42 protein-coding genes and 1 pseudogene (1 of these 43 running past the window's edge) are annotated in these 57671 nt (G+C 60.6%); 17 read left to right on the forward strand and 26 right to left on the reverse strand.

The features are described 5' to 3' along the window. The first annotated feature begins 15 nt into the window (after nt 1-15). The 6 genes from FNU76_RS00835 (at nt 16) to FNU76_RS00860 (ending at nt 9881) form a co-directional block, all read left to right on the forward strand. Nucleotides 16-2424 (forward strand): putative bifunctional diguanylate cyclase/phosphodiesterase, encoded by a 2409-nt coding sequence (locus FNU76_RS00835; protein ID WP_143855933.1) that lies wholly within the window; start codon nt 16-18, stop codon nt 2422-2424. Between the two features lie 56 nt (nt 2425-2480). Further along, complete coding sequence (gene mfd, locus FNU76_RS00840; protein ID WP_143855934.1) at nt 2481-5915, forward strand: transcription-repair coupling factor; 3435 nt, start codon at nt 2481-2483, stop codon at nt 5913-5915. A 172-nt stretch (nt 5916-6087) separates the two neighbouring features. Further along, nucleotides 6088-6540: a peroxiredoxin gene (locus FNU76_RS00845; RefSeq protein ID WP_143855935.1), complete on the forward strand. Its 453-nt coding sequence runs from the start codon at nt 6088-6090 to the stop codon at nt 6538-6540. 141 nt (nt 6541-6681) lie between these two features. After that, nucleotides 6682-8085 (forward strand): PhoH family protein, encoded by a 1404-nt coding sequence (locus FNU76_RS00850; protein ID WP_143855936.1) that lies wholly within the window; start codon nt 6682-6684, stop codon nt 8083-8085. Nucleotides 8086-8208: 123 nt separating this feature from the next. Further along, nucleotides 8209-8979, forward strand: a complete 771-nt coding sequence (locus tag FNU76_RS00855; protein WP_143855937.1) for a ParA family protein — start codon at nt 8209-8211, stop codon at nt 8977-8979. Beyond that, on the forward strand, nt 8976-9881 hold the full coding sequence (locus FNU76_RS00860; RefSeq protein ID WP_143855938.1) for a tetratricopeptide repeat protein: 906 nt from the start codon (nt 8976-8978) through the stop codon (nt 9879-9881). Before FNU76_RS00855 ends, FNU76_RS00860 begins: the two co-directional genes overlap by 4 nt. A 145-nt stretch (nt 9882-10026) precedes the next feature. Here FNU76_RS00860 and FNU76_RS00865 read toward each other — a convergent pair whose 3' ends face one another. The 22 genes and pseudogenes from FNU76_RS00865 to dnaB form a co-directional block, all read right to left on the reverse strand. Next, nucleotides 10027-11232 carry a S1C family serine protease gene (locus FNU76_RS00865; protein ID WP_179958293.1) on the reverse strand — a complete coding sequence of 402 codons (1206 nt, stop codon included), beginning with the start codon at nt 11230-11232 and terminating at the stop codon, nt 10027-10029. A 447-nt stretch (nt 11233-11679) separates the two neighbouring features. After that, nucleotides 11680-12102 carry a tetratricopeptide repeat protein gene (locus FNU76_RS25135; RefSeq protein WP_373279730.1) on the reverse strand — a complete coding sequence of 141 codons (423 nt, stop codon included), beginning with the start codon at nt 12100-12102 and terminating at the stop codon, nt 11680-11682. Next, nucleotides 12079-12741 (reverse strand): annotated as a pseudogene (locus FNU76_RS25140) (tetratricopeptide repeat protein); the annotation flags it as partial. The gene FNU76_RS25135 and the pseudogene FNU76_RS25140, both read right to left, overlap by 24 nt. 203 nt (nt 12742-12944) lie before the next feature. Further along, nucleotides 12945-13544 carry a DUF416 family protein gene (locus tag FNU76_RS00880; protein WP_179958294.1) on the reverse strand — a complete coding sequence of 200 codons (600 nt, stop codon included), beginning with the start codon at nt 13542-13544 and terminating at the stop codon, nt 12945-12947. 90 nt (nt 13545-13634) lie between these two features. Next, nucleotides 13635-14168, reverse strand: a complete 534-nt coding sequence (locus tag FNU76_RS00885; protein WP_143855942.1) for a P-loop NTPase family protein — start codon at nt 14166-14168, stop codon at nt 13635-13637. A 2-nt stretch (nt 14169-14170) separates the two neighbouring features. Further along, nucleotides 14171-14941 carry a hypothetical protein gene (locus FNU76_RS00890; protein ID WP_143855943.1) on the reverse strand — a complete coding sequence of 257 codons (771 nt, stop codon included), beginning with the start codon at nt 14939-14941 and terminating at the stop codon, nt 14171-14173. Then, nucleotides 14922-16589 (reverse strand): GspE/PulE family protein, encoded by a 1668-nt coding sequence (locus FNU76_RS00895; protein WP_143855944.1) that lies wholly within the window; start codon nt 16587-16589, stop codon nt 14922-14924. The genes FNU76_RS00890 and FNU76_RS00895 overlap by 20 nt, the downstream gene beginning before the upstream one ends. Continuing rightward, the gene (locus FNU76_RS00900) at nt 16579-17760 is read right to left on the reverse strand and encodes a type II secretion system F family protein (protein WP_143855945.1); all 1182 of its coding nucleotides are present in this window, start codon (nt 17758-17760) and stop codon (nt 16579-16581) included. The genes FNU76_RS00895 and FNU76_RS00900 overlap by 11 nt, the downstream gene beginning before the upstream one ends. A 224-nt stretch (nt 17761-17984) precedes the next feature. Next, nucleotides 17985-18542, reverse strand: a complete 558-nt coding sequence (locus FNU76_RS00905; RefSeq protein ID WP_143855946.1) for a hypothetical protein — start codon at nt 18540-18542, stop codon at nt 17985-17987. After that, nucleotides 18539-18940, reverse strand: a complete 402-nt coding sequence (locus tag FNU76_RS00910) for a hypothetical protein (protein ID WP_143855947.1) — start codon at nt 18938-18940, stop codon at nt 18539-18541. Before FNU76_RS00910 ends, FNU76_RS00905 begins: the two co-directional genes overlap by 4 nt. A 35-nt stretch (nt 18941-18975) precedes the next feature. Continuing rightward, a complete protein-coding gene (locus FNU76_RS00915; protein WP_143855948.1) occupies nt 18976-22890 on the reverse strand; it encodes an RHS repeat-associated core domain-containing protein in 3915 nt (1304 codons plus the stop codon). Between the two features lie 612 nt (nt 22891-23502). Continuing rightward, on the reverse strand, nt 23503-23934 hold the full coding sequence (gene gspG / locus FNU76_RS00920; protein ID WP_143855949.1) for a type II secretion system major pseudopilin GspG: 432 nt from the start codon (nt 23932-23934) through the stop codon (nt 23503-23505). Continuing rightward, nucleotides 23931-24425, reverse strand: coding sequence for a type II secretion system protein (locus FNU76_RS00925; protein WP_143855950.1), 495 nt, complete (start codon nt 24423-24425; stop codon nt 23931-23933). Before FNU76_RS00925 ends, gspG begins: the two co-directional genes overlap by 4 nt. Further along, on the reverse strand, nt 24425-24796 hold the full coding sequence (locus FNU76_RS00930) for a type II secretion system protein (RefSeq protein WP_143855951.1): 372 nt from the start codon (nt 24794-24796) through the stop codon (nt 24425-24427). Before FNU76_RS00930 ends, FNU76_RS00925 begins: the two co-directional genes overlap by 1 nt. A 2-nt stretch (nt 24797-24798) precedes the next feature. Further along, complete coding sequence (locus FNU76_RS00935; RefSeq protein WP_143855952.1) at nt 24799-25299, reverse strand: type II secretion system protein; 501 nt, start codon at nt 25297-25299, stop codon at nt 24799-24801. Between the two features lie 2 nt (nt 25300-25301). Then, the gene (locus FNU76_RS00940) at nt 25302-27677 is read right to left on the reverse strand and encodes a secretin GspD/PilQ domain-containing protein (protein ID WP_143855953.1); all 2376 of its coding nucleotides are present in this window, start codon (nt 27675-27677) and stop codon (nt 25302-25304) included. A gap of 6 nt (nt 27678-27683) precedes the next feature. After that, nucleotides 27684-28217 carry a hypothetical protein gene (locus FNU76_RS00945; RefSeq protein WP_143855954.1) on the reverse strand — a complete coding sequence of 178 codons (534 nt, stop codon included), beginning with the start codon at nt 28215-28217 and terminating at the stop codon, nt 27684-27686. Then, nucleotides 28210-28740, reverse strand: a complete 531-nt coding sequence (locus FNU76_RS00950; protein ID WP_143855955.1) for a GspMb/PilO family protein — start codon at nt 28738-28740, stop codon at nt 28210-28212. Before FNU76_RS00950 ends, FNU76_RS00945 begins: the two co-directional genes overlap by 8 nt. Nucleotides 28741-28942: 202 nt before the next feature. Next, nucleotides 28943-31636, reverse strand: coding sequence for a tetratricopeptide repeat protein (locus tag FNU76_RS00955; protein WP_179958295.1), 2694 nt, complete (start codon nt 31634-31636; stop codon nt 28943-28945). Nucleotides 31637-32197: 561 nt separating this feature from the next. Next, nucleotides 32198-32557: a hypothetical protein gene (locus tag FNU76_RS00960; RefSeq protein WP_143855957.1), complete on the reverse strand. Its 360-nt coding sequence runs from the start codon at nt 32555-32557 to the stop codon at nt 32198-32200. Further along, a complete protein-coding gene (locus tag FNU76_RS00965; RefSeq protein WP_143855958.1) occupies nt 32557-41157 on the reverse strand; it encodes an RHS repeat-associated core domain-containing protein in 8601 nt (2866 codons plus the stop codon). Before FNU76_RS00965 ends, FNU76_RS00960 begins: the two co-directional genes overlap by 1 nt. 328 nt (nt 41158-41485) lie before the next feature. Continuing rightward, on the reverse strand, nt 41486-42916 hold the full coding sequence (dnaB, locus tag FNU76_RS00970) for a replicative DNA helicase (RefSeq protein WP_143855959.1): 1431 nt from the start codon (nt 42914-42916) through the stop codon (nt 41486-41488). A 205-nt stretch (nt 42917-43121) separates the two neighbouring features. On the opposite strand from dnaB, the gene FNU76_RS00975 reads away from it, so the two are divergent. Then, nucleotides 43122-43550, forward strand: a complete 429-nt coding sequence (locus tag FNU76_RS00975; RefSeq protein ID WP_143855960.1) for a type II toxin-antitoxin system RatA family toxin — start codon at nt 43122-43124, stop codon at nt 43548-43550. Then, nucleotides 43547-43855: an RnfH family protein gene (locus FNU76_RS00980; RefSeq protein WP_143855961.1), complete on the forward strand. Its 309-nt coding sequence runs from the start codon at nt 43547-43549 to the stop codon at nt 43853-43855. The genes FNU76_RS00975 and FNU76_RS00980 overlap by 4 nt, the downstream gene beginning before the upstream one ends. A gap of 20 nt (nt 43856-43875) precedes the next feature. Here FNU76_RS00980 and FNU76_RS00985 read toward each other — a convergent pair whose 3' ends face one another. Together FNU76_RS00985 and FNU76_RS00990 are read right to left on the reverse strand one after the other, a co-directional pair. Continuing rightward, nucleotides 43876-44301: a DUF4124 domain-containing protein gene (locus tag FNU76_RS00985; RefSeq protein ID WP_143855962.1), complete on the reverse strand. Its 426-nt coding sequence runs from the start codon at nt 44299-44301 to the stop codon at nt 43876-43878. Beyond that, nucleotides 44298-45836 (reverse strand): DNA recombination protein RmuC, encoded by a 1539-nt coding sequence (locus FNU76_RS00990; RefSeq protein ID WP_143855963.1) that lies wholly within the window; start codon nt 45834-45836, stop codon nt 44298-44300. The genes FNU76_RS00985 and FNU76_RS00990 overlap by 4 nt, the downstream gene beginning before the upstream one ends. A gap of 299 nt (nt 45837-46135) precedes the next feature. On the opposite strand from FNU76_RS00990, the gene FNU76_RS00995 reads away from it, so the two are divergent. The 9 genes from FNU76_RS00995 (at nt 46136) to FNU76_RS01035 (ending at nt 56369) form a co-directional block, all read left to right on the forward strand. Beyond that, on the forward strand, nt 46136-46702 hold the full coding sequence (locus FNU76_RS00995; RefSeq protein WP_143855964.1) for an RBBP9/YdeN family alpha/beta hydrolase: 567 nt from the start codon (nt 46136-46138) through the stop codon (nt 46700-46702). A 65-nt stretch (nt 46703-46767) separates the two neighbouring features. Further along, complete coding sequence (flgA, locus tag FNU76_RS01000) at nt 46768-47487, forward strand: flagellar basal body P-ring formation chaperone FlgA (protein WP_143855965.1); 720 nt, start codon at nt 46768-46770, stop codon at nt 47485-47487. Nucleotides 47488-47814: 327 nt separating this feature from the next. After that, the gene (locus tag FNU76_RS01005; RefSeq protein ID WP_143855966.1) at nt 47815-48759 is read left to right on the forward strand and encodes a bifunctional riboflavin kinase/FAD synthetase; all 945 of its coding nucleotides are present in this window, start codon (nt 47815-47817) and stop codon (nt 48757-48759) included. 75 nt (nt 48760-48834) lie between these two features. Continuing rightward, a complete protein-coding gene (gene ileS / locus FNU76_RS01010) occupies nt 48835-51705 on the forward strand; it encodes an isoleucine--tRNA ligase (protein WP_143855967.1) in 2871 nt (956 codons plus the stop codon). Continuing rightward, nucleotides 51698-52189 carry a signal peptidase II gene (lspA, locus tag FNU76_RS01015; protein ID WP_223879176.1) on the forward strand — a complete coding sequence of 164 codons (492 nt, stop codon included), beginning with the start codon at nt 51698-51700 and terminating at the stop codon, nt 52187-52189. The genes ileS and lspA overlap by 8 nt, the downstream gene beginning before the upstream one ends. Nucleotides 52190-52206: 17 nt before the next feature. Continuing rightward, nucleotides 52207-53136, forward strand: a complete 930-nt coding sequence (gene ispH, locus FNU76_RS01020; protein ID WP_223879177.1) for a 4-hydroxy-3-methylbut-2-enyl diphosphate reductase — start codon at nt 52207-52209, stop codon at nt 53134-53136. 443 nt (nt 53137-53579) lie between these two features. Further along, nucleotides 53580-54647, forward strand: coding sequence for a porin (locus FNU76_RS01025; RefSeq protein WP_179958296.1), 1068 nt, complete (start codon nt 53580-53582; stop codon nt 54645-54647). Nucleotides 54648-54930: 283 nt separating this feature from the next. Further along, nucleotides 54931-55605 (forward strand): PEP-CTERM sorting domain-containing protein, encoded by a 675-nt coding sequence (locus tag FNU76_RS01030; protein WP_143855969.1) that lies wholly within the window; start codon nt 54931-54933, stop codon nt 55603-55605. Between the two features lie 95 nt (nt 55606-55700). Next, nucleotides 55701-56369: a PEP-CTERM sorting domain-containing protein gene (locus FNU76_RS01035; RefSeq protein WP_143855970.1), complete on the forward strand. Its 669-nt coding sequence runs from the start codon at nt 55701-55703 to the stop codon at nt 56367-56369. 111 nt (nt 56370-56480) lie between these two features. Here FNU76_RS01035 and FNU76_RS01040 read toward each other — a convergent pair whose 3' ends face one another. Both FNU76_RS01040 and FNU76_RS01045 read right to left on the reverse strand, forming a co-directional pair. Beyond that, nucleotides 56481-56780, reverse strand: coding sequence for a hypothetical protein (locus FNU76_RS01040; protein ID WP_223879178.1), 300 nt, complete (start codon nt 56778-56780; stop codon nt 56481-56483). After that, nucleotides 56780-57671, reverse strand: partial view of an NAD(P)H-quinone oxidoreductase gene (locus FNU76_RS01045; RefSeq protein ID WP_143855971.1) — the 3' portion only. The gene runs 77 nt beyond the window's last position; the window shows 892 of its 969 coding nt (coding positions 78-969); its start codon lies beyond the right edge, outside the window — the gene reads right to left on this strand; the stop codon is at nt 56780-56782. The genes FNU76_RS01040 and FNU76_RS01045 overlap by 1 nt, the downstream gene beginning before the upstream one ends.

Consider the following 57671-nt stretch of genomic DNA (forward strand, 5'->3'; position numbering starts at 1 on the left):
ACCGAACCCACCGCCTTGACGACGCTACTTCGACGTATACCGATCAGCCTTTACTACATCGTGGTCGCGACGGCCTGGATCGGCTTGTCCGATCGTCTGCTGCTGACTTGGATCAGCTCCCCCGACTGGCTTGCCCACTGGCAGACCGTAAAAGGCGTGATCTTCGTGCTGGCCACGGGCGCCGCCTTGCATATGGTGTTGCGGCATAGCCAGCGCAGGCAGACCTTGGCGCGCCGTCGCATCCAGAATCTGAACGGCTTCTACAACGCCATCTCCAAGGTGGCGGATGCGGCCATGCGGGCAGACCAAAGCGGGCCGCTGTACAAGGCGGTTTGCGAGGCGGTCGTCGATAATCCCGGCATCCTCGTCAGCGCGGTCGCGCTGATCGAACCGGACGGAATGAGTATTCGCAGCCACTATGCGCTGGGTCCCGCCGCCGATCTTTACGACCAGCCCTTGTCCCTGGATCCGACCCACGAGAATGCCGCTTCGGTGTCCTTGCGCGCGATCCAGACACGCAAGCCCTGCATCTGCAACGATATCCGGCACGAGCCCGGTTTCGAGATCTGGCATGCGCAATACCTTTCGCGCCATATCAATGCCTTCGCCGCCTTCCCCGTCTTCGAGGAAGGCCAGCTGGTGGGGACCTTGACGGTCGCGAGCCGCCACCGCGACTATTTCAATATCGAGCTGGTGGAGCTATTGGAACGCCTGGCCGATGTCGTGTCCTTCGGCCAGGGCCATCTGCGCCGGCTCAAACGGCTGCGCTTGATGGATAGGCTGATCGAACGGGCCAACGATGGGGTGATCGTTACCGATCGCGAAGGCGTGATCCTGGCGGTCAATGCACGTTTCTGCCAGGTCAGCGGCTATGAATCGCACGAACTGCTGGGGCAAACCACCCGCTTGCTGCATTCGGCGCGGCAAGGTCCCAATTTTTTCCGCGATATGTGGCAGCGTCTGCTCCAGCAAGGCCATTGGCGCGGGCAGATCTGGAACCGGCGCAAGGGTGGCGATATCCATCCCGAATGGCTGACCATCTCCGCCGTACTGGATGAACAGGGCCAAACCGAACATTACCTGGCGGTCTATAGCGATCTCAGCGAGCGGATGGAGGCCGAGTTGCGCATACGCGAACTCAGCTCGCTCGATACCTTGACCGGCGTACTGAACGCGGAAGTCTTTCGCGCCAGGCTGGCCGAACACCTGCAAAAAACCCGCAAGAACCGGCGGCGCGCCCTGGTGGCGGTATTGAACCTGAACCGCTTGCGCGTCATCAACCAGGCCTACGGGCGGGAAAAGGGCGACCGCATTCTCAGCGAAATCGGCGAACGCCTGCGCGCACTCAATCTACCGGATGCCTTGATCGGGCGTTTGGGTGGCGATGAGTTCGGTATCGCCGTGGGCGGCCTGAATACGCTGGAGGACGTGATGCGCCACGCCCGGCGCATCGGCAGCAGCTTCAACGCCCTGTTTGCCCTGGATGCCGATACCCTGCTGATACGCCCCAGCATCGGCGCCGTCTGCTTTCCCGAACATGGCGACGACACGGTCACCGTATTGGCGAACGCCACCGCCGCCGTGCAGCGCTGCAAGCGCGAGGGCCTGGATACGGTGCGGCTTTACACGCCGGATCTGTCGCATGAAGTCAGCGCCCCTTTCGAACTGGAGCAGGATCTGCGCCGCGCCATCGATAATGGCGAACTATGGCTGGCCTTCCAGCCCCAGCTACGCATCAGCGACGGCACGCCGATCGGCATGGAAACCCTGCTGCGCTGGGATCATCCCACCCTGGGCGCCATATCGCCGGCCAAGTTCATCCCCGTCGCCGAAGAGTCCGGCCTGATCCTGCCCATCGGTGAGTGGATACTGTTCGAGGCCTGTCGCCATGCCGCCAAGTGGAACCGCGGCCGGGAACAGGCGCTGCGGGTGGCGGTCAATGTCTCCGCCGTGCAATTCCAGCGCCAGAATTGGCCACGGCTGGTGGAAAAGGCCTTGCTCGCCAGCGAGCTGGCGCCGGGCTGCCTGGAGCTGGAAGTGACCGAAAGCGTGGTGATGCAGCATATCGACGCGGTGGCCATGCGCTTGCGCGCGCTCAAGGCCCTGGGGGTGCAGCTGGCCATCGATGACTTCGGTACCGGCTACTCCTCCCTGGCCTACCTGAAGCGGCTGCCCATCGACCGGCTGAAGATCGACCAGAGCTTCGTGCGTGGCCTGCCGGGCGATGCCGGCGACGCGGCGATCGCCCGTGCCATCTGCGGCCTGGCCGTCAGCCTGGATTTCGAGACCATCGCGGAAGGGGTGGAAACCGCCGAACAGGCCGCCGCCCTCCTGGCCATGGGCTGTCCGGAAGCACAGGGCTGGCACTACGCCCGCGCCATGCCGGCGGCCGAATTCGAGCAGTGGTTGCACAAACACGGTTGAGTGATCCACCGGGCGTATAATCGGCGGCCTCGCAAGCTCCTGCCAGCCAAAAGATCATGCCGTCGCTGCTGCCACTTCCTCCTCTTCCCGCTCCGTCCCACCGTAGCCGCCTGGCGCTGCCGGCCGGCTCGGCCGATGCCAACCTGCTGGCCGCGCTGACTTCCCAGTGCCGCCCGCTGGTGGTGCTGACCGCCGACGCCCAGACCGCCAGCCGCTTGAAGGATGAAATCGCCTGGTTCGCGCCGGACAAGCTGGTGGTACTGCTGCCCGACTGGGAAACGCTGCCCTACGACAGCTTTTCGCCCCACCACGACCTGATTTCCGAGCGCTTGGCCACCCTCTGGCAAATTCGCCAGCAGCAAGCCGACGTGGTGATCGTCCCGGTGCAGACGGCGCTGATGCCCTTGCCGCCGGTGGAGTACCTCACCGCCTACAGCTTCTTTCTGAAGGCCAAGACGCGGCTGGACGTGGAAAAGCTGCGCAGCGACCTGGCCTTCGCCGGCTACAACCACGTCACCCAGGTCTATGGCCCCGGCGAATTTTCCATCCGCGGCGGCCTGATCGACCTGTTTCCCATGGGCTCGACCCTGCCCTACCGGCTCGACTTGTTCGATTCCGATATCGAAACCATCCGCACCTTCGATGTCGATACCCAGCGCAGCATCTATCCGGTCCCGGAGATCCGCCTGCTGCCGGCGCGCGAATTCCCGCTGGACGAGAACGGCCGTGCCAAGTTCCGTTCGCGCTTTCGCGAAGTGTTCGAGGGCGATCCGAGCAAATCGCGGGTATACAAGGATATTTCCAACGGCCTGATCCCGCCCGGGGTGGAGTACTACCTGCCCTTGTTCTTCGACCAGACCGCCACCTTGTTCGACTATTTGCCGGACGATGCCCTGCTGGTGCAGCACGGCGACCTGATGCAGGCCTGCGAACGCTTTTGGGTGGACACCCAAAGCCGCTACAAGATGCTGGCCGGCGACAAGGACAAGCCCTTGCTGCCGCCGAATGAACTGTTCGTGGGCGTCGACCAATTTTTCGCGCGGATGAAAGCCTATCGGCGGCTGGAACTGAGTGCGGCCGGCCCCTCGGTGGAGAATGCGGCGGAACAGGCCTGGCGCGAAGCCAGCGCACCCCTGCCCGATCTACGGGTGGACAGGCGGGCCGACAATCCCATCCAGAAACTGAGCGATTTTGTCGCCCGCTTCGACGGCCGCATCCTCTTGCTGGCCGAATCCCTGGGACGCCGGGAAACGCTGCACCAGTACTTCACCGAATACGGCCTGCCGGTCGCCGTTGCCGAGAACTGGCAGGCCTGCGAAAGCAGCGATGCACCGGTCCTGCTCAGCGCCTCGCCGCTCAGCAGCGGCTTTATCGCCGGCCGCCTGGCCCTGATCACCGAAGCCGATCTATACGGCCAGACCAGCACCTTGAGCCGGCGCAAGGCACAAAAGCGCAGCAACGCCGAAGGCATGCTGCGCGATCTGTCCGAACTCAAGATCGGCGACGCAGTGGTGCATGAGCAGCACGGTATCGGCCGCTATAAAGGGCTGATCAGCATGGACCTGGGCGAAGGCGCCTCGGAGATGCTGCACCTGGAGTATGCCGGCGGCGACACCCTCTATGTCCCGGTCGCGCAGCTGCATGTAATCAGCCGCTATGCCGGCGGTGCGGAAGATAGCGCGCCGCTGCACAAGCTGGGTTCCGGCCATTGGGAAAAGGCCAAGCGCAAGGCAGCCGAGCAGGTGCGCGATACCGCCGCCGAACTGCTCAATCTCTATGCCCGCCGTGCGGCACGAGAAGGCTATGCCTTTGGCTTCAACCCGCACGACTACGAAGCCTTCGCCGCCGGCTTCGGCTTCGATGAAACGGCCGACCAGGCCGGCGCCATCGAAGCGGTGGTGGCGGATATGACCAGCGGCAAGCCGATGGACCGCCTGATCTGCGGCGATGTCGGCTTCGGCAAGACCGAAGTGGCCCTGCGCGCCGCCTTTGTCGCGGTATCCGACGGCAAGCAGGTCGCGGTGCTGGTACCGACCACTCTGTTGGCCGAACAGCATTTCCAGAATTTCTCCGACCGATTCTCCGACCTGCCGGTGCGGGTAGCCGAGCTGAGTCGCTTCCGCTCCAAGAAGGAAGTGGATGCCGCCATCGCCGGCATGGAAGCCGGCACCATCGATATCGTGATCGGCACCCATAAGCTGGTGCAGGACGGCGTGAAGTTCAAGAACCTCGGCCTGGTCATCATCGATGAAGAACACCGCTTCGGCGTGCGGCATAAGGAGCAGCTCAAGGCCCTGCGCAGCGAAGTCGATGTGCTGACCCTCACGGCCACCCCGATACCGCGCACCCTGGCGATGTCGCTGGAAGGCCTGCGCGACTTTTCCATTATCGCCACCGCGCCCAATCGACGCCTGGCGATCAAGACCTTCGCCGCCAACTGGAGCGACGGCGTCATACGCGAAGCGGTGCTGCGCGAGCTGAAGCGCGGCGGCCAGGTGTTCTTCCTGCATAACGAGGTGGATACCATCGTCAATATGCAGGAGAAGCTGGCGGCGCTGCTGCCGGAAGCCCGTATCGGCGTGGCCCATGGCCAGATGCGCGAGCGGGATCTGGAACAGGTAATGCGCGATTTCAACCAGCAGCGCTTCAATCTGCTGCTGTGTACCACCATCATCGAGACCGGCATCGACATCCCCAATGCCAACACCATCATCATGAACCGGGCCGATAAATTCGGCCTGGCGCAGCTGCACCAACTACGCGGCCGGGTGGGCCGTTCGCATCACCAAGCCTATGCCTACCTGCTGGTGCCCGACCTGAAGACGCTGACGCCCTCGGCCAGCAAACGGCTGGAAGCGATCCAGCAGATGGAGGAGCTGGGTTCCGGCTTCTACCTGGCCATGCACGACCTGGAAATTCGCGGTGCCGGCGAAGTGCTGGGCGACGACCAGTCGGGCGAAATGCAGGAAATCGGCTTTTCGCTTTATTCGGCCATGCTCAATGAAGCGGTCAAGGCGCTCAAGAAGGGCATAGAACCGGATCTGAACGCACCGCTGGGCGTCGCCACCGAGATCAATCTGCATAGCCCGGCACTGCTGCCCGGCGATTACTGCCCCGATGTGCACGAACGCTTGGTGCTTTACAAGCGCCTGGCCAATTGCGAAAGCTCGGACGAGCTGGACGATATGCAGCAGGAATTGATCGACCGCTTCGGCCTGCTGCCGCCGCCGGCCAAGATCCTGCTGGACTGCCATCGCCTGCGCCTGCTGGCCAAGCCCCTGGGCGTGCTCAAGCTGGATGCGTCGGACAGCGCGATCTCGGTGCAATTCGCCAAGCAGAACAGCATCGATCCGATCAAGGTCCTCAAGCTGATCCAGACCAAGCGCAATTACAAGCTGGCCGGCCAAGACAAATTACGGGTGGAAAGCGCCCTGCCCGACCCGGCCTTGCGGGCGGCGCGGGTGAAGGAATTGCTGCAGGAACTGCGTTGATGACGCGGTCGCGGGCTAGTCGCACAAATTGCAACAAATCCGCGCCACCATGAATACATCAATAAACAAGCACTTCGGTGCGGGTCGCGGCGCGAGGCCGATCCATGCGCTTGTCTAGCCTTGTAGCGCCGACGGATTTTTCCGACAATCAAACCAACACCGGAGGACCTTGATGACCGTGGTACCCGACCTCGAACTGCCGATGACCGGCGATCAGGCATTCAATACCGCCGCGCTGCGCGGCACGCCCTACGTACTGTTTTTCTATCCCAAGGACAACACGCCCGGCTGTACCACCGAAAGCGGCGACTTCCGCGATCGGCATGAAGCCTTTTTGGCGGCCGGCTGCCGGCTCTACGGTGTCAGCCGCGACGGAATGAAGTCGCACGAGAACTTCAAGGCCAAGCTGGCCATGCCTTTCGAGCTGGTATCGGACCCGGATGAAACGCTGTGCAACGCTTTCGGCGTCATGAAGATGAAGAATATGTACGGCAAGCAGGTGCGCGGCGTGGAGCGCAGCACCTTCGTGGTGGATGGCGAAGGCCAGGTGGTGAAGGAATGGCGCGGCTTGAAGGTGCCGGGCCATGTCGATGACGTACTGGCTTTTGTACAGACGATGAAATAAGCGAAACGCCCGTTCCCGTGACGGGCGTTTTGCATGGTGCCCGCCCACCGGCCGAGATTCGGCCCGGGGTGGGCAGACAGGGGGGCCGGCACGGCAGATCGCCCGGCCCCGACGATATCCGGGAACAACGCGAGGAACCGTATGGCCGCCGTCCGTAAAGCCAAAACCACCAAGCTCTTTGTGCTGGATACCAACGTGCTGATGCACGACCCCACCAGCTTGTTTCGCTTCGAAGAACACGATATCTGCCTACCCATGGTCACCCTCGAGGAGCTGGACGACCATAAGAAGGGCATGAGCGAAGTCGCCCGCAATGCGCGCCAGGCCAGCCGCTTCCTGGACGATATCGTCCGCGGCAAGGAAAGCCAGATCGAAAAAGGCGTGGCCCTGGAAACCGCCTCCAAGGGCATGGCGTCCGGCCATCTGTTCCTGCAGACCTTGGCCGCCAAGGTCGATCTGCCGGTCGACCTGCCGGTCGGCAAGGCCGACAACCAGATCCTCACCGTGGTGATGCACCTGGCGCAGCTGCATCCGAAGCGCGAGGTGGTATTGGTGTCCAAGGACATCAATATGCGCATCAAGGCCCGCGCACTGGGCCTGCCGGCCGAAGACTACTTCAACGACCAGGTGCTGGAAGACACCGACCTGCTGTATTCCGGCATACGCGAAATCGACCAGGCCTTCTGGGAAAAAAACGGCAAGGATATGAAAAGCTGGCAAGAAGGCGGCCGCGCCTTCTACCAGCTCAATGGCAGCGACTGCGCCAGCCTGCTGCTGAACCAGATGATCTGGCAGGAAGCGGAAAAACCCTTCCTGGCCATGGTAAAGACGGTCGAAGGCAAGACGGCGGTGCTGGAGTCGGTCAAGGACTACAGTCACCCCAAGAACGCCATTTGGGGCATCACCGCCCGCAATCGCGAGCAGAATTTCGCCATCAATCTGCTGATGAACCCCGATATCGACTTCGTCACCCTGCTGGGCCAGGCCGGTACCGGCAAGACCCTGCTGACGCTGGCGTCCGCCTTGATGATGACCCTGGAGGAAAAGCGCTACAGCGAGATCATCATGACCCGGGTCACCGTCCCGGTCGGCGAGGACATCGGCTTCCTGCCCGGCACCGAGGAAGAAAAGATGGCGCCGTGGATGGGCGCGCTGGACGACAACCTCGATGTGCTCAACCAGACCGACGGCGAATCGGGCGAATGGGGCCGCGCCGCCACCCGCGACCTGATCCGCTCGCGCATCAAGATCAAGTCGCTCAACTTTATGCGGGGCCGCACCTTCCTCAACAAGTTCCTGATCATCGACGAGGCGCAGAATCTTACCCCCAAGCAGATGAAGACCCTGATCACCCGTGCCGGCCCGGGCACCAAGGTGGTCTGCCTGGGCAATATCGCCCAGATCGACACCCCCTACCTGACCGAGGGCTCGTCCGGGCTGACCTATGTGGTGGACCGCTTCAAGGGCTGGGGCCACTCCGGCCACGTCACCTTGCAACGCGGCGAGCGTTCGCGGCTGGCGGACCACGCGGCCGAGGTGCTGTAGCGGCGCCCGCTCAAGGTGTTGCGGGGATGGGGGCCGTCCTTGCAAGCGGCCCCCTTGCGTTTATTGCAGGTTTAACTTGAACGCACCCCGTCTAAACTTAGGTACACCTTAAAGGGGCGTTTAATGACGATTATTGCCGTATTCAACCAGAAGGGCGGCGTAGGCAAGACCACCACCACCGCCAATCTGGCCGCCGCCATGGCCAAGAACGGACTGACGCCGCTCGCAATCGATCTGGACCCGCAGGCGCATCTCACCGCCTTATCCGGATTGAACCCAAAGGTGGAAAGAACGGTCTATAGCTTTTTCAACCAGCAGACGCCGCTTTCCGACCTGGTTACCCAGCTACCCAACCAGGTCAATCTGATCCCCTCCCATATGGAACTGGCCCGGGTGGATATGATGCTCAGCCAGAACCGGCACGACCTGCGCCGCCTCAAGAAAGCCATGGCGGAAGAAATGCTGTCCAGCAGCGATACGCCGGTCCTGATCGACTGCTGTCCCATGCTGGGCGTGCTATCCCTATCGGCCCTGATGGCGGCCGACGTGGTACTGGTACCGGTCACCGCCGAATACCTGGCCATGAATGGCGCCCAACAACTGGACCAGACCTTGAAGGGCCTTGCCACCAAGGGTCTTTATCGTCCCCGCAAGGTGTTTATCAACCGCTATCAACGCGGCCACACCACCTCGGAGAAGGTCGCCCATGAACTGACGCGACGGTATGGGAAGGATTTTTGCAATACTCGCGTGTTCGAAAGCCAAAGCGTGCTGGAGAGCGTCGGGCAAAATAAGGATGTCTTCAGCTTTGCGCCAGACTCCGAAGGCGCTGAGGACTTCAGCTATCTCCTGGACGAATTGATAGAATCGGGTTTTATTAAGGTGAATATGTGATTTTTCGCGTTTTACTTGCCCTCTTACTGGCCCTGTCGGCCCACGCGGCCGATATCGACAGCCTGTGGGACTACGACAAGCCCGCCGTTTCGGAAGCACGTTTTCGGGCTGCCCTGGCCAAGGCGAAAGCCGCCGGCAATACCGAACAGGCGGCGGAACTACTGACCCAGATCGCCCGCGCCCAAGGCCTGCAAGGCCGCCTGCCGGAAGCCAATACCACCCTGGACGCCCTCTTGCCCGAGCTGGGCCAGTTGCCGCCGGCCGTCAGCGTGCGCTACCTGTTGGAGCGCGGCCGCCTGATCAATACGGCCGGCGAACCGAAAAAAGCCTGGCGCTGGTTCCGCACGGCCCTGCTGCAAGCGCAGAAGCACCAGTTGGACCTGTATCTGATCGATGCCATGCATATGCTGGGCATCGTCGATAACGGCAAGGCCACCATCGAATGGAATAGCCAAGCCATCGCCCTGGCCGAGCAAAGCAAGGCGCCCCACGCGCAAGACTGGCTGGGCTCCCTGTACAACAACCTCGGCTGGGCCTATCACGACCAGAAGGACTACGCCAAGGCGCTGGATTATCTGCGCCGGGCCCAGCGCTGGCACGAACAGCGCGGCACGGGTCGGCCGCTGCTGGTGGCCCGCTGGAGCGTGGCCAAGGTACTGCGCGAAACCGGCGAACATGAAAAAGCCCTGGCCATCCAGACCGATATCGAACGGGCCTGGGTGCGCCTGGGCGAACAGGATGGCTACGTCTACGAGGAAATCGCCGAGAACTTGCTGGCCCTGGGCGAGCGCCAGCAGGCGCGCGTTTATTTCGGACGTACCTTGGCGGTGCTCAGCAAGGATGAATGGCTGGTCAAGACCGAGCCGGCAAGGCTGGCGAGGATACGGGAGTTGGCGGAATAGGTGCGTGTCGAACGGCATTGACCGGTAGCATCGGCTCCTCAAACAAACGCCCCGCATAAGTGGGGTGAATACAGGGCGGTGGCTCGGCTCACATTACGCCGAGCCGAGTCCTATTGCATCGTCTAGAAATAGAAGATAACCGTGCTTAACGAAATGTAATGCGCAATGCTGCAACTGCATCATCTATCGGCACGAAGAAGTTCAGGTTCTGACTTGCGCGACCAATCATATAACCTTGGACAGCAATACCAACTACGCGGCCATCTGCGGCAACCAACGGCCCACCTGAATTCCCGGGATGAACCTGCGCATCGCTTTGCAGGAATTTTTGTCCGCGATCATCACGGTAAGCCGATACAATCCCGCGAGTGACGGTAATGTCAAGCTCGTCGCGGAGCGGGGTTCCAATAGCAAAAACGTCTGTGCCAACCGCCGGCTGAGTCGAGCGCGCCAAGGTCGCTGCGGGCAAATTTTCCTCGCGTAGTTTTAGAAGTGCGACGTCGCGAGCGCTATCGGCGCGAACCACATCGGCAACAATCTTACGACCGTTCGCCAAGCGCACAGTCACAAAGCGTGCCTCCCGAACCACATGTTCGTTCGTGATTGCATATCCTTCTGGGGATATGATGAATCCGCTCCCATGTCCGCTTCCAGCATATACGGTCAGTGTGGCATTGCGTGCAGCCTCTAACGAAACACCCAATGGACTCGCCGATTTCAAATTAAGTGTAACTGAGTCCTCTGCTATGCTATTTATTCCACCGGTAGCTACCGATTTACCTCCTAGTTCGCGCCGCGTAACAAGGTCGTTGAACTTCCGATCTGCTAAGAGGTTTTGAACGGACAAACCAAATGCATTTGCGAGGTTCTTCTCGATTCCCATTGGTGCGCTACTGTCGCTTTGGTATGACCCTTCCGTTGTAACTTCGTAAACAACCTTGCGCTCTAACTGTCCATATACCTGCCAAGCAACTTGAACATAAGCACCGCCCTTGGAATCTCGATAGTTGCCAAAGCCTGCCAACGGGTAGCATGCACTAAGTTCGAGCTTGTTCACCTGGCCTGCCACGAGTAGCTCTGCCTTCCATGTCGACGGATCGTCAAACAGCGCGTTTGGGTCGCCGACTACTGGATAGTTGTACTTCTGCAATTCTTCGCGGAAGGTTTCGGTTAGCTCATCATCCGTTATATTGATCCTTCCACCTCGCCACTCCACAGTACCGGAGGGGACACAGGCGAAACCAATATAGTTCTTGCCGACTTCCTCTCCGCGCCGGAGTTTGACGACGACCTTCTTGAGCTGGATGGGCTTGGCGTCGACTCCCCGCGGCACCTCCAGTGCACTATGCACTTGGGCCTGTCGAACAGGTGTGGCGCACCCGCTAAGTAAAGCCAGCCCAGCCACGACTACAAATAAGCCCCGACGCGAGGTTGTTTGCCAGCAATACATCCTACCCTCCCACATATTGGGCCAGGATAACGGCTAGCCTGGCGATTTGGTTTCTCCAGAGAAGCACAGCATCTATATGGTCTTTCAACTCACCAAGCCCACTAAGCGCAATTATGTATAGCCTATATGACCTGTTGCCTACAGTGTTTTGTCTCAGATCGACAGGCAAGGGCGCTATTGTATGTGCTGTGGAAATTGGCAACGACAAGGCCCGTGCCAGCACTTTCCCACCTGCCGGTCCGCATTCGTCTATCGGCGTAAAAACCGCCAGCCTGTACTGCTAAATTTGCACGTGCCATTCACCCTGCATGAAAAACCGACAATGACGCTTCGTGCGAGCGTTAACGTCTAATCGCGAGCCACTGCTGCACTTTCTTTTGCTATCCGGTCGAGATTTTTCTGCGCGTCAGCGTGCCCTTGAGCAGCAGATTTTCGGTACAGGTCGAGTGCTTGCCGATCATCCCGAGTCAACCCTAGGCCGTGTTCGTACAGATGACCGAGTTTGTTCTGCGCAAAAGCATCCCCTTGTGCTGCGGCCTTGCGATACCAGGCAGCGGCTTGGGCATAATCTTGCTGCACCCCACGGCCAGCCTCATACAATGTCGCCATGCTCGCTTCCGCAGTGGCCAGCCTCTGTTCGGCACTTTTTCGATACCACATCATCGCTTGCGCGTAGTCCTGCGGCACACCATGGCCCTGTTCGAACATATCCCCAACATTGCACTGGGCAGCGGGATGTCCTTGATCCGCAGCCTTGCGATACCAGGCCATTGCTTGTGCATGATCCCGCGGCACATCGGAGCCTTTCATATAGATCATGCCGAGATTGAACTGAGCGCGGGAGAAACCCTTCTCGGCGGCCTTTCGAAGCCAGAAAAACGCTTGCGGAAAATCTCGCGACACGCTTTTGCCATCTAAAAAGAGCACGCCCAACGCGTTCTGAGCAACTGGCAGCCCCTGTTTGGCTGCCCTTCGGTACCAGGCGATAGCCTGTTCATCATCCTGCGGCACGCCGAGCCCCTGCTGGTACATCCATCCGAGGTTGGTCTGAGCAGTCGCACGCCCCTGCTCAGCGGCTTTGCCGCACCAGCTCAGTGCCTGCTAATTATCTTGCGGCACGCCAAGGCCACCAAGGTACAGCGTACAAAGATTGGTCTGCGCATCCGCATTGCCCTGCTGCGCGCTCTTGCGATACCAAGCCAAAGCTTGCAGGTGGTCCTGCGCAACTTCCTGACCTAGCTGATACATTGCGCCCAGCTTGTTTTGGGCGGCGGCATGGCCGCTTTCCGCCAACGCACGCACCCCATCGAGTGTCGCCTGCTGAAGGTCCGTTTTATGTCCATTCAATCCCGCCCAGGCCATACCGGACAATCCCACTGCCATGGTAAGCAGCCAAATACGTACTTTCATTTCAATTCCCTTTGCTTACTGCGCATCAGCGATTTTAGCTGGGCCCCACCACCCCCGCCCTGATCTCGAATTCAACCGTCTCCAAACGCTCGCGCAGCACCGTCTGCTGGTGGCTGAGATGCACCCGGTTCACACGGCCTGTCGCGCCAGCGCATCAAGGTGGCCCGTCTCGTCGCACCCCAATTTTTGAGTAAATTCAACTTTCAGGGAAGATCTAAGTTGCTCTTAGCATTGTTCCACGATGCTTTTTGTTGGACAAAAAATCCCACATTTAATAGGGCGGTCTTCTCGATAGCTTTCAAATCCTCTTGCTGCTGAGTAAGCTCTCTTTGCATAAGGGGATGTACTAATATTTTATTATCCAACAGAAGGTCACTGGGGGCCAGCCCCTCTATTTCTTGTATATATAAATCCACGGAATCAGTTGCATAGGTCGCAGCTTGTACAATTCTGCCCACATTATTTTCACGTAAATGATCCAAAAGACTGCACACTGAAAAACACGCATCTTGTGCCGATGACACATATAGAGAAGCAAAGTCATCTGAACTGGGTGCCGCCAGCTCACAAGCTTGGGTCGCATTTTTTATTTCCTGGACGCTCACCGATTCACCGGAAAGAAACTTCCAAACAATGTCCAAGGCCTTTCGCAAGGAAGAAAAATCTCCCCAGTCCGTATCTTGCTGGAAGGCAATATAATTCGGCACTAGCCTTTCACAGCAAAAAGCACCAAATGCCAGTTGACGATTGCCATCAAGCTTAGTTAGGCGCGCCTTTAAGGTCGCGCCATCAAATGCAGGCATAACCATTTCTTTATTATTCCTTCAATGGACTTAGTACATTGATGCCCTGTTGTTGCAAAGTGCTTGCACACCGCATTGGTGAATCCGCGTTCACACGCCTGATGAAGGATTCTGGCCTGTCACCCCCGCCCTGACCTCAAATTCGACTGTCTCCAAACGCTCGCGCAGCACTGTCTGCTGGTGGCTGAGATGCACCCGGCTCAATACAGCCTGCCCCGCCAGCGCATCCAGATAAGCCTCCAGGGCGCGGCGATCGCGCGCCTCGCCGCGCAGGATCAGTTGGCGGCTGGTCTTGTCGGGTTGGAATTCGAGTAACTCCACATCGGCTTTGCCTGCCCGTTCGATGGCCAGGAAGACCTCCGGCCACGGGTATTCGCGCTCGGCCTGCAGTGCCGCCCATTGTTTTTGCGTACGTTGCAATGCCTTGTCGTCCACCGGCTTGGCAGCGCGGCGCTGCTGGACTTGCAGCCTTTCGCTCCGGGCGGCGAGCTGTTCGGTGCGCGCAGCGGTTTGATAGGCGTCCTGCGCCAGCCAGGCCGCGCCGATCAGCAGCACGGCGACCAGCAGCCACAGCCAGCCGGCATGGCGCAGCGGCGGACGAAGATAAGGGCTAAGCGGGTCCATATTCATTGCCATTCGCTGGGGGTAAGGGCTTGCACCACTGCGCCGGGCAGGTTGGCGACGATCTGTTCGGCACGGCTGCTCGCGTCATCGGTTGCGGCCGACCAGGCGGCGACCTGTTCGATCGCACCGTGCAGGGCAGCCAAACGGCGTAGCAGGCGGGTAGTGGCGGCTTGCGCGTCGCCGGCTGCGGGTTCCACGTCATAGCCGATCAGGCCGGCGTGGTCGTACAGCAAGGCGGTGCTGCGGCTGGCATCGCCCAGTAGCAGCAGGCGCTTGCCTTCTCCCGGTGCGCAAGCCGCGCGGTGGTAGATGGCGGCGGACAGTGGCAAGACAGTGCGCAGGCGCAGACCGTGCGCCTGGCACAAGGCCGGCAGTTCGGTCAGGCAGCCGCGCCGCAACGCATACGCCAGACCCAGCCGACCATGATGACGGAAATCGCTGTGTTGCACCCACTCCCGATCCAGCGGCTGGCCTTGCTGTTCAAAGCAGGCTTGCGCATAGGCTTCGACCTCGGCCGGCGTCTGTAGCGCCGGCTGCCAGGCGAGCGGCGCCAGGGCCGCCAGGCTGTCCGAGACAGTCAGCACCAAGCGGCTGCCCGGCCGCCATTGCCCGGTGTGTTCGGTCAACAGCGCGATTAGTTCAGCCAGCAGATCAAGCGGTGCGGGGCTCGGTGCATATTCGCTCCAGCGCGGCGCGGCGGACCGGCCAAGCTGCAGGCCGCGCCGGCCCGGAAACAGACTGGCGTAGACGGTACTAGGCCACAAAGGTGACACGATTGACCTCCTGCAATGTGGTCTGGCCGTCGCGCACCCCTTGCAGGGCGACCTCGCGCAACAAGCGGGTGCCTTCGCGGCGGGCCTGCTCCTTGAGGGTGCGCAGCGAGGCGCGGTCAATGATCATTTCGCGCAGCTCGTCGCTGAGGCACATGACTTCGGCCACTGCCCGGCGGCCTTTATAGCCGCTGCCGCGGCATTGCGGGCAACCGCGGCCGGCACGGAAGCGGTAGTTCTCCGGATCGGGGATGCCGGAGTCGGCTAATAAGGCGGCATCGAGCTGCTGGTCGGTCACGCAGTGCGGGCAGTTCTGCCGCACCAGCCGCTGCGCCACCACGCCCGTCAGGGCCGAGACCAGGTGATACGGGTCCACGCCCATATGCATAAAGCGGCCGATAACGTCGAAACTGTTGTTGGCATGCACCGAGGTAAACACCAAATGGCCGGTCAGCGCCGACTGCACCGCGATCTGGGCGGTTTCCGCATCGCGGATCTCGCCGACCAGGATCTTGTCCGGATCATGCCGCAGGATGGAACGCAGGCCAACGGCAAAGCTGAGGCCCTTCTTTTCGTTGACCGGAATCTGCAGCACGCCGGGCAGCTGGTATTCGACCGGATCTTCGATGGTAATGAACTTATCTTCGCCCTGGTTGATCTCGGTCAAGGCCGCATACAGGGTAGTGGTCTTACCGCTGCCGGTCGGACCGGTGGCCAGCAGCATGCCGTAGGGCGCGGCCGCCAGCCGGCGCAGCACGCGCACGGTATCGGCATCGAATCCCAGCGAATCCAGCGTCAGGCGCTGCACCTGGTCGATCAGGGCTTGCTTGTCCAAAATCCGCAGCACGGCATCTTCGCCGTGGATGCTGGGCATGATGGAGACGCGGATATCGATATCGCGGCCCTTGGCGGCAATGCGGAAGCGGCCGTCCTGCGGGATGCGCTTTTCGGCGATATCGAGTTCGGCCAGCACCTTGATACGGGCGATGGCCTGTTCGGCCAGCGCGGTTTTGTTGACGGTGGCGATGCGGTTCAGCACGCCGTCGATACGGAACTTGATCACCAGGCCTTGCGGGATCGATTCGAGGTGGATATCGCTGGCTTCGCAGCGCAAGGCATCGAACACGGTCGAGTTGATCAAGCGCACGGCCGGACTGGCCTCGCCCTGGATCGATGCCAGGGTCAGGTCGGCGCTGGCATCGCGCGCCAGTTCGATGGATTGGTCCAGGCCGACCGCATCGGCCACGGCGCTGAAACCGGCCTCGTGCCGTTCCAGCTCGGCGCGCAGCAGGGCGGGGTCGGCCAGGTAAAGCGCCGTCAGCGGCAAGGCTTGAGCGGCCAGCCACGGGCCCAGCCGGCTATCCAGCGGCTGGCCGATCGCGGCGCAGAGCCGGCCGGCGGCGTCGTGCCCCACCAGCAGCACTCTTTCGGCCATGTCGGTGTAGGCCACTTGCGCGAAGTCCGGCTGGAGCGGCCAGCCGGTGGCGCAGTCTAGCGGCGGGTAGGCCAGCAGGGTGGCGGCCTCGGCCAGCAACGCCTCGCGCGATTGCGGGGAACGCTCGGCCAGCCAGCTCAGCCAGTCGCCGCCGAGGCCGGCGGCTTGGCAGGCCTGCGTCAGCTCGGCCAGGGTCAGGGGGGCATCAAAGTGCATTGGCCATCTCGAAAATCGGGGTATACAGCATCAATACAATGGCGCCGATGACCAGGCCGATGCCGACCATCAGCACCGGTTCGATCAGCCGGCCAGCCACATCGAGCCAGGCAGCCACTTCCTGGTCGTAGAAATCGGCGATCCGTTCCAGCATCTCGTCCAGCTGGCCGGACGATTCGCCGGCCAACAGCAAGCGGTCGGCCACTTCGGTACTGAGGCCTTGCTCCGCCATCACCCGCGACAAAGGGTGCCCCTCGCTGACCGCCCTGCCCGCTTGCTGCAAGCGCGCCTGCATGGCCAAGGGCAAGGCGGCCTCGCTCATCCTCATGGCAGCGAGGACGCTGACGCCGCTGCGCAGCAGCATCCCCAGGGTGCGGTAAAGGCGGGCCAATTGCAGGGTCCAGACCTTGTCCCCCAGCCAGGGCGTGCGCAACACGCGGCGGAACACGCCGGCGCGGACAGCCGGTTGCAGCGCCACGAGCAAGCCGCCCAGGGGCAGCGCCAGGCACAGCCCCCAGGCCAGCCAGGGATACCCGTTGACCAGGCTGCCCCAAGCCTGCACCAGGCGCGACATATCCGTCTGCCTGGGCACATCCTCGAATACCGCGCTGAAACGCGGCACCACATACAGCAACAAAAAGGTCACCACCAGATAGCCGACCCCGACCAGGATCGCCGGATAGACGGCGGCCGCCAGCAGTTGGCCGCGAATGGCATCGACCTGGCGCTGGTAGTGCATAAAGCGCTGGATGGCGGCGCGCACGCTGCCGGTGGTTTCGCTGGCGCGCAGCATGGCCAGGTAAAGCGCCGGAAAGACCGAGGGCAAGGCCGCCATCGCTTCCGACAGCTGTTTGCCGTGCCGTAGGCCTTGCAACAGGCTGTCGTAGACGGCCCGGTGCCGCCCGGTCCGGTCGTTGCGGCCAAGGATCTCGATCGCATCGACGATAGGCTGGCCGGCTTCCAGCAAGGCGTGCAATTGCTGGTTGAACACCAGCAGCTTGAAGGCCGCGGCGCCCTTGAGACGCGGCAGGCCGTGCCGGACCGGTCGCAGCGTCAGCAATCGACCGCCGCTTGCTGCCAGCACGCGACGCGCTTCTGCTTCATCGGCGGCTTCCAGCTCAACCTGCCTCACTTGGGCGTCGGCTTGTAGCACCTTGGCGCGGTAGCGCATCAATTAATCTCGCAGCTTGCCACAAAGGCATTGAATGCGTACGTGTAGTCCGCCGAGGAAAGCAGCAGATGTTCTGGGATAGTCATGCTGCATTTTATGGAATAGATCATTGCCGCACTAAGGACACTTGCCCCTATCGAGCCGAGCCGAGATGTTCCGTGACAAGTCATCCTCGCAGAGTGCAGCCGCAATCCTATTGGGGTAAATTCGCTTCATTCCCCAAGCTATTCGCCCAGAGGCGAACAGTCCTCCGGTGGATCCGCCCATTCGCCCAACGGATCTTTGGGCGGAAGCGGTTGCGCGCGGGCAGCACAGATGTACCCGCCTTTGGGGAGGGGAATCAGTTCCAGAAATTCGTTTTCGCATACCGTCGAAATGCTCACCCCCCACTCGGCCTTACCCGGCTCCGGCATTTCGTCCATGCAACCTTTCGAAGTTGCTGTAATAGTTTCGATTACGATACACCCTTGTAGGCCTGTGACCTTATCTGCGGGGGTCACGCGCGTAGCGTAAGTGCTGAGAAAGGCTGCTCCAGTCATGTTCAATGCATTGCACTCTCCAACGCGCGGCGTACTTTCCGTTCTGCTGGGAATGGACAAACCCCCACAGGCTGCCCCCACGGTACTTCCCCGCGAGGTATAGACGCCGCTGACGACCGTGTCGATTCTAGCCTCATACACGGGTGTTTCAAGAGAGGCCGATTGACTAACAATCGATGAAGTTACCAGCGCGAATATGCTAAAGCGGCGCCAGCCGCTTTTAAAATAGTTACGCATTTTCAAGGCCTTACTTCCTGAGCTTGTTTTGTTTTACTAATAAGCAGATCTATTCTTGCACGCAAATATTTTCCGAGAAAATAAGCCGTCACTCCGACGAGCAGCATGGCCGGTGTCACACCATGTGTAATCATTTCACTCAGCGAGGAAAGATGGCTAAAGAAATAGTTCACATTCATCATCATTAAAACGAAAATGTTCCATACCACTTCCATCAAGAATAAGACAATGACGGCCTCGGGCCACTTCACCCGTCCAGAAACTCCCATCAAGCTCATCGGAATGGCCACAGCCAAAGTCATGCTAAGCGTGCCATGCTCCAAGCAGGCAAGGACCATCGTCTCGCAGATCTTATAGCTAAGTAGCAGCACAAAAAGACGAAACACCAGCTTAATGATTTTCATGCAATTTCCTTTAGAAATCCCCAAGTACTGCCGATCTAAAAACTTTTCGTCATGCACTTGTTGTAGTTAGTCTCGCACGTCGTCATGGCATCCGTATCCACGGAACCATCTGGTGCGTTTGCCTTTCCATAACAGGCTGTTCTATCCTGATGACAGCAGAGTGTCGGAGTACGCGCGCAGGCACCCCTTACATTAACCTTGCATTGCTGTTGAAGCTTCCCATTTAGCCATGCCCAGCCACAATAATCGCGTTTGCATTCTTGATAGCGCGGGGCATCATCACCCGGGTCATAAGGTTTTTTCGGCTCCCTCGGTAAATCAAAATGCGCACCCGGCTCCATGGATTTACATCCAATACCACCACGCGTGCATTGAATTTCCAGACCAAACGGATCGACAAACAACAGCGGGTTTGCACCGACATAAAGGTAAGTGTTGCTCCCTCCAGCCAAGCCAATCGGATCGGACTGGATATAGCGTCCAGAAGCCGGATCATAGTCCCGGAAGTAGTTATAGTGCAGACCGCTTTCGACGTCATAGTACTGCCCGTCGAAGCGGAGGTTGTAGACAAACTTACTGCCAGTCTTCGCGGGGTCTTGGTTGGGTTGAACCGTGCCGAATCCGTCACTATCCCAACGCCACACGACCTTGTTGGCGGTATCTGTTACCACCCGTGGCGAGCCAAGCTCATCCGGCTGCACATAAAAGACGGTTACACCTGCGCCATTCGGTCGCAGCGTTGCAACCGGCAGGTTCTCCAGCCAAACCGTTTCTTGTACCAACTTGCCCGCCGCATCATATTCGCCCAATAGATGACCTTGCAGATCGTAGACAAACAGACCGCCGGTTTTGCTAAACCGCTGACCTAGGCCGTTGTATTGATAGTTGGTCGTAACGCTGCCCTTCTTGACGGACACCATGCGTCCGCGGCTGTCGTAAGTGAAGGTGCGTGTCGCATCCTTCACGATGCTGCCGGCAGCATCGACGCTGATCGGAGAGACGACGCCGGTAGCGACGTTGGTGATGGCATTCAGCTTGTTGCCGCTGTAGTCATAGGTGTTACCGCTGCTACCGCTCTCGTCCGGCGCCCAGCTCAGTCGATTGCTATTGCCATCGTACGCATAAGTGAAGTTACGCCCCGCATTGCTTTTTTCCCAGACCAAGCGGTCCAATTCATCGTACGCGAATGTTTGGTTGCGCTTGCCATCGAGCACATCAACAATGCCGGTTAGATTACCGACGGCATCGCGTTCCAGTTTGCGCGTCAAGGCGCCCTCGGAGCTGATATTGACCAATTGTCCAGCCAAATCGAACAAACGCTGATGGCGCTTTCCATTGGCCCAAGACCAAGCCATCGGTATTTTACTCAGGGGCAGCCAACTGAGATCACTGATGATGGCAGTGCCATTCACGCTCACACCATTTGGCTGGCTTTGATTCGAAGCATAATTGAAGCCAATGACTTGACCGGAGGGGGTAGTGAGACTGTTTAGCCTACCCGCCGCATCCCGATTATAACGGGTAGTTAGATTAATACTCCCTACCGTTTGCGTCAGCAAATTGATTTGCCCAAGCCCATCGTAGCCAAAACCAACCGTGGCGCCACCACCGACAATGCTGCTTAGCGCACCAATACGCGCCGAGTCGTAAGTATAATTTATGAGGGGACCACCAGCGTAACTGATGCTCGCCACACGTCCGATCACATCGTAGGTGTAAGTGCTGACTTTACCACGGGCATCGGTCCGAGTTTTGATCAAACCGTTTGGTAGGTAAGTATATTGCTCAATACCCGTATCGGGACTTTGTCTTTTTAGCGTCTGGCCCAGGCCATTGACCGTATAATTTGTGCTCTGCCCATCTGGCGTAATGACGCTGGCTATCTGGCCAAGAACGTTATAGCCAGAGAGGATGGAATTCCCATCGGGACGTGTCGAACTAATTAGTGAATTCAATCCATCATAAGCGTATGTATTGCTTCGACCAAGCGCATCGACCTGATCAATGAGATTACCGTTGGCATCATAGCTGAAGCGGGTGACCTTCCCCAGTCCATTGCTGATTGAGTCGAGCTTTCCCGTCAATGGATCGTAAGTGAAGATTTGTTTCGTGACGACGCCCAAAGCATTAGTTCGACTTTCGGTCAATGGCCGACCTGCGTTATCCAAGGTGTAGGCGATACGCCCTCCGGTGGCATCTTGGATAGTAGTTAGTCGATCTGCGCTGTCATAAGTAAAGCTAGCGCTTCCGCCATTTGGCCGCGAAACCGAAGCCAATTGTCCATGTAACGTGTATGTGTAAGTCGTGCGGCTACCATTGGTGGTCAGCTCAATGAGACGACCAAGGTCGTCGTAAACATAGCTCGTCACCTCGCCGGTGGGGGCCGTGATACGGAGAGGACGGCCATGCGCATCGTTCTCGTTAATCGTCCAGGTATGATCCAGGGCATTAGCAACGCTAATCAACGCACCGCTGTTGTCATAGCTGTAACGCGTCTTGCCGGTGCGGGGGTCGGTGACGCTCGTCACCCGACCGGCCGCATCGTGGGTATAGGTCCACGTCTGGCTTTGTCCACCCGCAGTCATCGTTTTCGTCAGCGAATTGCCTTGACCGTCATAGGTATACGTCACTTTGTTGAGTGGCGTGTTCAGTTCCAGCAATTTGCTCTGCGTACTGTCGGTCCGTTCGGTGCTCACCAAACCGTTTGGATAGGTCGTGGTAACCAGCGTGCCGGTACTGTCATATTTGCGGCTGGTGGTATTGCCATTGAAATCCGCGTAAGTATTCGGCCGGCCGATATTGTCGTACCCGATGGTCCGCGCGGATCCATCGCTTCGCGCAATGGTTGTCGGTTGTAGCGCGCCCTTTTTTGCGAAGGTGAAGCTGCGCGCAACCCCGCGTGCATCGGTCAAGACACGGCTGCCGTCACCGCTATCCACCAACGTGGTCGTACCAAGTCCATCGGGGCCGCTGACCGTACTGACCAACTTAGCCGGGGTATAGCTAATCTTTTCAATCAGCGCCCCAGCTGCGTCGTCAACCTGAGTTAGCAGCTGCGGTGCACCTTCATGATGATACTGATATCGCTCGCCGCTCCCCGCCGGACCGTAAACGGCGGCCAAGTTGCCTATCGTATCGTAGCTATAATTGAGTACATAGCCGCCAGGTCCAGCGATCTGGCGCAGCGCCCCATTGGCTTGGTAATAAAACGAAAGTACCCGCCCGCCCATCGACGTGACCGTAGCGAGATTGCCGGCCGGATCATAATCGAGGTTGGCGCTCCAGCCGTTCGCCTGGGTAAAGGCGCTCAACTTATACACGTTGCCGGGTCCCGTCGGCTTGAATGTCTGCACCCTGCCATCGCGCCACGTCACTGTATAAGCCGCACAATTGCTGACCACTTGATTAATCGCCGTCAAGTTTTCAGGATTGGGGGCTGGGGTAGAATCGCTGTTGGTCTCGGTCGGCGCGATGCACTCGACCGACGCCTTGCGATCACTCATGACTCTCCACGGGCCGGTGGCAGTATCGCTGCTAAGCATCAATTGCTCGCCCTGCGCCCCAAAGATCACGGCTCGGCCCGGCCAATTGAAGGTCCGCGTTTCGTAATAAGTGGTCGGCTGGCCGTCCGACTCCCGAATCTTGTAGAACGGCCCATAGGTATGCGTAAAACGCGTATATGGTCGGATCAGGAACAACTGCTCGGTGAGGAATGGCAAAGTCCAGCCGGGATTCCCCAATGCACCAGCGGGTACCTGGAAGGCGGCGTGTGCATTTGCACTACTATAAGTTCTAACCAAGGAAAGCTCGGGTTCGGCTACATTCTCGTAATCGACGACGGAATGACTGTAGCTCGCGTTGGCGGGATGAATGGCCGCAAAAGTGGAGACTGGCAACGCGGCAACGGCAAATACTTTCGCCACAGCGAAAGCAGGAAAATTCAACTTCACTATTTCTTCCTTGGAATATTTCGAACACGCCAGTACCGCATTACAAAGATTGCAATGTATTAGCTAGTAAAGACATCTAACGCTTTACCGAAAAACAACCCCATCCGCTCATTGCCCATAAACGAGCGCAACAAGGTACCTGGCTGGGCACACGCACCAACCAGAGAGCAATCGAAAAAGGGAACAGCCGACTCGCCTACCCAGAGCGGCCGGTACTTTACCATAAAACAAAAAATATGCAAGTATTTCAATACCTTGCAAGCGAGCAACAGGCATTGAAATCTCTTGAAAAGTCGCCTACACAAGGCCTCTGCCGGGTTTGGGGTCCAGTAAAAAGCGAGGCCTGCAACACGCTTGATCCAGGAGGGGGAGGGATGAATGTCCTATGCGACGCGCTCAACTTGGGGGTTAGGAATTTCCCTGGCCCATGCCGCTGGGCCCCTCCCTCGCTGACACATGCCCACAAGTACCAGCAGGACAAATAAGCGGATTTTTAAAATTGCAGAGATAAATAAGCCACTTTGAATTGTCTTGAAAAAACATCCCCTGCGTTGACAAGGCTAGCGCTCGCCTCAACGCATATAGACGAACCCAGACGTCCCAACGCTTTATTCACTTAGCCTCGACGCTGTCCCAATTGGTCACATCGGCATCGTCGCCGCTACCGCCAGGCTTACCATCCTTGCCATAAGCGACAATATCGGCATCGCGCCCTTGGTCGCCGGGCGACTTGTAGACATAGGCATGACCCCAGGGGTCGGCCGGTACGCGCTTCTTCAGGTACGGACCGCGCCAGTTGCCTTCATTGGCTGGTGCCGCCACCAGCGCAGCCAGGCCTTGCGCGGTGGTCGGGTAGCTGCCGACATCGACCCGGTATTGGTCGAGCGCCTTGTCGAAACCGTCGATTTGCGCACGGGCGACCTGGGTTTGCGATTTGCCGATCTGCGAGAAGTACTTGGGACCGACGAAACCGGCCAGCAGGCCGATGATCAGCAGGACGACCAGCAGTTCAAGTAAGGTAAAACCAGCGTGTTTGGCTCTCATTTTCGGCTTTTTTCCGGTTCGGTCGGGGCATCCGGCCCCGTATCGGGTTGATAGATAAACTGCCAATCTCGGTAGTGCTTGGCGCCCTTGAAACTTGCCAGCTCAGTTGGAAAGCCATCGATCTTCTGCGGCGCCTGCATGGAGAGGGAGTACACCCCCATGATGCCGCCACTGGGGGCCGGTACCAGGCCCCACTCCTGCGTGGCGCGGATCGGGTCACGGTACAAGCGGCGCAATGGCCGCTGCGGCCGAAGTGGGCGCTGGTCCAACAACAATACGTCCAGCGTGGGCGGATAGCGCACGCTGCCGCTGCCATTGCGGTAATAGGCACGGATAGCAGCTTGGTAGGCCTGGCCGACATAGAGCAGCTCGGCTTCACGTTCACGCAGCTCGGCCGTACGGCTATTCTCCAGCGCGCGCGTGGTCAGCACCGCCAGGATGGCGACCAGGAACAACGCAACCAAGTAGCTGAAGCCCTGCTGGCGCCGCATCACCAGTCCTTGAACCAGCTTTTGTCACGTGCTTGGCCGGGCGCCGCACTGCGAACGTCGGCGATAGCGCCGGTACCGCTCTCGGTCGGTGCAATCGGCAGCCAGCTCTCCTTGCTCTGCGTCAGCGGGTCGATCGGGATGCGGCGCAGGTATTTATGGTCGACCAAGTCTTGCAGCGTTTCAGGGTATTTGCCCTTGTCGGCGTAAAACTTATCGATGGCATCGCGCAGCAGGTACAGATCCTCGCGCAGCACATCCTCCTTGGCCCGGTCCAGATTGCCGAAATAGCGTGGCGCGGCCAGCGACAGCAGCGTGGCGATGATGGCCAAGGTGACCAGCAATTCGATCAGGGTAAAGCCCTTGGTGCGCATGCTTACCACTCCCTGTAGGCCACGCCGTTCAGGCCGGTCTGCGTGGAGAGCGAGTAGACGTCGAACACATCGTCGCCGGCCAACGGCTGGTCCGGCGGCGAGTCGAATCGGCGCATGCCCCAGGTCTGTTCGGCGGGCGTACTGGCGGTCGGATAGAAGGGATCGCGCGGCAGGCGGCGCAGGAAATACAGCCGCGCGCCGCCCGGCGCCTTGGCATTCGGCACCCCGGCTGCCAAGGCGACGAGCGTGGGTGGATAGCCATTCTGGCTGCCGGAGGCATCTACCGGGACAATGCGCCCATCAGCCGTGGCGGCTTTATAGGCATCGATTGCCTGACGGATATCCCGCAGCGCGCGGCGCAGCTCGTGTTCCTTGTGCCGCTTGAGCGTGGTCTGCGCTAAAGGCATGGCCATGGCCGCCAGCGTGGCGATAATGGCCAGCGTGGCCAGCAGCTCGATAAAGCTGAAACCGCCCGCACGGCTGGAAGAAAGTCGGCGCGGCATGATCAAGGCGCGATGGTGAGCGTATGGCGTAGCGGCAAGGCCGGCCGCGGCAGCGCGGCGCCGGAGCCGACCGGCGACATGCCGACCAAGCCGATTTCAACAGGTGGGCCAGCGAGCAGCGGTTTCACTTCGATCAACAGCAAACTGCCCTGCCCGCTCGTGCCTGCTCGACTTGGACTGGCCAGGCCGACGGCGATACGGCCGCTGCCGGCATCGACCAGCTGGTTGAAACTGACCGATGTCTTACCGAAGAAATCGCCAAGCCGTACCGACACCACCTCGACACGGTTGGGATCGAATATCAACTGCATAGGCGCGGCGCGCACGGGGTCGGCGCTGTCCAGTAGCAAACGCAATTGCACGGTTTCACCGACCTTGGCCTGGGCCGGGCCTTGCCAACGCAGACGTAAGCCGCCGGGCTGCTCGGCTGCGGCGGTCTCGGTCGCCGCAGCGGCGGGGACCGGGGTGGGAACGGGCGTAGCAGCGGGCGTCACGGCGGCTTCGCTCGTAGCCGGAGCAGGAGCAGGAGCAGGAGCAGGAGCAGGGGCGGGCAATGCTGGCTTCGGCGCCGCGACCGGCGTCTCCAGGTTGCGCAACTGCAAAGGCTTCAGCCGCAAGCTGGCCTCGGTCCCGGACCAGAACGACTCCGCCGCCGGCGATTGCCGCTGTAGATTGCGTATCAAGCGCGGCGTGATCGACAGGACGATCTCGGTTTTTTGCTTGTCGTCCTTCTGGCTGGAGAACAAGCGGCCCAGCAAGGGCAGATCGCCGAGCAAGGGGATGCGATTGGCCGAGGAACGGTCTTCGTCGCTGATCAGGCCCGCGAGCACCTGGGTTTCGCCATCCTTCAGCCGCAGCACGCTATTGGCGCTGCGGGTACCGATCTGGTAGGCCTGCGAACCGTTGGTGGTCTTGACCGCACCGACCAGCGAACTGACTTCCAAGGCCACCTTGAGGCCGATCTCGTCGCGCAGATGCACATCCGGCTCGACTTCCAGCTTCAGGCCGACATCCATGTACTGGATATTCTCGCTATTGAAGCCGGTCGAGGTGGACGTGGTGGTGACGATGGGCACCTTGTCGCCGATCAGGATCTTGGCTTTCTCCCGATCGCGCACACGGATACGCGGATTGGCCAACAGCTTGGCATCGCCATCCTCCTGGTGGAAGGTCACCGTGGCACTGGGCAAGGTAATGCCCAATTTGCTGGCGTTCAGATTGCGCAGTTCGCTCAATTTGAAGCTCGGCGAGGCCGCATTGGTGGTCGAATTGCTGGCGTTGTTGGTGAGCGGTGCCACCGTCAACTGGTCGGTGAGCTTGACGCCGAGATCGAGCAGGCGCGAGCGCTTCACTTCCAGCACTTCCACTTCCAGCATCACTTCCGGCTCGTCCAGGTCCTGCAGCGCGATCAGCTTTTCCGCCAGGGCAATGGTGTCGGGTGTTTCGCGCAAGATCAGCATATTGAGCTTGTCGTCGACGTACACTTCCTTGAGCTTGAGCACGGTCTTGAGCAGATTGGCGGTCTGCTTGGCTTCGCTATTGGCCAGGTAGAAGGCCTTGACCAGCAGATCCTGGTATTCGCGGCTCTTGCCGCCGGTATTCGGGTAGATCAGCACGCTGCCCGAGTTGAGGATCTTCTTGTCCAGCTGGTTGGTGGTGAGGATGACATCGATAGCGTCTTCCAGGCCGGTCTGCTTCAGGAAAACCGTCGTGCGCTGATCACCCCTCACCTCGCGGTCGAAGATAAAGTTGATGCCGGTGGTGCGCGATAGGGCCTCGAACACCATCTTCAGGCTGGCATCGCGAAATTCCAGATTGATCGGTTTCTGATACATGGCCCCGAGACTGGGTGCGCTCAGCAAATCTTTCGCCTGCAGCGTCTCGATCTCGCGCCGCAGCGCCTTGGCCTCGGCATGGTTGGGGTTGTCGGCCAGGGCCCGCGCCAGCCATTGCGCGGCCTGCTCGCTATCGCCCTGCTGCAAGGCGGTGCGCGCCCGCCCGGTCGCGTCGACGGCTTGCGCCAGCCGGGTGAGTTGCACCAGTCCTGCCTTGGCACGGGCATTGTCGCGATCAAAGCTCAGGATAGCGCGGTAGTGCTGCTCGGCCTCCGCCTCGCGCCCCGCCGCCAGCGCCGTTTCGGCCCGGCTCAGCAATTGCCGGACGGCAGTTTCGCGCTGCTGCAGCCAATCGGCCCGAAAACGGGTATCGCGCGGCTCCAGCTCGGCCGCCTGCTGCAGCTCGCGGATGGCCTCGGCGTATTGGCCGTCCGCCATGGCGGACAGACCGGCACGGTGGTGGCGATCGGCGGCGCAGCCACCCAGGCCCAACAGGACCAAAAGAATCAAGGTGCGCCCAGGCGCGGTAGTGAAAATCGGCATAGCGGTTTATTCCGAGGCAGCAATCGGGAGAATCTGCTTGTCCCCGGTCGGTAGATATTCGAATTCGATGTGCTGGGCATCCATGCGCAGCACCTTGTAGCGGCCTTCCAGCGTATCGCCGGGACGCGCCAATAGCGTCTGTTCGTCGTGGCTCAGGTACATGACCTGCGCACCGCCATCGTTAAAGCTGCCCATATAGCGGAACGGCAGTGCAGGTGGAGCAGGCCGTGGCGGCGGAGGCGGCGGCCCCACCAACTCGGCCTCCTGGACGGGTTTGGGTATCGGCGCAGCCACGGGCGGCGGCGCCTGCCAGTTGCGCGGGGCGAACGGGTCGGCCACGGCTAGCAACGGCGCTGCCGGCACAAGCAGCGGAGTCGTCACCGACGCCGCCTTGACCAACAACGGCCGGGCAGCGCCAGGCGCAAGCACCACTTCGACCAGCTCGACCTCATCCTCCTCGACCGGATAGACGATCGCCACCAGCGTAGCCGCCAGCAAACCCGCCCAGATCATCCAACGACGCCGCGCCGCGTTATCCATGGGACGGCTTCCGGTAAAACGCCGAGATCGTCGCTTCACAGCTCAGGTCGGCCAGGCCAATGTCTTCGCGGCTGCATTGCACGCCATCGATCACGATATTGGGCTGCCCTGCCTGCAAACCGGCCAGGAAACGCCGCACCGCCGGATAACCGGCCAGTAGCGTCAAGCTGGCGCGATAGCGGAGATAGGGCTGGTTCGCACTGTCGTCGAGCGTGAAGGACAGCTCGTCCAGCGGTAGCTTGGCCTGGTCGGCCGCCTGATTGAGCGCGCCGAGTAATTGCTTGCTCTCGAATGCCGGCAAAACCACCGCGTTGTCGGTGGGCTTAGCCACCAAGGGCATCGCGCGCGGCTGGGATGCTTGCCAGGTTTGCGCGGTTTCCAGCGCCAGTTGGCCTTGGCGAATATGGGTAGCCAGTGCCAGCAGGAAAGCCAGCACCGCCAAGCCCAGCGCGGCCACCAGCCGTGGCTGAGCGTACAGCAGACGACGGGCTTGGAAGCGGTAGCGGGACAACAACGGAGGCATGACGAGGGAGCGGAAGACAAGGCAAAGGGCGCGGATTATATCGCAAGTCTTTGCTGTATGTCCTTATTAATTAAGGATTTTCCCGCACGAAGCGACAGATGCGGTCAGCGCCGCAGTCCTGGCGCATCGTGTGGTGCGCCAAGTATGGCGAGGCTGATCGCCCTGTATGAAAGAACCGGCAAAGAACGCTAAGCGCTAGCGTCTAATCGTGAGGCACTGCCGCGCTTTTCTTGGATATCCGGTCGAGATTTTTCTGTGCGTCAACCTCCCCCTGGGCCGCGGATTTTTGGTAAAGGTCGAGCGCTTGCTGAAGGTCTTTCGCCACCCCTAGGCCATGCTCGTACAGATAGCCGAGATGGTTCTGCGCAAGCGCATTTCCTTGGGCTACGCCCTTCCGATACCACGCAGCGGCCAGGGAGTAATCTTGCTGCACCCCATTGCCGGCCTGATACAGCTTTCCAATGCTAGCTTCCGCAGTAGCATTCCCCTGTTTGGCACTTTTTTGATACCAAATCATCGCTTGCGCATAATCCTGCGGTACGCCGTAGCCTTGTTCAAACAGGTTGCCAATATTGCACAGGGCAGCGGGATGCTCTTGATTCGCTGCCTTGCGATACCAGGCCATTGCCTGTGCATAGTCCTGCGGCACCCCGGAGCCGGCCTCATACATCAATCCGAGATTGAATTGCGCGCGGGATAAACCCTGCCCGGCGGCCTTTCGATACCAGTCAAGCGCTTGAGATTGATCCTTCAGCACACCCACACCAGTACGATATAGTGTCCCGACGGTGTTCTGCGCCTTAGCCAACCCCTGATCGGCCGCTTTACGAAACCAAACGGCAGCTTGTTCGTGGTCCTGTCGTACACCGTTCCCCTTCTGATACATCAAACCAAGATTGAACTGTGCGTTCGCGAGCCCCTTTTCGGCGGCTAGACTAGACCACTTCATGGCTTGTGCATCGTCTTGGGGCACACCATGGCCTTGGTGGTACAAGTTTCCAAGATTGTCCTGTGCGTTAGCATTGCCCTGCTCCGCGGATCGGCGATACCAAACCACAGCCTGTGCATAGTCCTTTGCTACGCCGATGCCGTGCTCATACATCCAGCCCAGGCTGGTCTGCGCGTTGGCATGCGACTGATCGGCAGCCTTGCGGTACCAAACCAGGGCCTGAGAAAAATCCTTCTCTCCTCCCATCCCATAGTCATACATCCCGGCTAAGCGGTACTGTGCTTCCACGTACCCCTGCTCGGCAGATTCTCGAAATAGCTTTCTCGCCTGCGGATAGTCCTGAGGCACTCCCAAACCCTGCTCATACATGATTGCTAAATTATATTTAGGTACCGCTTCCCCCTGAGCCGCCGCTTGGCGAAAAAAGGTCAAGGCCTGAGCATAGTTCTTCGTGACGCCCCGGCCGTTCAGATACATCGTCCCCAGCGTATTCCGCGCCACGACATCACCTTGTTCGGCCGCTTTGCCGCACCAGCTTAGAGCCTGCCCGTAGTCCTGCGGTACACCCCGGCCGGTGTAGTACAGCACGCAAAGTTGGGCCTGCCCTTCCGTGTTACCTTGTAGCGCGGACGCACGAGACCACTCGGCAGCTTGCACATCGTCCTGCGCCACCCCTACGCCATGCAAATACATGTTGCCGAGTTTGGATAGTGCCTCCGCATATCCTTGCGCGGCTGCTTGGCGGTAAAAGGCGACGGCTTGCATAGGGTCTTCTGGGACACCTCGGCCCATAGCGTACATTGTCCCTAGATTCGTTTGCGCCACGGCGCTACCTTGCTGGGCAGCTTTGCGGTACCAGGCGACAGACTCGGCATAATCCTTAGTCAGTCCCTTGCCAAACTCATACATCCAACCGATGCCGATCTGCGCCTCGACGTCGCCCTGCTCAGCGGCCTTGCGGTACCAAGCTGCTGCTTCGTGATAGTCACGCGTGACGCCTAAGCCGTTCGCATACATCCCGCCAAATCTGAATTGCGCCGAGGGATTGCCTTGCTTGGCCGCTTCCGCATACCAGGTAAGTGCCTGGGTATAGTCCTGTGATACGCCACGACCATATTGATACATCATGCCAACATATTCCTGCCCCTTGGCGTTCCCTTGCTCGGCGGCTTTACGGTACCAGGCCAATGCGTGGCTATGATCCTGCGGTACCCCGCGGCCGTTATCGAGCATTGTTCCGAGATATACCTGACCCTCGGCATTTCCCTGCTCTGCGGCTTTGCGATACCACGCCACCGCGTGCATAGGGTTCTCTTGTACGCCACGGCCGAGTTCATACATCAACCCAAGTTTGGCCTGAGCAAGGGCATACCCCTTCTCGGCTGCTTTGCTGTACCAATCGCTTGCCAGTGGATAATCCTGGCGCACGCCCCGCCCGACTTCGTATAGGGCGCCCAAGCGGGTTTGCGCATAGGCGTTCCCCTGTTCCGCAGCCTTGCGATACCAGGTCACGGCCTGAATATCGTCCTTTGGCACGTCCAGACCATATTCAAACATTTCACCCAATGCAGCTTGTGCAATTGCATGGCCTTGTGCAGCGGCCTTGCCGTACCAAGCCGCTGCCTGCGCATAATCCTTCTGCACTCCACGGCCCAGGTAGTACAGAGACCCGAGGTTGAACTGTGCCATCGCATAGCCTTGCGCAGCGCTCTTGCGGTACCAAACCACAGCTTCGTGGTAGTCACGCGAGACGCCTTGACCACGCTGATACATTGCGCCAAGACAGTTCTGCGCAGCCGCATCGCCATCGTCGGCCAACGCACGCCAGGCACTGAGCGACATTTGATGAAGGCCTGCTTCGTAGTTGCCTTCACGCCCGTCCATTCCCGCCCAGGCCATACTGGACAATCCAATCGCTACCGTAAGTAGCCAAACCCGCAACTTCATTCCATATCCTTCTGATTTCCTGCATGTTCTGACAGCCGATGGGCTGTCCGCCGGCCAAGCGCGAGGCCATGGCACAATCTTGGCTATATAAAGACATCCAGCCAAATGGATCGTTTCAACGGTCGCAAAGCGTTTAAATGCCGGCTCCGAGAGGATGTTCACAATCACGGTCTTAAAATCGACTGGCGGGCGAAGCACGGCCATCTAGGACTTGTGCCAATAACTGTACGCAACCCGAGGTCGCAACGACGACCGACGAGCAAATCGGGATCGCAACGACGAACGACGACCAGCCGCCACCCTATGAACCCAGTTATTGGGAGATTTGCAGCGATTCGGAACCGCCGCCCTGGAGGGATGACGCCAACGAGCAGGAACCGCCACCTTATGAAGCGGGGTATTTAGAAGCCTGCGCCGATTCAGGCCCGTCGCCTTGGTGGGATGACCAGGGCGACAGGGACTATTTCGACGGTAATGCCAATTTTGAGCGGTGCTATGACTGAACCAAAGCATAGTTCATTCGGGTTTGAAACCCGGTGATTGCCTAGACCGAACCACACTTCATTTATCAGACAGCAAGTTATCACTTATCTCAGACCACGCGGTTTTACCAATCATTGCGAAATCCATAAATTCGCAAAGCGGTCTTTCTGCTATCAGCTTTCTTGTCAACGCATCAATTTCTTCCGTCACATCTGCTGTTGTCTCATCCCCATACCATACACCAATAGATGGATAAATGCTAACGTACTTGACTTTTATAACCTCAAGCCGCATTAGTGGATATTTATCCTTGAATTCCACGCGAAGCTGAGTCACCAGCCAATTAAGCAGCGCAACTACAAACTCCACATTCCGAGCCGATGAAACCCACTTGTCAATTGCTTCCGGCTCAACAATTTGGCAGCCTTCATAAGTCATTAATTTTTCTCCCGAATGTACTTAGGCTTAATGCCACGGTCATTCAAATATTGCAGCTCACGAGCGGTGAAGTACCCATTTGGTTGCCCCTCAACAAAACCACCCTTCACCCGTGGCAACGACTGCGGATTGGTGAGAATAATGAAATTATCACCTCTATCAATACGGTCCTGTAGCCACTTTTTATTTTCGGTCCATGTAACCCTTGAATCACCAGGCCCTGGCATCCTGCCAGTCTTAGCCCAGCTGTCGATATTCGGATCATCGGCAACTCTTCTAAGATCGTCCATTCGACCAATCGCCGTGGTTTTCTTGGAAGAAAGCGCCTCAACGGCTCCTTCAATCACCCTTTTAACCGCAGCTCCCGGCACACGAAGCGGGAGGGCATTCGAATTAAGTTCAGTGACATCCCCGAGAACCGATGACATTGAGTACGGGATTTGACCACGAGCTTCGGCGCGCCTTACAAACTCAGCGTTGCCCGCAAAATTGCCGGCCCCAAGCTTCGCAAGGTCAGCATCCGAATAGCTGCTGTAGTCCGGACCGGTAAAGAACTCCTTAACGCCCTTCCAAAAGCTGCCCGCACCGCCCCCACTACTGTTTGCGGCACTGCCTTGAATGGCCGAAGCCTTCCTCGGAACAGAACCATTGCCGGCTTCGTTCTCTCCCTTTTGCCTGATGGCAACCGGTATCATCACACTACCGGTTTCACCTTCCGCCCTCGGGATACGAGAGCCGGTCACTTCCACCGTTTTCGCTGCTTCAAACCCCGTTGGATCGGTCAGATTGGTCGGATTATTCCACACGTAGCTGTAGCGGTTATAGCTCTGGCTATGCTCGGGATCCTGGATGATGGGGTCGGCGCTCATAAAGCGCGCCACCAGCGGGTCATAGACCCGGCCGTTCATATGCACCAGGTCCAAGCCGTCGAGCATCTCGTGACCGGTAAAGCCCTTGTTGTCGATCACCCCGTCCACGTTGTTGGCGCTACCGTTCAGGTTGCGGCGTTTGCCCCAGGCGTCGTAGCTCAGCCTTTCCTTGAGCGCGCCGGTCTGGTCGCTGATGGCCACCACGCTGCCGAGCCGGTCCTCATGGATCCAGTGCTGGTCGGTGCTGCTACCCTTGTCGATTTCCACGCCCAAGCCGTTCGGCCAGTAGGTCTTGATGGACTTGACCGTGCTGCCGGTGGTTTCCGCTTCGATAGCGCCGGCGTAATAGATGGTGGTGCCGTCGCTCTTGATCTGCTTGGCGCGCTGATGCTCGGTGCCGTAGGCAAATTCGCTGGACGTGCCGCTACCGCAGCGACCGTCGGCGTTCAGGCTGCCGGTGGTGATGCAGTGCGGCATATCGAAGCTGGTCCAACTGAGCTTGCGGCCGGCACCTTCGATCAGGTTGCCATTGGCGTCGTAGCGGAAGGCGCCCACGCTGCTGATGCTGCTGACCGCATGCGGGCCACCGCTATTGGCGGCGCGCACGGCCTGGCCTTGTGGCGGGTAGGTGTAGGTACCCACGCCGGTCTTGCTCAGCATATTGCCGATGGCGTCGTAGCTGAACTCCTGGACAGGCTGGTTGGTGCCGATCGCGGTCGCTTTGCTGAGGCGATTCAGATCGTCGTAGGCAAACGACTCCGTCAAGCTGCTGTCCGCCCAAAACTGGCTGCGCTGCTCGATATTGCCCAACTTGTCGTAGAGATAGTTCTCACGCCATTGCAAGCCGGTCTGCGGACTCGTCAGTTCCCCATCGCTCAGTCGGCCGGTATAGACGTTGTAGGTCTGGGTCACCTTCAGGCCATTACCGAGCTTGACTTCGATGACACGATTGGCGGCGTCCTGCTTGGTGGCCTCCCATAGCGCACTGCCCTGCCGCACGATCTTGTGCAGATAGCCGTATTGGTTGTAGCGCTGCTCGAAGCGCTTGGCCTTGCTGGCGTCGGTGCCGCGCTGGTGGGTCTGGCGCAGGGATCGGCCCCAGGCGTCATACTCGGCTTTGCTGCTGTAGACCGTGTCCAGGGTCAGCGTGGTGGTGTCCGGACGGCCCAGGCTGTCGTAGCTGTGGGTACGTTGGTAGTCCTTGGTGCCGCTGCGCAGCGTGTAGGCCTCCGTCAGCTGGCCGATACCACGGGCCGCCGTGTCGTAGACCCAGCGGCTTTCCAGGTTCGGTTCGCTACGGCTGGTCAGCCGGTCGAGATCGTCGTAAGTCGAGCGAGTGACCTGCTGTTTGGCGTCGGTCTGTTTCCAGACGCGGCCCAGTGGATCCACGTCGTAGTGGATGGCGCCCAGGTCCAGATCGTTCAGGTCGGTCTTGCGGCCCAGCAGGTCGTAAGTGATACGGACGATATTCTTGCCCGGATCGATGATCTGGGTCAGGTTACCGAAGGCGTCATGGCCGTACTCGGTGATGCCGCCCTTGGCATCCTTGCTGACTTCCAGCTGGCCCAGCACATTGCGGATATCGGTCTTGCTTTGCGGCTTCGGGTTGGTCAGGACGGTTTGCAGGCCTTGATAGATGGTCGTGGTGACCTGCTCCGCTTCCTTGCCCACTCCGCCGCCCTCGTTCAAGGTAGCGACCAGGATCACCCGATCCAAATCGTCGTAGCCGTAGCGGCTGGCCTGTAGTGGCGTGCTGCCGGCAAACGCTGGCTGGTAGCTGATCTCCAGCCGGCCACGGCGGTCGTAGCTGTGGTCGGTGTTGATGACCTGCCCAGCGAAACCCCAGCTCTGGCTGCGCAAGGCATGGCCGGCGTTGTCGCTGTAGACCAGGGATGGTACGGCGATGCGGTCGGCGCCCTTGTAGCTGTCGGTGATGGCCACTTGCATTGCGCCGGCAACGGGGCAACTGCCGTTGCATTGCTTCAGATAGCTACGCGTCTCGGTGCCATCCGCGCGCTGTTCGGCCAACTTGCGGCCGAAGCCATCGACGGTCCAGGTGGTTTTGAAACCGTTCGGGCCAGTCAAACTGGTTTGCGCGCCGGTGCGGAAGTCGTAGACCAGGCTTTCGCTATGGCCGGCGGCGTTCTGGCGGGTTTTGACGAAGCGGCCTTTGGCGTCGTATTGAACATCTTCGACGGTACGGCTGCGGTCGTTGTTGCTGACCGGGTCGCGCCAGGTCTGGGTCTTTTTGTTGACTAGGCCAAAGGGATTACCGCTACGGTCGAAAGTGGTCAGCAGCTTGAGCTTGAGGCTGGCGTCGTTGGGCTCAAGGGTCTCGCTGGCCGGCAGGCCCTTGGCATCGTAGCCATAGGCGACGGTACGGCTGATGGTCTGGCCATAGCCGTCGGTCTTGGCATTGACGGTGCGGCTAAGCAGGCCTTGCAGCCAAGGTGCGTCGCCGGCATTGGCGGCCTGGTAGGTGTTGACCGTCAGGTTGCGGAAGGTCTTGCCGTTGCCGCTGATCAGGCTGTCGCTTTGCTTGAGGTTGCCCCAGTCGTCGTAGCTGTTGGCGGTGACGGTATGGCCCAGTGGGCTGCGGTCCAGGTCGTACTTGTCGCCGATCTCGCTGCCGCTATAGACGAACCAGGTCGGGCTACCGTTGGGCTGCGCGAGGGTGCGGACTTGCGCATCGGCGGTGGTCTCGCTGAGGACTGCGCCGCTGGCGGCAAGGGTACGCTTACGTTCCAGCATGCCCCGGCTTTGCCACTGCGCCGGGTCCTGGCGGGTGGTGATCAGGCTGCGGATGCCGCTGGCCTGGGCGGTGGTCTCGATCACGCGGAAGCCGGGATTGGCACGGCCGGTTAGCTCGACCGCGCCGGCGGCGTAGCGATAGCTGGTAACGATTGGATCGGCCACGCCATTGTCGATGCGCAGCTTGCTCACAACCTTGGTAGGGCCGGGGGCAATGCGGCGCAGCGGATAGCGCACTGTATCGGCAGCAGCGGGGTCGAGCGCGGCGGCGCTGGTCAGGTAGAGATTGCTGTCGCGCAGCGAGCCGTATTCGACTTGGCTACGGCGAAGCGTGCCATCGGTGACGGCAAGCAACTTATCCAACGCTTCGCCAGGCTGGGCCGTTGACTCGGCGCTAAACACTTCCCATTTGCCGCCCGGCGTGTAATTGACCAGGTCCATGCGGCCATCGCCGTTGAAATCGCCGGTGAGGAAGCGCGACATTTCCAGCCAACGCGCGCCCAAAAAGGCTGGGCGCCCTGGGGGTGTGGTGGGGTACGGTACCTGCGGCAGCGTCCAGCTTTCGCATTGGTAGCCTGCGCTGCCGGTGATCCGGCAGACGCGCTGCGCGCCGCCGTAGGGGTCGCCGGCCAGGATATCGGCTTCGCCATCGCCATCGATATCGCCGACGGCTTTGATCCGGAAATCGACTTGATCGGGACCGGCGCCGCTGAGGCGGTAACCGGTATCGGCTAGCGCGCGGCAGTCCAGTCGGGCCGCTGCCTCGCCAGTCGCATAGCATAAGCGCCCGCCGGTCAGCCAGTCCTTATCGCCCCCCTCCAAGCCAAACAGCAGATCGGTGTAGCCGTCGTGGTTGAAATCGGCCACCAGCGTGCTTTGCCAATGGGCGAAGACAGCCATGCGGGCCAAGAAGAATCCGGTCGGACTCCCTTTCTGGACGCTCAGCTCGATAAAGTCGGCCACCTTGTGGTTGGCGGCGCCCTTTTCGCTGCGGATATTGCCCCACACCCCGGTATGGGTGTCGATCCAATTGCGCCGTTCGGTATCGAAGCTGGCGCGGGTCAGCCGCAGCGGATCGGCGCGGCCATCGCCATTGATGTCGGCGCTATCGCCGCTATAGCTGCGGGCCAGCAAGGGGCCGGCCTGCCCCAGGTCGAATTGGCCGCTGGCCAGCAAGCGGCAGCTGAAGGCGTTGCCGCTGGAAAGACAGAGCTGCTCATTGCTGGAGGTGCCGACTTCCGACGAGTAAACGCTGCCGGGCAACAGGATATCGGTGCGGCCATCGCCGTTGAAGTCGTAGGCGGTAGGGAGACCACTCCGGTTGCCCCCCGCGATGGCGTCCGCCTCGGCCCAGGCGCTACAGGTAAAGCCTTGACCTTCACGAAAGCGCGCGTAGCAAAGCTGGCGTTTGCTGAAGAATTGGCTACGGACCACGCCATAGCCATCGACCATGCCCTCAGCACCCAGTAAGTCCAGCTGGCCGTCGCCGTCGAAGTCGCCCGTTTCCAGTACGGTAAAGGCGGCAGGCTGGCCGGTGAACACGTTCTGGCTGTCGAAACCACGGCCATTGCCCAGGAACAGCCTGTGCATCCGGCCACCGACGCGGCGCTTGTCCAGCATATCGGTGTAGCCGTCGCCGTTGAAGTCGCCCATCACGATCATATCGAGTGGATCATTGCCTTCCTCGGGCGGCTCGCTGCTCGAATGCAGCGGGGGCGGCATACTCGCCACCCAGTCTTCCAGAATCGGTCCGTCCCAGTTGCCCAGGCTGACGAAACGCTTGGCCGTACCGGCTGCCGGTTCGCCCCATTGGAAGGTGGTGGCCGGCAGGCAGCGGCCGGCGCCGTCACAGCGTTTCACGCTGCGTAACAGACTGCGCGCACTGCGCGGGCTTTGGGTATAGCCAAGGGTATAGACGCTGGCGATCTCGCCGCCGTCGCCATTGGCCGCCGTATTGACCGCCGTGGTGATGGTCTTGAGCCGCTTCAGCAGATACGCCTTGCCGCCAGCGCCCCAGCCGGTGGTGTTGTCGGTATTGTCCGGGCGGGTTTCGTAGCCGAGCCGGACGATCACGTCGGCGTTGGTGGTGGCATGGCCGCCGTAGCGATACCAGGCGGGCAGGTTTTCTCCCGTGCTGAGGTCGTGCAGATAGCCCAGGGTCATGCGGTTGCCCGCGCGATCTTCCACCCGGTCCAAGGCCCAGCTGATGGCCTCGGTCTTACCTTGGGCCTGTACATAGCTATTGGCCTGGCCGTCCAGGCCATTGACGCCGAAGTACTGAATCTGGCCAGCCTTGGTCTCGACCTTGAAGCCCAGCTTGCCATTGGCGCTGAAGCGGCTGATGCGGCTGAAGCTGTCGATTTCGGTGCGGTATTGGGCGTTCTCCGCCCAGTAGTTGGCATCGCTCATCGCCAGGTTGACCAGGACCAGGCGTTGGCCATCCAGGCACAGGCGGTCGCGCGTGTCGAAGCGGACAGTATCGTGCTCGCCATCCTGGGCAATGCTGCGACTGCAGCGTTGCACGCTGGACCGGCCGCTCAGGCTCCAACCCAGCCCGGCGAGGCCGCTGCTGCCGTTGCTGTTGTAGTTGAGACTGAGGCTTGGAGCCAAACCAGCGGTACCCGGCGGGACGGCAATCGGCAGGCTATAGCTGGCCGCGCCACCGCCAACACTGAGCTCGCCTGGCAGACTGCCGGCATCCACCCCGCCAGTGATCAGGCCATCTACATAGCTGGAGGCGAAGCTAATCTTGACGGGGGTATCACCGCCGCCTCCCTGACTGGCCGTCACGGTCACCGCAACCGGCGCACTGGTGGTCACGCCACCCAGACTATCAACCAGTTTGGCCGTCAGATTGGCATAGTTACCCACCGGCACCGCCATCCAGCTGTAGCTATACGGCGCACTGCTGTCTTCGCCCAGCTTGGTGGAGCCGTTGTAGAACTCGACACGGGTAATGCTGCCGCTGCCCACGGTGGCCGTGGCATTCAAGGTAATACTGGCCGGTGCCGTCAGGGTCTTGCCGGCTTCCGGGCTGCTCAGACTGATGGTCGTATTGGGGATGACCTGCACGTAGCGGTGGGCCGCATACAGCGTGGTATTACCCTGCTGGATACGCGCAGTGATCAGATACGGTGCAGCGCGCGGGGCGGCCCCGCGCTTGGTCACATAGCAGGTACCCGCTTCACTATCGGCCGTAACCCCTTGCGCCTTACCCAGCCATGCACCGTCGAACAAAAAGGACACATCGTCGCAACTACCCGTGCCATTGCTCAGCTTGATCCGCATAAAGATATCGGACACACCCTTGTACACCGCCCCATCGGCCGGGGTGGTCAGGGCAATGCGCAGGCTGCCCGGCATGGTGCAGTTGCGGTCCTCGCAGGGCAGTACCAGGCTGCCGCTGGGGGCGGTGGCCTGCACGAAGATCGGGCTGCCGGCGTAGCTGCTGGTATAGGGACTGAGATCAAAGCGCAGGCTGTGGCCGACGCTGGGGGTGCCGCAGGCGGCTTGCACGGCGGCGTTGTCCAGCTCGTCGCTGAGGTTGGCCAGATTGGCGGTGCCGATCGGCACACCGCCCAGGGCTTGGGTGGGGGCGTTCAGGAAGACCTGGTAGCTCATGGCTTGCGCCGTACCGGCCTGGCAGGTCCAGCCCACCAGTTGCGCCTTGCCGTCGGCACTGCTGCGAATGCCGCTCAGGCTGCCCAGCAGTGGGCTGGTGGTGATATTGACCGGGACCGGCGTGGAGTCGGTGCTGGCGCCCTGGTTGTCGGTGGCGCGCAGCTTGAAGCGGTAGAAACCGGCCGGCAGATTGTGGACATGGCTCAAGCTGGCGGTGGGCGTCGTACCCGGCACGGTCTTGAGGGGGGTGGCGCTATAGCCGCTGCCGCTATCGAGCAGCAGTTCCAGCTTGGCCACTTGGCCACCGACGTCGCTGCCGCTGCCGGTCAAGGTGATGGCGGCGGTTTGGCCGGCGGCAATCCGTACATTGCTGGGACTGGCACTGAGCGTGGCGGTAGGCCGGGCCGGATTGGCGCCGGCAACCGTGTTGAGGATTTCGACACTGCTGGTCGAACCGCCGGGACCGGTAGCGGTCCAGGTGCAGCTTGACGGATAGCCGACCCAGGCGGCACTGGCCGTGCTGGGGATATTGCCGCTGGTGGCCAGAGCCAGATTGCTGACCGTGTAGCCGGTACCGCTGGCGGTACAGCTTAACGACACGGCGGTGGCGTTGGTGGTAGACCAAGTGGAGGTATACGCCTGCCCCGCCGTCATGGTGGTGGGATTGCGCTGTACCGTGATGGTCGGTGCCGGCGGCTTGACCGTGGTCAGCGTTTCCCCCTTGCTGCTGGAACCGCCGGGACCGGTAGCGGTCCAGGTGCAGCTTGACGGATAGCCGACCCAGGCGGCACTGGCCGTGCCGGGGATATTGCCGCTGGTGGCCAGGGCCAGATTGCTGACGGTGTAGCCGGTACCGCTGGCGGTACAGCTGAGCGAGACGGCCGTGGCATTGGCGGTGGACCAAGTAAGGTTATACGGCTGGCCAGCCACCATGGGCGATGGCACGCGTTGCAGATTGATCGTAGGCGCGGGCGCAGCAGCGACCGTGGTGAAATAGTCCGGTGCGGCAGCGCTGCCGTCCGGGCCTTTGGCGGTCCAGATACAGCGTGAGGGATAGCCGACCCAGGCGGCGCTGGCCGTGCCAGGCGCACTGCCGCTGGTACCGACCGTACCCGTACCCGCAAAGCCGGTACCGGCGGCGGTACACTCGAATGTGACCGAATTGGCGTTGCTGGTGCTCCAACTGACGCTATAGGGCTGACCGGCAATCAAGGGCGTGGGCGTGCGCTGCACATTGATGGTCGGCGGGGCAGCGAGCACCGTGACGCCCACAAGCAAGGCACCTAAACGTGCCAGCCAATCCGTACCACGTGTGTTGCCCGGTACCGCCAAACGATGTGCCACGCCTGCTTTACGCATTTTGGTTCTTTTCGATAAATCAATGTGATAACGCGCACAACGGGGACGACGGCACGCCCGGCCAAGCGCCGGGGCGCGGAATATATACGAGCGGGATTGGGGCAGGCAAGTGGATTATTGCGGCGCAACATTCCGCAATGGGATGGCTACCAAGCGGAAGCGGCCTGCAGACTGGGTTTGCGCGGGAGGCAGAAGAACAGATGACCAAGCGCGATGCCCGGGTCGTGGGCAAAAGCAACTCGGTCGCAAGCGCCGCCGATTGCGATCCCTGCGCCAAGTTCTATCGCACCGTCTGTGAGGGGCTGCGCTACTGCCCCCCCTAAGTGGCCTATTCGCCCTGGGTCCATCCCCCACCCGGCAGCGCTGCATTCTCGAAGCGCGAGAATTGCCCCAGGAAGGCCAGCTTGACGATGCCGGTCGGGCCGTTACGGTGCTTGCTGATGATGACTTCTGCCAAGCCCTTGTCCGGCGAATCCGGGTTGTAGTACTCATCGCGGTACAGGAACATGATCAAGTCGGCATCCTGTTCCAGGGCGCCCGACTCGCGCAAGTCGGACATCATCGGCCGCTTGTTGGGGCGCTGCTCCACCGAGCGCGACAACTGCGACAGGGCAATGATGGGGACGCGCAGTTCCTTGGCCAAACCCTTGATCGAACGCGATATTTCACCCAGCTCGGTGGCGCGGTTCTGGTCCTTGCCCGACCCTTGCATCAGTTGCAGGTAGTCGATGATGATCAAGCCCAGCTGGCCGCCGAACTGCCGCGCCAAGCGGCGGGAACGGGCCCGGATCTCCAGGGCGGTCAAGCCCGGGGTCTCGTCGATGAAGATATTGGCCTCGCTCAGCTTGCCGGCCGCATAGGTCAGCTTCTGCCAATCGTCGTCTTCCAGATTACCGGTCTTGATCTTGTTGGAATCGAGCCGGCCCACCGAACCGACCATACGCATGACCAGCTGCGCGCCACCCATTTCCATGGAGAAGATCGCCACCGGCAGGCCGGCGTCGATCGCGACGTTTTCCGCCATATTCACCGAGAAGGCGGTCTTGCCCATGGAAGGACGGCCGGCCACGATCACCAGGTCGCCCGGCTGCAAGCCCGAGGTCCGCATATCCAGGTCGGTGAAACCGGTCGGTACACCGGTCACGTCGGTAGCGCTATCGCGGCTGTACAACTCGTCGATCCGGGTCACCACCTGCTTGAGCAGCTCCGGCATGCCCAGAAAACCCTGCTTGCCGCGCGCCGACTGTTCGGCGATCTCGAAGACCTTGCCTTCCGCTTCGTCCAGCAACTGCGACGCTTCCCGCCCCTTGGGGTTGTAGGCGCCATCGGCGATCTCCTCGCCGATGGCGGCCAACTGCCGCATGATGGAGCGCTCGCGCACGATCTCGGCGTAGCGCTTGATATTGGCGGCGCTGGGTACGTTCTGGGCCAGGCTGGCCAGATAGCTCAGGCCGCCGATATAGCTGAGCTGATTGATATTATCGAGCGACTCCGCCACCGTGATGGCGTCCGCCGGCCGGCCGGTTTCGACCAGCCGGGCGATATGCCGGAAAATAACCCGGTGGTCATCGCGATAGAAGTCGGCTTCGTTGATCGCATCGGCGATGCGGTCCCAGGCGGGATTGGAGATCAGCAGGCCACCCAGCACCGACTGCTCGGCTTCGACCGAATGCGGCGGCGTGCGGATGGCGAGTATTTGCGCGTCTTGCGGCGCATCGTCGCGTTCAAATTGACGGATATCTTCTTGATCGAATTGCATGACGGCAGTGGGGGCCTTAGGATGCGCGACCATGAGGCCACATATAAAACCGCATTCTAACGGACATCGTGCCGGCTACCATCGCTATGCTTGAAAGATGCCGCGTACCCGCGCCACGGTAATACCGACACCCGCCATCCCCCGTCCGGCCGCCCCTTGCCTGGACTCATTCCTACCCTAACAGCTGTACTTGCCGATCCCCTTTATGCCTCAAGTCCGCAAATCCGTTTTGGTCCCCTACCCTGCCGCACTGATGTTCGAATTGGTTGACCGTGTCGAGGATTACCCTCGTTTTCTGCCTTGGTGCGGCGAAACGCGCATCCATCTACGCGACCACGATTGGACCATCGCCACCATCGGCATCGACTACCTGGGCCTGAAGTCGAGCTTCACCACCGAAAACCGCAAGCAGCCCGGCCTGATCACCCTTGAACTGAAGGATGGTCCCTTCCGCAATCTCACGGGCGCCTGGCGCTTTACCGTGCTGGCGGAAGATGCCTGCAAGGTGGAATTCGAACTGGATTACGAGTTTTCCAGCCGCGCCCTGGAAGGGCTGGTGGGACCGGTATTCGGCAAGATCGCCGGCACCTTTGTCGATGCCTTCGTCAAGGAAGCGGAAAGACGGCGCGCATGAGCGAATCAATCGAAGTCGAAGTCGAAGTCGTCTATGCGGACCCAGCCCGGCAGCTGATGCGGGTGGTGCGGTTGCCCCTTGGCGCCACCGTCGCCATGGCCATCGATGCGGCGGCACTGGCGACCGAACTGGCCGATGTCGATCTGGCGGCCTGCCCGGTCGGCATATTCGGACAGGTCTGTGCCCGTACCAAGGTGCTGCGCCAGCATGACAGGGTCGAACTCTACCGGCCCCTGATCGCCGACCCCAAGGATGCCCGCCATCGCCGGGTGGCGCTGGGCAAGACCATGAAAAAGGCCGATTGACCCAGCTTTTTGACCCAGCTTTACTTGAGCATGTCGCACCAGCTCTTCTTGGCCGCCCTGGCCTCTTCCATGGCCTGTTTCAATTCGGCCGCGTTCATATCCCGCTCGCGTCCTTGCGCATCCTTGCGGCCGACGGAACCGGCTATTTCCATCTGGCTCAGGCTTTCGGTCGCCTTCAGGCAATTGGCCCTGATCTCGGCCTCGCTTACCGATACCGGCGCGGTCGCCTCGGCCTTCTCGGTGGACGGCTTGCCACCGGGCGCCGGTGCGGCCGCCGGGCCGGCGGTCTTGTTGATCTTGACCGGTTTGGCTTTCGCCGCGGCCGGGGGCTGGTCGCCGAATTGCACCTTACCGTTGGCATCGGTCCATTTGTAGACCTCGGCATGCGCGCCGACGGCCAGTAGCGCGATCAGCAGCAGCGAAACGTGGCTTGGATGGGATTTCATACGAGTTCCTCTGTAGCGGGCAAGGCGAGGGGCAAGGCCTCGCTGGGTTCATGGTCAAATCGGACATGCTCGATCTCGTCGAAGCGCTTGCTGATCTTCTCGCTGCTGATCTGCACTTCCTGGGCATCGTCATTGGCTTGGCGGATATGCGTGGCGAGCTTCTTCATGCGTTCGTCGAAACGGCGGAAATCGGTGGAAAGCCGGCTCAGGGCAGCCTTGATGATATGCACCTGCTGGCGGGTTTCCACATCCTTGATCACCGCACGGGCGGTATTGAGCACCGCCATCATGGTGGTGGGCGACACGATCCAGACGCGCTTGCCCATGGCGTACTGCACCAGTTCCGGGTTATAGGCATGGATCTCGGCGAAGACGGCTTCGGCTGGAATAAACATCACCGCGCCATCGGCTGTCTCACCGGCGATGATGTATTTTTCGCTGATGGCATCGATATGTTTTTTGACATCCGCACGGAACTGGCGCTGCGCCACCATGCGTTCGCCTTCCACGCGGGTGCCGAACATGCGGTGGTAGTTTTCCAGCGGGAACTTGGCATCGATCGCCACCGTACCGGTCGGTTCGGGTAGCCGCAACACACAGTCGGCACGGGTGCCGTTCGACAGGGTGGCCTGCAATTGATAGCAACTGGCCGGCAACACATTGCTCAGCAAATGTTCCAGCTGGACTTCGCCGAATGCGCCGCGCGACCGCTTATCACCCAGCAACTCCTGCAGGCTGACGACGTTGCTGGTCAGGCCATCGATCTTCTTCTGCGCCTCGTCGATGGTGGCGAGGCGGGCCATCACGCTGACAAACGTCTCGTTGGTCTTCTTGAAGCCTTCGTCCAGGCGCTCGCTGACCTTGCCCGAAATCTGTTCCAGCCGCTTGTCCACGCCATCGCTCAGCAAGGCGATGGATTGCGTCAGCTGCTCGGTGGTCTTGCGCAGCGTGCCCAGCAATAGTTCCTGCTGGGCCAAGCCCTGCTCGCCCACCAGCTTGCTGACCGTCGCCATGATCTCCACCCGCAAGGCATCCTGCTTCTGCTGCACGGTCTGCGAAATATCGGCGAGCTGCTTGGCAATCGCTTCACGGCTGTCGGCCAGCGCCTGCGTCTGGGTCAATTGCATCGATTGCAGCGCGCCGGTCTGGGCGATCTGCACAGCCTGCAAGGCCTCGGTCTGGGCGGAGCGCAGCGTGTCCAGTCCAACCCGGGTGTCCTTCAACTCTGCCCCCACCGCATCGCGCAGCCGATCGAAGGACTGGCCCACGCTATCGCGCAAACGCTCGCCCGATGCCTGCACGCTGGTGCGCAAGCGCTCGCTTTGCTCGGCGAAGCCGTGGCTGAGGGCATCCGACTGGCGCTGCAGGCCGGCATGCAGGTCACCCAGCATGGCGCGGTGCTTTTCTTCCAATTGGGCGGTCAACAGATCCAGGGTGCTGCGTTGCGCCTGCGCCAGTTGGCCCAGGCGGACGGTGACCAGGATCGCCGCCAGCAAGACCACCACGGTGACGATGCCGAACAGGACTTCAATCATGTGTTTATTCCAAAAGCACTTCAGGTTGCCGGGATGATACGCGCTCAGCCTGGGTAGGCGGCATATCGGCTATTCATCATAAATACCAAACAGAAATATAAAAACAATTCTTTATGCTTTGAAGCACTTTAACTCCTGGCCCAATATGGTGTTGCCAAAGTCAGTACCTTGCAAAGACCACTACCGCCCGTGTTGGGGAACGCGGGTTTGTCCCGCCCTCGATCGACGACTCCTAGTTCGAGGGCGGGCGGCGGTGGACTGGGAACCCGTCAACTCGCCAAGCTGTAAAGGACGTCACGATGCCGTTAATCATCCATCCCGGCTGGCAGGATTCCGGCCCCGCCCATTGGCAGTCGCGCTGGCAAGCCACCCTGCCCGATGCCCAGCGCCTTGTCCAGGCGGATTGGCATCAGCCTGACCTGGCGGACTGGGTTGCCACCCTGGACAGCAAACTGGCCGCGCTGGCCGAACCGGCTTTGCTGGTTTGCCATAGCCTGGGTTGCCTGACACTCCTGCACTGGGCCATCCGCCACCCCGAGCACCACGCCCGCCTGGGCGCTGCCCTGCTGGTCGCGCCGGCCGATGTCGAACGTTCCGACGCCCCGACAGAAATCCGCGGCTTTGCGCCCATCCCGCGCCTGCGGCTGCCTTTTCCCGTTACCGTGGTCGCGAGCGACGACGATCCGTTCTGCCGCATCGAGCGCAGCCGCCAATTCGCCGAGGATTGGGGCGCCGAACTGGTCACCCTGCGCCAGGCCGGCCATATCAATGCCGACAGCGGCTTTGGCGCCTGGCCAGAAGGCTTGGCGTTACTGACAGCGCTACGGGAACGGCAAACCCAGGCCAAAGAGGCGATCCACGGCTGACGATTACCGCCGCAAGCGGGGCATTCCGCTTATTCACTTGCGTTTCGGCGCTGGCGGTTCCAAACTTGAAGACCAGCCGTCATAGCCAGCACACGATGTTCCGCCGCGTTTCCGCCCTTTTCCTGTTGTTATGCAGCGCCGTCCTCGGCGCGGCCGAAACGCGCCAGAGCCTGGACGCGCTGAGCGAAGCGGCCGGCCGTTTCCTGTCCACCCAATTGGCCAATTACGGCGAGCGGGCCAGCTTCCAGCTGGGCAGGCTGGACAATCGGCTGGAACTGGCCCCCTGCCAAAAACTGGACGTGCAACTGCCGCAAGGCAGCCGCCTGGTCGGCAACACCAGCTTGCGCATCGCCTGCGGCAAGGGTGCGAAATGGGTGGTCAGCCTGCCGGTGGCCATTTCCATCCAGGCCGACTACTGGGTAGCCACGCGCGCCCTGCCCGCCGGCCATGAATTGACCGAGAACGATATCGAGCGCCGCAGCGGCGACCTTTCGCAATTGCCCAGCGGGGTAATCATCGACCATACGCTGGCGATAGGCCGCACCTTGCTGGGGGGCACCCCGGCCGGCGCCCCGCTGCGTGGCGACCAGTTGCGTCCGCCTTTTGCCGTCAAAGCCAATGAATTCGTCAAGATCGTCGCCACGGGCAATGGTTTCGAGGTCGCCAGCGAAGGCCGGGCCATGGCGAACGCCAATGAAGGCCAGCAGGTCAGCGTCAAGATGGTGACCGGCGCCGTGGTGCAGGGTGTAGCCCGCGCCGGCGGCACAGTGGAAATCAAGTACTAGGGACGCACTGAAATATTGCGCACACTCAAATCGCAGTGCACCACCCGGCGATACCCGCAAGGGGTAGGCCGTGGTTGTACGGCGCTGACGCGCCAACAACCACGCACAGCCGGGTGTTCATGGACCATGATAAATCAACGATCCCTCGCTGATTTATCCCACTCCCCCTCACCCGGGCGGCCCCGCCCTCGCCGCCGCGAGGGAGCCTCGCTGACGCTCGTTTAAGCATTAAACCAGCGTGCCCCTAACGCATCGCAGCATCGCCTGGACCCCCACGCCCCCCGCAAGTAGAATCACCGGTTCCTTCCCAGCGGTTTCGACCCCCACATGCAGGTATTTCGCGGCGCCCCTTTCCTACCGGCCGGCCCATGCGCGCTGACCATAGGCAACTTCGATGGCCTTCATCGCGGCCATCGCGCCATGCTCGACCGCCTGGTCGGCGAGGCCAGCCGGCTGGGTTTGCCCGCCGCCGTGCTGACATTCGAACCGCATCCGCGCGAGCTATTCGCGCCGGACTCGGCCCCGCCCCGCCTCTCCAGCCTGCGGGAAAAACTGGAACTGCTGCGCGACGCCGGTATTGCCCGCGTCTATCTGGCCCATTTCACCCGCGGCTTTGCGAGCCTGAGCGCGGAAGCCTTTGCCGGCGATATCGTTTCCAGCCAGATCGGCGCCCGCTATGTATTGGTGGGCGATGACTTCCGCTTTGGCAAGGGCCGCACCGGCGACAATAGTCAACTGGCCCTGTTCGGCCACCGCTTCGGCTTTTTGGCCGAGGCCATGCCGGAAATCGCCGTCGATGGCCGGCGCGCCTCCAGCACCGCGGTCCGCAACGCCTTGGCCAATGGCGAGCTGGCCTTGGCTGAACAATTGCTGGGTCGCCCCTACCGTATCAGCGGCCGGGTGGTGCATGGCCAGAAACTGGGCCGCCAGATCGGCTTTCCCACCGCGAATATCCAGGTAAAGCATAATCGCCCTCCACTCACCGGCATCTTCGTCACCGAGATCCATGGCGCCGGACCGGGTCCGCTGCTGGGCGCCACCAGCCTGGGCCAACGGCCGACCGTGGACGACTCCGGCCGCATCGCGCTGGAAGTGCATCTGCCCGATTTCGATGGCGATCTATACGGCCGCCATCTGCAGGTCGACTTCCTGCACAAGCTGCGCGACGAAGAAAAATATGCCGGCCTGGAGCCGCTGATCGCGCAGATCAAGCGCGATGTGGAGAACGCGCGCGCCTTCTACCGCGAACGAATTATCCTCCCCCATCCGTAAGCGGGTGGGGGCGGCAATGCTTTAGCCCGGCTTGCCTGAGCAAGCCGTGAACCTGAATTCACAGAGTCCTGATCCATGTCCGAACAAAGCAAATACCCCGTCAATCTGCTCGACACGCCCTTCCCGATGCGTGGCGATCTGGCCAAGCGCGAACCGGCCTTCCTGGCCCGCTGGGATAGCCAGAAGCTGTATGAACGCGTACGCGCCGCATCCGCCGGCCGACCCAAATTCATCCTGCACGACGGCCCGCCCTACGCCAATGGCGATATCCATATCGGCCACGCCGTCAACAAGGTGCTCAAGGACATCATCGTCAAGAGCAAGACCCTGGCAGGTTTCGACGCGCCCTATGTACCGGGCTGGGATTGCCACGGCCTGCCGATCGAACACCAGATCGAAAAACTGGTGAAGGGCGATAAGAAATCCATCGAAGCCGCTCCCGCCATCCACGCCAAGATCGTTGCCTTCCGCAAGGAAAACGGCCTGGACGAAAAAGCCATCCACCTGCCGGCCGATTTCATCCGCACCCTTTGCCGCGAATTCGCCGAGATCCAGATCGAGCGGCAGAAGAAGGACTTTATCCGCCTGGGCATCATCGGCGACTGGCAGCACCCGTACAAGACCATGGCATTCGACACCGAAGCCAATATCATCCGCACGCTGGGCGAAGCCCATCGCAACGGTTACCTGGTCAAGGGCCAGAAGCCGGTGCACTGGTGCGTGGATTGCGGCTCCTCGCTGGCGGAAGCGGAAGTGGAATACGAGGACAAGAACAGTCCCGCCATCGACGTCGCCTTCCCGGTCAAGGACAGCACCGCCTTGGCCGCTGCTTTCGGCCTGCCGGCCGAGCAACTGGCCGGCGTACCGGCGTTCGCGGTGATCTGGACCACCACGCCGTGGACCTTGCCCGCCAACCGTGCCGTCTGCGTCCATCCGGAACTGACCTATGACTTGATCGAAACGCCCAAGGGCCTGCTGATCCTGGTGCGCGAACTGGCCGAAGCGGCCATCAAGCGCTATGGCTTCGAATCGGTGGAAGTGATCGCCCAAGCCCACGGCAGCAAGCTGGAGAAGCTGGCGTTGCAGCACCCGTTCTATGACCGCGAGTCGCCCATCATCCTGGGCAACCACGTCACCACCGAGGCCGGTACCGGCCTGGTGCACACCGCACCCGCGCACGGCCTGGACGACTGGCTGGTCGGCCAGCACTACGGCCTGAGCAACGACAACCCGGTCGGCAACGACGGCCGCTTCCTGGCGGACGTGGAACTGTTCGCCGGCAAGACCGTCTGGGAAGCCAACCCATTGGTACTGGAAGCCCTCGCCGGCAGCGAGCTGCTCCTGGCCAGCGTACGCTTGAACCATAGCTATCCGCATTGCTGGCGGCACAAGACGCCCATCATCTTCCGCGCGACCGCCCAGTGGTTTATCGCCATGGAAAAGCCCGGCCATGCCGGCGTCTCGCTGCGCTCGGTCGCCCAGGCGGCGGTGGACACCACCGAGTTCTTCCCGGACTGGGGCCGGCCACGGCTGGAATCCATGATCAACAACCGCCCCGACTGGTGTGTCTCGCGCCAGCGCAATTGGGGCACGCCGATGACCTTCTTCGTCCACAAGCTGACCGGCGAATTGCATCCGCATTCGCTGGAGTTGCTGGAACAGGTTGCGCAAAAGGTCGAACAGCAAGGCATCAATGCCTGGTTCCTGCTGGACCCGGCCGAATTGCTGGGCGCGGAAGCCGCCGACTACGACAAGCTCAAGGACACCCTGGACGTCTGGTTCGACTCGGGCTCCACCCATTTCGCCGTACTCAAGCAGCGTCCCGAGCTGGCTTGGCCGGCCGACCTGTACCTGGAAGGTTCGGACCAGCATCGCGGCTGGTTCCAATCCAGCCTGCTCACCGGCTGCGCCACCACCGGCCGCGCGCCCTACAAGCAATTGCTGACCCACGGCTTCACCGTGGACGGCAAGGGCGAGAAGATGTCCAAGTCCAAGGGCAATGTGGTCGCCCCGCAGAAGGTGATCGACCAGATGGGCGCGGATATGCTGCGGCTTTGGGCTGCCAGCACCGACTACTCCGGCGAAATGAGCATCTCGGACGAGATTCTCAAGCGGGTTGCCGACAGCTATCGACGTATCCGCAATACCCTGCGCTTCCTGCTGGCCAACCTGAGCGACTTCGATGCCGCCCGCGATGCACTGCCGGTCGAACGGATGCTGACCCTGGATCGCTACGCCCTGGTGATGGCCCAGTCCTTCCAGCAAGCGGTCACCGCCGAGTACGAGCGCTACAGCTTCCATACCGCGATGCAGACGGTGCATCACTATTGCGCCGACGATCTGGGTGGCTTCTATCTCGACATCCTGAAGGACCGCCTCTACACCACCGCGGCCGACAGCCACGCCCGCCGCTCGGCCCAAACCGCCCTCTACCACATCACCCGCAGCCTGGCCCTGCTGCTGACGCCCGTGCTGAGCTTCACCTCGGACGAGGTCTGGACCACCTTGGCAGGCCATGGCGAGGACAATCCCCTGCTGCACGGCTGGCACGCCATCCCGCAGCCGGCCGACGGCGCCCAGCTCGCCGCCGACTGGGCGGGGGTACGCGAAGTCGTCGCCCTGGCCAAGAAGGAGATGGAAGTGCTGCGCGAAGCCGGCACCATCGGCTCCAGCCTGCAAGCCGAGCTGCGCATCACCGCCGACGAGCGGCTCTATCCGCTGCTGGCCGCGCTGGGCGACGATCTGAAATATGTGCTGATCGTGTCCAAACTGACGCTGGCAGCCGGCGCCACGACCCAAGTCAGCGTGGCACCGGCTGCCGGCGCCAAGTGCGAGCGCTGCTGGCACTACCGCGCCGACGTCGGCAGCCATGCCGACCACACCGGCCTGTGCCCGCGCTGCATCAGCAATCTGTTCGCGGCAGGCGAGGTACGTAGTCATGCTTAAGCACGGTATGGCCCGCTGGCTGGGACTGGCTGGCTTGATCGTCGTGCTGGACCAGATCAGCAAGCAATGGGTGGAGCATGCGCTCGACTACGGCGACCGCATCCCGCTCACCGGCTTTTTCAATCTGGTGCTGACCTACAATCCGGGCGCCGCCTTCAGCTTCCTGGCGGGAGCCGGCGGTTGGCAGCGGCATTTCTTCACCGTCCTGGCGGTGGTGGTGTCCGCAGTGATCGTCAGCATGCTGCGCAAGCAGCATGCACAGACCGGCATTGCGCTGGCACTGTCGCTGATACTGGGCGGCGCGCTCGGCAATGTGATCGACCGGGTGCTGTACGGTCATGTCATCGACTTCATCCAGCTTTACTATGGCCAATTCTATTGGCCAGCCTTCAATATCGCCGACTCGGCCATCTGCGTCGGTGCGGTATTGATGGTGCTCGACAGCCTGCGCAAGCCCAGCGCCGGCGCCAGCCAACCAGATTGACCCGCAGGAAGCCCGTCATGACCACCATGCAAATCATTCTCGCCAATCCGCGCGGCTTCTGCGCCGGGGTGGATCGCGCCATCGCCATCGTCGAACGTGCCCTGGCGCAGTTCGGCGCGCCCATCTATGTGCGCCACGAGGTGGTCCACAATAAGTTCGTCGTGGAAGACCTGAAGCAAAAGGGCGCCATCTTTATCGAGGCCCTGGCGGATGTCCCGCCCGGCGCCACCCTGATCTTCTCGGCCCACGGCGTCCCGCAGGCGGTGCGCCGCGAGGCCGAAGCCCTGGGCCTGAAGGTATTCGATGCCACCTGCCCGCTGGTCACCAAGGTGCATATGGAGGTCAAGAAGCTGCGCGAGACCGGCTACGAGATCGTCATGATCGGTCACCGCGGCCATCCCGAGGTGGAAGGCACCATGGGCCAGTCGCAGGGCGGCATGTACCTGGTGGAAGACGCCGACGATGTGGCCGCCTTGCAGGTGCAGAATGCGGACAAGCTGTCTTATGTCACCCAGACCACGCTGAGCGTGGACGACGCCGCCGTGGTGGTCGATGCGCTGCGCCGGCGCTTCCCCACCATCGTCGGGCCGAAGAAGGACGATATCTGCTACGCCACCCAAAATCGCCAGGATGCGGTCAAGCAGTTGTCCACCCAGTCCGACGTGGTGGTGGTGGTGGGCTCGACCAATAGCTCCAATTCCAACCGGCTGCGCGAAGTGGCGGCCAATGCCGGCCTGGACGCCTACCTGGTCGACAATGCCGCCGAACTGCAAGCCGCCTGGTTTGTCGGCAAGACGAATGTAGGCGTCTCCGCCGGCGCTTCGGCCCCGGAGATCCTGGTCAAGGAAGTGATTGCCCGCATCCAGTCCTTCGGCGCGCAAAACGTCGTGGAAATGGATGGCACGGTGGAGGGAATTGTGTTTTCCCTGCCCAAGGGTCTTAACTGACGGCATGCTTCCCGGTACCGTGGCGGCGGTCGCCGTCGCGGTACCGCCTCCTCGCCGCATGGGCCACAGAAAGCGCTTCCGATTAAACCTGGCGGCCATCGTGAATCGATTCAGCCTGCATTCAGCTACTATTGCGCGCTCCACAAACAAACAATAATCCGCTTAATTTGTTGCGTCCCGGCGACAATATCGGCTAATTGCCAACAGTGATATCGTTGGCAATAGTAACAATGACGACAGCATAATATAGAATGCATGTCATTGATAACAAACGGTTATATTTTTCATATTTGCGAGGCGCATCAAGAATCGCCCTCACTTCCGCATAATTAATTCTGTTTTCCCTAATGCGCTTTGGACTTTGGCTGACTAGACAATTCAATAGCCAGCAAACAAATGGAATACGATTCCATCCAATTCAACGCAACCAAGGGAGTTACCCGATGAAACATGCACGCATCGCCGCCGTCGTGGCCAGCCTGTTCGCTCTGCCGACAATGAGCTTCGCCGCCGATAACGTGACCGTCTATGGCATTGCCCAAGCCGCTGTCAGCTCCGTGGACAATGGCTCGGTCCGCCAGACCATTATCGAAGACACCGGCTCGCGCATCGGCTTCAAGGGTGAAGAAGACCTGGGCGCCGGCTTGGCCGCGTTCTTCAAGATCGAAAGCGCCGTCGCACTGGACGACGCCAGCAAGTCCGGCTTCGCCACCCGCGAAGGCTGGGTAGGCCTGAAGAACAAGGACTGGGGCCTCGTCAAGCTGGGTCGCGGCAAGAGCTACTTCGACCTTGCCCAGGAAAGCTTCGACGGTTTCAACGGCAACTCGACCATGATCAACAGCCTGTTGATCGACAACGCCTACTACCGCATCAGCAATTCCATTGCTTATGAATCGCCTGATATGGGTGGCCTGGTCGCCAAGGTCGAGTACGGCGATATCGAGAAGAAAGGCTCCACCGCCGGCACCGGCAAGAAGCACAATCCTTACACCCTGATCGGCGTGCTGGAATACAACAATGGCCCGATCTACGCCGTAGCCGGTGTCGAAAGCCAGCGCGACCAGGCAACCGGTCAAGCAGGTTCGTCGATCAAGTCCGTGGCTGACGATGCCAAGGCAACCAACACCCTGCTGGGTGGCGGCTTCACCTTCGACAGCGGTACCAATGTCAAGCTGGCTTGGCGTCACTCCAAGTGGAAGGCCGGTACCGGCGCCACCACCCAGAAGCGTAACGCCTTTATCGGTGTCGTGACCCAACCGATCACCCCGGTGGCTTCCGTGCGCCTGGGCTTCACCAAGGTCGCCGATATCAAGAACACCAGCGACACCGGCGGCACCTACTGGGCAATCGGCGGCGACTATGCCCTGTCCAAGCGCACCATCGCCTACACCGAGTTCACCCGTGCCGGCAATGACAAGAACGCAGGCGGCCTGTTGCAAACCAGCGCCGGGCAAGCTGCCGGCGAGCGCAACAACAACGCTTGGACCACGGGTCTGATCCACCTGTTCTAAGCTTGCGGATGGCACGGCTAGCCGTGCCTGCTCAAGCCTATGCAGGGTATGCGTCGTAAGGCGCATCCCGGCAGGAAAGAAGACGTCACGGTTATCCGGGGCGTCTTTTTTCTTGTTCAGCACCTGCGCCTCTCCAAACTTGCGCAGTAGAAAATAATTATATTTATATAATCAAAATGGTAATTATGATGATTTCAAAACCAGCATATTGGTTAGAATTGCGCCCGCACACCAACATGGATATCAAGTGTGGCATATATCAAAACTAGGGAGTCTCAGTAGCATGCAGAAAAAGAATATCGGCACGAAGTGCTTCGGCTGGGTCGCCAGTATCGGTTTGCTGTTGGCCAGCCAGTTCGCTTTTGCCAGCCACAACCTCGCCCAAACAGCAACGGTTTTCCTAAAATCCGAACCCGGCAATTGGGTCGGCGACACCTTGGGCGGTGTTGCCACGACCTTTACGCATGGCATGGATGGCTTATTTTACGGCAACACCAATTTCAATGGTGGTGTCAGCATCTATTTCGATGGAGGTTCGGGTTGGAATTGGTTTTTATTCGATTTCGCAGCGCCCAAGTACGACCCCATCACCAATACGGTCGACAACCACCCGTTGAAAGCCGGGGTTTTGTATAACAACGTCCAGCGCTATCCCTTCAATTTGGATACCCGGCCCGGCATGGATATCAGCAATCGCCATGGTAACAGTCGGCTGTCCGGCTGGTTCAAGGTGCTGGATGTCGCTTATGGCAACAATGGCGACATCACCAGATTCGCTGCCGACTTCACGCAGTTTGGTGAAAGCGACAACAGCACCGGCCCAGCCCTACATGGTTCGCTGCGTTTCAATTCCAATATCGCCATCAACCCTGTTCCGGAACCGGAAACTTATATGATGTTCGGTCTGGGTCTGGCCACACTGGCACTGGTGCGCCGCAAGCGCGCAAAGTTTCATTAAGCGACCAACGCCGATTCGCATCGAGTCGGCCTCACGCCTACGCACGCTAAATAGATTAAAAGCGGCGAATTTCAAAATCAGGGAGTATCTACAGCATGCAGAAAAAGAGTATCGGCACAAAGTGCTTCGGCTGGGTTGCCAGCATCGGTTTACTGCTGACCAGCCAGTTCGCCCTTGCCGGCAACAACATCGCCCAGACGGCAACGGTTTACATGAAATCCGAACCCGGCAACTATGTCGGCGGCAGCTTGGGCGGCGTGGCAAAGACCTTCACCCATGGCGTGGATGGGGTATTTTTTGGCAACACCAATTACCACGGCGGTGTCAGCATCTCCTACGATGGCGGTCCCGATTGGTTCTCCTTCGACTTCGCCGCACCGAAATACGACCCCATCACCAATACGGTCGGCAGCCAACCCCTGAAAGTCGGCGTCTATAACTACGCCCAGCGTTTCCCCTTCAATTCGCCGACCCGCCCCGGCATGGATATCAGCGGCAGTGGCCGTGGCAACAACACCTTGTCCGGCTGGTTCAAGGTGCTGGACGTCGCTTATGGCAGCAATGGCGATATCCTGAAATTCGCCGCCGACTTCAAGCAGTTTGGTGAAAGCAGCAACAGCACCGGTCCTGCCCTATATGGCTCGCTGCGTTTCAATTCCAATATCGCCATCAACCCTGTTCCGGAACCCGAAACTTATATGATGTTCGGTCTGGGTCTGGCTACGCTGGCACTAGTACGTCGTAAGCGCGCAAAGGCGCAATAAACGGCCAATACCGACTCGAATCGAGCCGGCCTGCCTAAAAAGCACAATGCCCCTCCTGAGGGGCATTGTGCTTTTTTCGCGAGCCGATCCGCGAGCTCGCCCCAGCTATCGTCAGTCTTGCGCCGGCGCAGGCTCGCCAGGCGCTTCCACGATCACCGGCTTGACGGGCTTATCGTCGCTACTCATGGCATCCACCGCCCAGCCCCCGGCCTTGACCGCGCCCTTGCCGGCCACCACCGCCACATCGGCCGTCACCGAAACCGCCGTGGCCGCCACACTGACGGCGGCGCCTGCCACTGAAATCACGGCGCAACCATTCAGGCCCGCCACACCAAGCAACAAGGCCAGATATCCGCGTAAATTCATGTCGTCTTCCAGTTCGATCAGGGTGAAATCCTGCCTATTCGGCACTACAGGCACAATACCAGTTTGCCGAGATTGCGATTCTCTTCCATATAGCGATGAGCCTGCGCCACTTCCGCCATGGGGTAGACCTTATCCAGCGTCACTTTCGCCCGCCCGGCAGCGATGGCCGGCAATACGACGTCCCGCAGGGCGGCAGTCAAGCCAGCCTTGACCGGCAAGGGCTGCGGCCGCAAGGTCGAGCCCTGCACACTCAGGCGCTTGAGCAAGAGGCGTCCCAGGTCGAGTTCGGCGCGGGCGCCCCCCATCAGACCGATCACCACCAGCCGGCCATCCGGCTTCAGACTGAGCAGATTACCTTCCAGATAGTCGCCGCCTATACAGTCCAGCACCAAGTCCACGCCGCCATGGGCCTTGGCGACCACGGAAAAATCTTCGTGGTGGTAATCGATGGCGGCGACCGCGCCTAGCGCGCGGCAAAAATCCGCCTTGTGCGCGCTGCCTACCGTGGTCAGCGCTTCCGCGCCCAGCAGGCCGGCCAGTTGGATGGCCGCCGCACCGACTCCGCTTGAGCCGGCATGGATCAGCGCGGTCTCGCCGCTCGCCAGGCATCCCAGCTGGACCAGGTTCAGCCAGGCTGTCATCCAGGCTTCCGGCAGGCTGGCGGCCTGCTCCACGCCAAGCCAGTCCGGCCGCTTGACGGCACAAGCTGCCTCCAGCACGGCGTACTCGGCATAGCCGCCGCCGGCTACCAGTCCAAAGACCGCTTCGCCCACCTCGAAACCGTCGGCGCCCTCGCCCACGGCCGCCACTTCGCCCGCCACCTCCAAGCCCAGCAAGGGCGAAGCACCGGGCGGCGCCGGATAACGGCCCTCACGCTGGACGATATCGGCGCGGTTCACCCCGGCGGCGGCTATTTTCACCAGCAGCTGGCCGGCA

This window comes from Chitinimonas arctica (assembly GCF_007431345.1).
Lineage (GTDB): Bacteria > Pseudomonadota > Gammaproteobacteria > Burkholderiales > Chitinimonadaceae > Chitinimonas > Chitinimonas arctica.

Excerpts from the sequence above, each read along its gene's own strand:
- mfd (WP_143855934.1), top strand. The coding sequence starts at position 2,481 with ATGCCGTCGCTGCTGCCACTTCCTCCTCTTCCCGCTCCGTCCCACCGT.
- FNU76_RS00845 (WP_143855935.1), top strand. The coding sequence starts at position 6,088 with ATGACCGTGGTACCCGACCTCGAACTGCCGATGACCGGCGATCAGGCA.
- FNU76_RS00850 (WP_143855936.1), top strand. The coding sequence starts at position 6,682 with ATGGCCGCCGTCCGTAAAGCCAAAACCACCAAGCTCTTTGTGCTGGAT.
- FNU76_RS00855 (WP_143855937.1), top strand. The coding sequence starts at position 8,209 with ATGACGATTATTGCCGTATTCAACCAGAAGGGCGGCGTAGGCAAGACC.
- FNU76_RS25135 (WP_373279730.1), bottom strand. The coding sequence starts at position 12,102 with ATGGCCTGGTATCGCAAGGCTGCGGATCAAGGACATCCCGCTGCCCAG.
- FNU76_RS00880 (WP_179958294.1), bottom strand. The coding sequence starts at position 13,544 with ATGCCTGCATTTGATGGCGCGACCTTAAAGGCGCGCCTAACTAAGCTT.
- FNU76_RS00885 (WP_143855942.1), bottom strand. The coding sequence starts at position 14,168 with ATGGACCCGCTTAGCCCTTATCTTCGTCCGCCGCTGCGCCATGCCGGC.
- FNU76_RS00895 (WP_143855944.1), bottom strand. The coding sequence starts at position 16,589 with ATGCACTTTGATGCCCCCCTGACCCTGGCCGAGCTGACGCAGGCCTGC.
- FNU76_RS00900 (WP_143855945.1), bottom strand. The coding sequence starts at position 17,760 with ATGCGCTACCGCGCCAAGGTGCTACAAGCCGACGCCCAAGTGAGGCAG.
- FNU76_RS00910 (WP_143855947.1), bottom strand. The coding sequence starts at position 18,940 with ATGAAAATCATTAAGCTGGTGTTTCGTCTTTTTGTGCTGCTACTTAGC.
- gspG (WP_143855949.1), bottom strand. The coding sequence starts at position 23,934 with ATGAGAGCCAAACACGCTGGTTTTACCTTACTTGAACTGCTGGTCGTC.
- FNU76_RS00925 (WP_143855950.1), bottom strand. The coding sequence starts at position 24,425 with ATGCGGCGCCAGCAGGGCTTCAGCTACTTGGTTGCGTTGTTCCTGGTC.
- FNU76_RS00930 (WP_143855951.1), bottom strand. The coding sequence starts at position 24,796 with ATGCGCACCAAGGGCTTTACCCTGATCGAATTGCTGGTCACCTTGGCC.
- FNU76_RS00935 (WP_143855952.1), bottom strand. The coding sequence starts at position 25,299 with ATGCCGCGCCGACTTTCTTCCAGCCGTGCGGGCGGTTTCAGCTTTATC.
- FNU76_RS00940 (WP_143855953.1), bottom strand. The coding sequence starts at position 27,677 with ATGCCGATTTTCACTACCGCGCCTGGGCGCACCTTGATTCTTTTGGTC.
- FNU76_RS00945 (WP_143855954.1), bottom strand. The coding sequence starts at position 28,217 with ATGGATAACGCGGCGCGGCGTCGTTGGATGATCTGGGCGGGTTTGCTG.
- FNU76_RS00950 (WP_143855955.1), bottom strand. The coding sequence starts at position 28,740 with ATGCCTCCGTTGTTGTCCCGCTACCGCTTCCAAGCCCGTCGTCTGCTG.
- FNU76_RS00955 (WP_179958295.1), bottom strand. The coding sequence starts at position 31,636 with ATGAAGTTGCGGGTTTGGCTACTTACGGTAGCGATTGGATTGTCCAGT.
- FNU76_RS00960 (WP_143855957.1), bottom strand. The coding sequence starts at position 32,557 with ATGACTTATGAAGGCTGCCAAATTGTTGAGCCGGAAGCAATTGACAAG.
- FNU76_RS00965 (WP_143855958.1), bottom strand. The coding sequence starts at position 41,157 with ATGCGTAAAGCAGGCGTGGCACATCGTTTGGCGGTACCGGGCAACACA.
- dnaB (WP_143855959.1), bottom strand. The coding sequence starts at position 42,916 with ATGCAATTCGATCAAGAAGATATCCGTCAATTTGAACGCGACGATGCG.
- FNU76_RS00975 (WP_143855960.1), top strand. The coding sequence starts at position 43,122 with ATGCCTCAAGTCCGCAAATCCGTTTTGGTCCCCTACCCTGCCGCACTG.
- FNU76_RS00980 (WP_143855961.1), top strand. The coding sequence starts at position 43,547 with ATGAGCGAATCAATCGAAGTCGAAGTCGAAGTCGTCTATGCGGACCCA.
- FNU76_RS00985 (WP_143855962.1), bottom strand. The coding sequence starts at position 44,301 with ATGAAATCCCATCCAAGCCACGTTTCGCTGCTGCTGATCGCGCTACTG.
- FNU76_RS00990 (WP_143855963.1), bottom strand. The coding sequence starts at position 45,836 with ATGATTGAAGTCCTGTTCGGCATCGTCACCGTGGTGGTCTTGCTGGCG.
- FNU76_RS00995 (WP_143855964.1), top strand. The coding sequence starts at position 46,136 with ATGCCGTTAATCATCCATCCCGGCTGGCAGGATTCCGGCCCCGCCCAT.
- FNU76_RS01005 (WP_143855966.1), top strand. The coding sequence starts at position 47,815 with ATGCAGGTATTTCGCGGCGCCCCTTTCCTACCGGCCGGCCCATGCGCG.
- ileS (WP_143855967.1), top strand. The coding sequence starts at position 48,835 with ATGTCCGAACAAAGCAAATACCCCGTCAATCTGCTCGACACGCCCTTC.
- lspA (WP_223879176.1), top strand. The coding sequence starts at position 51,698 with ATGCTTAAGCACGGTATGGCCCGCTGGCTGGGACTGGCTGGCTTGATC.
- ispH (WP_223879177.1), top strand. The coding sequence starts at position 52,207 with ATGACCACCATGCAAATCATTCTCGCCAATCCGCGCGGCTTCTGCGCC.
- FNU76_RS01025 (WP_179958296.1), top strand. The coding sequence starts at position 53,580 with ATGAAACATGCACGCATCGCCGCCGTCGTGGCCAGCCTGTTCGCTCTG.
- FNU76_RS01030 (WP_143855969.1), top strand. The coding sequence starts at position 54,931 with ATGCAGAAAAAGAATATCGGCACGAAGTGCTTCGGCTGGGTCGCCAGT.
- FNU76_RS01035 (WP_143855970.1), top strand. The coding sequence starts at position 55,701 with ATGCAGAAAAAGAGTATCGGCACAAAGTGCTTCGGCTGGGTTGCCAGC.